The 57,671-nt window shown below is 69.2% G+C and carries 47 protein-coding genes and 1 pseudogene (1 of these 48 running past the window's edge); 35 read left to right on the forward strand and 13 right to left on the reverse strand.

Annotation, left to right across the window (positions count from 1 at the left end; translation table 11 throughout):
- Positions 1-356: 356 nt before the first annotated feature.
- The 3 genes from VT50_RS35025 (at position 357) to VT50_RS35035 (ending at position 3,592) form a co-directional block, all read left to right on the forward strand.
- Positions 357-1,202 (forward strand): GNAT family N-acetyltransferase, encoded by an 846-nt coding sequence (locus VT50_RS35025; protein WP_046090330.1) that lies wholly within the window; start codon positions 357-359, stop codon positions 1,200-1,202.
- A gap of 25 nt (positions 1,203-1,227) precedes the next feature.
- The gene (locus tag VT50_RS35030) at positions 1,228-1,797 is read left to right on the forward strand and encodes a GNAT family N-acetyltransferase (RefSeq protein WP_046090329.1); all 570 of its coding nucleotides are present in this window, start codon (positions 1,228-1,230) and stop codon (positions 1,795-1,797) included.
- Positions 1,798-1,876: 79 nt separating this feature from the next.
- Positions 1,877-3,592 (forward strand): proline--tRNA ligase, encoded by a 1,716-nt coding sequence (locus VT50_RS35035; protein WP_046090328.1) that lies wholly within the window; start codon positions 1,877-1,879, stop codon positions 3,590-3,592.
- A gap of 102 nt (positions 3,593-3,694) precedes the next feature.
- On the opposite strand, the gene VT50_RS35040 is transcribed toward VT50_RS35035, so the two are convergent.
- The 3 genes from VT50_RS35040 to VT50_RS35050 are packed head-to-tail and all read right to left on the reverse strand — an operon-like array spanning position 3,695 to position 5,717.
- A complete protein-coding gene (locus tag VT50_RS35040) occupies positions 3,695-4,636 on the reverse strand; it encodes an aminoglycoside phosphotransferase family protein (protein WP_046090327.1) in 942 nt (313 codons plus the stop codon).
- A gap of 31 nt (positions 4,637-4,667) precedes the next feature.
- Complete coding sequence (locus VT50_RS35045; protein WP_046090326.1) at positions 4,668-5,171, reverse strand: ferritin-like domain-containing protein; 504 nt, start codon at positions 5,169-5,171, stop codon at positions 4,668-4,670.
- Between the two features lie 33 nt (positions 5,172-5,204).
- A complete protein-coding gene (locus tag VT50_RS35050) occupies positions 5,205-5,717 on the reverse strand; it encodes a hypothetical protein (RefSeq protein WP_046090325.1) in 513 nt (170 codons plus the stop codon).
- 317 nt (positions 5,718-6,034) lie between these two features.
- Between VT50_RS35050 and rimP the strand changes: the two genes are divergently transcribed.
- From rimP to VT50_RS35090, 8 genes are all read left to right on the forward strand, one after another.
- The gene (gene rimP, locus VT50_RS35055; protein ID WP_046090324.1) at positions 6,035-6,559 is read left to right on the forward strand and encodes a ribosome maturation factor RimP; all 525 of its coding nucleotides are present in this window, start codon (positions 6,035-6,037) and stop codon (positions 6,557-6,559) included.
- A 2-nt stretch (positions 6,560-6,561) separates the two neighbouring features.
- Positions 6,562-7,554, forward strand: coding sequence for a transcription termination factor NusA (nusA, locus tag VT50_RS35060; RefSeq protein WP_046090323.1), 993 nt, complete (start codon positions 6,562-6,564; stop codon positions 7,552-7,554).
- Positions 7,555-7,650: 96 nt separating this feature from the next.
- A complete protein-coding gene (locus VT50_RS35065) occupies positions 7,651-7,938 on the forward strand; it encodes a YlxR family protein (protein ID WP_075200564.1) in 288 nt (95 codons plus the stop codon).
- A 152-nt stretch (positions 7,939-8,090) separates the two neighbouring features.
- Positions 8,091-11,237, forward strand: a complete 3,147-nt coding sequence (gene infB, locus VT50_RS35070) for a translation initiation factor IF-2 (protein WP_046090322.1) — start codon at positions 8,091-8,093, stop codon at positions 11,235-11,237.
- A gap of 124 nt (positions 11,238-11,361) precedes the next feature.
- Positions 11,362-11,658 (forward strand): DUF503 domain-containing protein, encoded by a 297-nt coding sequence (locus VT50_RS35075; RefSeq protein WP_046090321.1) that lies wholly within the window; start codon positions 11,362-11,364, stop codon positions 11,656-11,658.
- A 147-nt stretch (positions 11,659-11,805) separates the two neighbouring features.
- Positions 11,806-12,276, forward strand: coding sequence for a 30S ribosome-binding factor RbfA (rbfA, locus tag VT50_RS35080; protein WP_046090320.1), 471 nt, complete (start codon positions 11,806-11,808; stop codon positions 12,274-12,276).
- Complete coding sequence (truB, locus tag VT50_RS35085; protein WP_046090319.1) at positions 12,273-13,211, forward strand: tRNA pseudouridine(55) synthase TruB; 939 nt, start codon at positions 12,273-12,275, stop codon at positions 13,209-13,211. The genes rbfA and truB overlap by 4 nt, the downstream gene beginning before the upstream one ends.
- 191 nt (positions 13,212-13,402) lie before the next feature.
- Positions 13,403-14,356, forward strand: coding sequence for a bifunctional riboflavin kinase/FAD synthetase (locus VT50_RS35090; protein WP_046090318.1), 954 nt, complete (start codon positions 13,403-13,405; stop codon positions 14,354-14,356).
- 90 nt (positions 14,357-14,446) lie between these two features.
- On the opposite strand, the gene VT50_RS35095 is transcribed toward VT50_RS35090, so the two are convergent.
- The gene (locus VT50_RS35095; RefSeq protein WP_240529432.1) at positions 14,447-17,269 is read right to left on the reverse strand and encodes a MinD/ParA family ATP-binding protein; all 2,823 of its coding nucleotides are present in this window, start codon (positions 17,267-17,269) and stop codon (positions 14,447-14,449) included.
- 145 nt (positions 17,270-17,414) lie between these two features.
- Here VT50_RS35095 and VT50_RS41500 point away from each other — a divergent pair, with 145 nt between their 5' ends.
- Positions 17,415-17,744: a hypothetical protein gene (locus VT50_RS41500; RefSeq protein ID WP_046090317.1), complete on the forward strand. Its 330-nt coding sequence runs from the start codon at positions 17,415-17,417 to the stop codon at positions 17,742-17,744.
- Between the two features lie 20 nt (positions 17,745-17,764).
- Here the strand turns inward: VT50_RS41500 and VT50_RS41505 are convergent.
- From VT50_RS41505 to eccE, 3 genes and pseudogenes are all read right to left on the reverse strand, one after another.
- Positions 17,765-17,842, reverse strand: a pseudogene (locus tag VT50_RS41505) (SCO5717 family growth-regulating ATPase); the annotation flags it as partial.
- 269 nt (positions 17,843-18,111) lie between these two features.
- Complete coding sequence (locus VT50_RS35100) at positions 18,112-18,867, reverse strand: hypothetical protein (protein ID WP_240529433.1); 756 nt, start codon at positions 18,865-18,867, stop codon at positions 18,112-18,114.
- Positions 18,868-18,959: 92 nt separating this feature from the next.
- Complete coding sequence (gene eccE, locus VT50_RS35105) at positions 18,960-20,207, reverse strand: type VII secretion protein EccE (RefSeq protein WP_078841004.1); 1,248 nt, start codon at positions 20,205-20,207, stop codon at positions 18,960-18,962.
- Between the two features lie 172 nt (positions 20,208-20,379).
- Between eccE and eccB the strand changes: the two genes are divergently transcribed.
- From eccB to VT50_RS35160, 11 genes are all read left to right on the forward strand, one after another.
- The gene (gene eccB / locus VT50_RS35110; RefSeq protein ID WP_046090315.1) at positions 20,380-21,951 is read left to right on the forward strand and encodes a type VII secretion protein EccB; all 1,572 of its coding nucleotides are present in this window, start codon (positions 20,380-20,382) and stop codon (positions 21,949-21,951) included.
- 17 nt (positions 21,952-21,968) lie between these two features.
- On the forward strand, positions 21,969-23,216 hold the full coding sequence (mycP, locus tag VT50_RS35115) for a type VII secretion-associated serine protease mycosin (protein WP_240529434.1): 1,248 nt from the start codon (positions 21,969-21,971) through the stop codon (positions 23,214-23,216).
- 199 nt (positions 23,217-23,415) lie between these two features.
- Positions 23,416-23,754 carry a WXG100 family type VII secretion target gene (locus VT50_RS35120; RefSeq protein WP_046090313.1) on the forward strand — a complete coding sequence of 113 codons (339 nt, stop codon included), beginning with the start codon at positions 23,416-23,418 and terminating at the stop codon, positions 23,752-23,754.
- 41 nt (positions 23,755-23,795) lie between these two features.
- Positions 23,796-24,077 (forward strand): WXG100 family type VII secretion target, encoded by a 282-nt coding sequence (locus VT50_RS35125; protein WP_046090312.1) that lies wholly within the window; start codon positions 23,796-23,798, stop codon positions 24,075-24,077.
- A 116-nt stretch (positions 24,078-24,193) separates the two neighbouring features.
- On the forward strand, positions 24,194-24,676 hold the full coding sequence (locus tag VT50_RS35130) for a hypothetical protein (RefSeq protein ID WP_046089033.1): 483 nt from the start codon (positions 24,194-24,196) through the stop codon (positions 24,674-24,676).
- Positions 24,677-24,698: 22 nt separating this feature from the next.
- Complete coding sequence (locus tag VT50_RS35135; RefSeq protein WP_046089032.1) at positions 24,699-26,264, forward strand: WXG100 family type VII secretion target; 1,566 nt, start codon at positions 24,699-24,701, stop codon at positions 26,262-26,264.
- A 22-nt stretch (positions 26,265-26,286) separates the two neighbouring features.
- The gene (gene mycP, locus VT50_RS35140) at positions 26,287-27,570 is read left to right on the forward strand and encodes a type VII secretion-associated serine protease mycosin (protein WP_240529435.1); all 1,284 of its coding nucleotides are present in this window, start codon (positions 26,287-26,289) and stop codon (positions 27,568-27,570) included.
- Between the two features lie 262 nt (positions 27,571-27,832).
- Positions 27,833-28,588, forward strand: a complete 756-nt coding sequence (locus VT50_RS35145) for a YbaB/EbfC family nucleoid-associated protein (RefSeq protein WP_046089031.1) — start codon at positions 27,833-27,835, stop codon at positions 28,586-28,588.
- Positions 28,589-28,625: 37 nt separating this feature from the next.
- A complete protein-coding gene (locus tag VT50_RS35150; protein WP_046089030.1) occupies positions 28,626-28,925 on the forward strand; it encodes a hypothetical protein in 300 nt (99 codons plus the stop codon).
- Positions 28,926-28,959: 34 nt separating this feature from the next.
- Positions 28,960-29,697 (forward strand): hypothetical protein, encoded by a 738-nt coding sequence (locus VT50_RS35155; RefSeq protein ID WP_046089029.1) that lies wholly within the window; start codon positions 28,960-28,962, stop codon positions 29,695-29,697.
- Positions 29,698-29,728: 31 nt separating this feature from the next.
- Complete coding sequence (locus tag VT50_RS35160; RefSeq protein WP_053048737.1) at positions 29,729-30,094, forward strand: hypothetical protein; 366 nt, start codon at positions 29,729-29,731, stop codon at positions 30,092-30,094.
- A 103-nt stretch (positions 30,095-30,197) separates the two neighbouring features.
- Here VT50_RS35160 and VT50_RS35165 read toward each other — a convergent pair whose 3' ends face one another.
- The gene (locus VT50_RS35165; RefSeq protein ID WP_046089028.1) at positions 30,198-34,163 is read right to left on the reverse strand and encodes a type VII secretion protein EccC; all 3,966 of its coding nucleotides are present in this window, start codon (positions 34,161-34,163) and stop codon (positions 30,198-30,200) included.
- Positions 34,164-34,382: 219 nt separating this feature from the next.
- Here VT50_RS35165 and eccD point away from each other — a divergent pair, with 219 nt between their 5' ends.
- From eccD to VT50_RS35180, 3 genes are all read left to right on the forward strand, one after another.
- Positions 34,383-35,870, forward strand: coding sequence for a type VII secretion integral membrane protein EccD (gene eccD / locus VT50_RS35170; protein ID WP_046089027.1), 1,488 nt, complete (start codon positions 34,383-34,385; stop codon positions 35,868-35,870).
- 289 nt (positions 35,871-36,159) lie between these two features.
- Positions 36,160-36,633: a hypothetical protein gene (locus tag VT50_RS35175; protein ID WP_046089036.1), complete on the forward strand. Its 474-nt coding sequence runs from the start codon at positions 36,160-36,162 to the stop codon at positions 36,631-36,633.
- Between the two features lie 1,699 nt (positions 36,634-38,332).
- Complete coding sequence (locus VT50_RS35180; protein ID WP_240529436.1) at positions 38,333-39,427, forward strand: S8 family serine peptidase; 1,095 nt, start codon at positions 38,333-38,335, stop codon at positions 39,425-39,427.
- Positions 39,428-39,629: 202 nt separating this feature from the next.
- On the opposite strand, the gene VT50_RS39190 is transcribed toward VT50_RS35180, so the two are convergent.
- The 4 genes from VT50_RS39190 to VT50_RS35195 all read right to left on the reverse strand — a co-directional run bounded on the left by VT50_RS39190 (position 39,630) and on the right by VT50_RS35195 (position 47,348).
- Complete coding sequence (locus tag VT50_RS39190; protein WP_143645311.1) at positions 39,630-40,391, reverse strand: hypothetical protein; 762 nt, start codon at positions 40,389-40,391, stop codon at positions 39,630-39,632.
- On the reverse strand, positions 40,345-42,657 hold the full coding sequence (locus VT50_RS35185; protein ID WP_053048735.1) for a hypothetical protein: 2,313 nt from the start codon (positions 42,655-42,657) through the stop codon (positions 40,345-40,347). Before VT50_RS35185 ends, VT50_RS39190 begins: the two co-directional genes overlap by 47 nt.
- A gap of 59 nt (positions 42,658-42,716) precedes the next feature.
- Positions 42,717-43,145: a type VII secretion target gene (locus tag VT50_RS35190; protein ID WP_046089035.1), complete on the reverse strand. Its 429-nt coding sequence runs from the start codon at positions 43,143-43,145 to the stop codon at positions 42,717-42,719.
- A gap of 93 nt (positions 43,146-43,238) precedes the next feature.
- Positions 43,239-47,348: a type VII secretion protein EccC gene (locus VT50_RS35195; protein WP_046089024.1), complete on the reverse strand. Its 4,110-nt coding sequence runs from the start codon at positions 47,346-47,348 to the stop codon at positions 43,239-43,241.
- Between the two features lie 582 nt (positions 47,349-47,930).
- Here VT50_RS35195 and VT50_RS35200 point away from each other — a divergent pair.
- A complete protein-coding gene (locus VT50_RS35200; RefSeq protein ID WP_240529437.1) occupies positions 47,931-49,514 on the forward strand; it encodes an outer membrane protein assembly factor BamB family protein in 1,584 nt (527 codons plus the stop codon).
- Between the two features lie 80 nt (positions 49,515-49,594).
- Here the strand turns inward: VT50_RS35200 and VT50_RS35205 are convergent, their stop codons facing one another.
- Positions 49,595-49,825, reverse strand: coding sequence for a DUF397 domain-containing protein (locus VT50_RS35205; protein WP_046089022.1), 231 nt, complete (start codon positions 49,823-49,825; stop codon positions 49,595-49,597).
- A 317-nt stretch (positions 49,826-50,142) separates the two neighbouring features.
- On the opposite strand from VT50_RS35205, the gene VT50_RS38835 reads away from it, so the two are divergent.
- The 8 genes from VT50_RS38835 to VT50_RS35245 all read left to right on the forward strand — a co-directional run.
- Positions 50,143-50,517 carry a hypothetical protein gene (locus VT50_RS38835; protein ID WP_143645312.1) on the forward strand — a complete coding sequence of 125 codons (375 nt, stop codon included), beginning with the start codon at positions 50,143-50,145 and terminating at the stop codon, positions 50,515-50,517.
- The gene (locus VT50_RS39415; protein WP_053048733.1) at positions 50,505-50,960 is read left to right on the forward strand and encodes a protein kinase family protein; all 456 of its coding nucleotides are present in this window, start codon (positions 50,505-50,507) and stop codon (positions 50,958-50,960) included. Before VT50_RS38835 ends, VT50_RS39415 begins: the two co-directional genes overlap by 13 nt.
- A gap of 60 nt (positions 50,961-51,020) precedes the next feature.
- Positions 51,021-51,305, forward strand: a complete 285-nt coding sequence (locus tag VT50_RS35220) for a hypothetical protein (RefSeq protein ID WP_053048732.1) — start codon at positions 51,021-51,023, stop codon at positions 51,303-51,305.
- Positions 51,298-52,554, forward strand: a complete 1,257-nt coding sequence (locus VT50_RS35225) for an outer membrane protein assembly factor BamB family protein (protein ID WP_143645313.1) — start codon at positions 51,298-51,300, stop codon at positions 52,552-52,554. The genes VT50_RS35220 and VT50_RS35225 overlap by 8 nt, the downstream gene beginning before the upstream one ends.
- Positions 52,555-52,875: 321 nt before the next feature.
- The gene (locus tag VT50_RS35230; protein ID WP_240529438.1) at positions 52,876-54,648 is read left to right on the forward strand and encodes a serine/threonine-protein kinase; all 1,773 of its coding nucleotides are present in this window, start codon (positions 52,876-52,878) and stop codon (positions 54,646-54,648) included.
- Positions 54,649-54,699: 51 nt separating this feature from the next.
- Complete coding sequence (rpsO, locus tag VT50_RS35235) at positions 54,700-54,987, forward strand: 30S ribosomal protein S15 (protein WP_046090932.1); 288 nt, start codon at positions 54,700-54,702, stop codon at positions 54,985-54,987.
- A 407-nt stretch (positions 54,988-55,394) separates the two neighbouring features.
- A complete protein-coding gene (locus VT50_RS35240; RefSeq protein ID WP_046090931.1) occupies positions 55,395-57,638 on the forward strand; it encodes a polyribonucleotide nucleotidyltransferase in 2,244 nt (747 codons plus the stop codon).
- On the forward strand, positions 57,635-57,671 hold the start of the coding sequence (locus VT50_RS35245; protein WP_046090930.1) for a M16 family metallopeptidase. Its footprint extends 1,343 nt past the window's final position; only the first 37 of its 1,380 coding nucleotides appear in the window; it begins with the start codon at positions 57,635-57,637; its stop codon lies off the right edge, out of view. The genes VT50_RS35240 and VT50_RS35245 overlap by 4 nt, the downstream gene beginning before the upstream one ends.

The following is a 57,671-nucleotide window of genomic DNA, read 5'->3' on the forward strand; positions in this document are numbered from 1 at the left end:
TGCCGGAGTCGAAGATCGTGGAGACCCTGATCGACGAGGCCATGAAGATCGCCGAGCAGATGGAGAAGGACGGCACCGCCTCCGGCGAGCCCCAGGTCTCTGTCAGCTGATTTCTCTGAGGCTCGGTTCGCCTCCGGGGCGCAAGAGTCTCCCCCAGCTATCGCTGGGAGGTGCCCTGGGCCGGAAGATCCAAGGGACCGGAAGTCCGACGGCGCCCTTCGGCTCGTCCCGGTGCCGTTGGAGGCGAACCCGAGCCGTCGAAAAGGCGGTGAGGGGCCGCCCTGGCCTGCGCGGTAGAGTCTGGACAATTGACGTCCCCGGCCCGCGGGCCCGCACCACGTGAGGCAGACCAACACGTGCTGACCACGTCCACCACCAGGGTCCTCGAGCCCCATGAGCTCGACGCGGCCCTTGCGGTGCTCGACCGCGACCCCGTCTCGAACGCCTTCGTGGCCGCCCGCGTCCAGGTCGCCGGCCTGGACCCGTGGCGGCTCGGCGGCGAGATGTGGGGCTGGTACTCCGGCGGACGGCTGGAGTCGCTCTGCTACGCCGGGGCCAACCTCGTACCCATCTGCGCCACCCCCGAGGCCGTGCGCGGCTTCGCCGAACGCGCCCGCCGGGCGGGCCGCCGCTGCTCCTCGATCGTCGGCCCCGCCGAGACCACCGCCGGACTGTGGTCCCTGCTGGAGCCCAGCTGGGGCCCGGCCCGTGAGGTCCGCGCCCGGCAGCCGCTGATGGTCACCAGCTCGATGCCCGTCGGCGTCCCGCCCGATCCGCTGGTGCGCCGCGTCCGCAAGGACGAGATGGACGTCATCATGCCGGCGTGCGTGGCGATGTTCACCGAGGAGGTCGGCGTCTCCCCGCTCGCGGGCGACGGCGGACTGCTCTACCAGGCGCGGGTCGCCGAGCTCGTCACCGCCGGGCGCTCCTTCGCCCGGGTCGAGGACGGCCGGGTGGTGTTCAAGGCCGAGATCGGCGCGGCCACCCCGCACGCCTGCCAGATCCAGGGCGTGTGGGTGGCCCCCGAGTACCGCGGCCGCGGCCTGTCCGAGACCGGGATGGCGGCCGTGCTGGGCTATGCGCTGAGCGAGGTCGCCCCGGTGGTGAGCCTGTACGTCAACGACTTCAACATCGCGGCGCGGGCGGCGTACCGCCGGGTCGGCTTCCGGGAGGTCGGCGCGTTCATGAGTGTGCTGTTCTGATCGACGGGCCAGTAGGGTGCCGCCCATGCTGCATCTCCCCGGGGGGCGGACCCCGGAACCCGAAGACGTCGTCGTCGGGCCGCTCGACCTCGCCGCGCGCGTGGACGAAGCGCTCGGCGTCCAGGCCGTCGCCTTCGGGCTGACGGACGAGGAGGTCGGCGTACGGCGCCATATCGTGCTGCGCCACCTCAAGAGCCCCGGCGCCCGCGCGCTCGGCGCGACCACGCCCTCCGGACGGCTCGTCGGCTTCGTCTACGGCATGCCCAACAACCGCACCCACTGGTGGTCCACGGTCGTCCAGCCGTATCTGCGCGCGGCCGGGCACGAGGACTGGCTGGACGACTCGTTCGTCATCACCGAGCTCCACGTCCACCCCCAGTACCAGCACCGCGGCATCGGACGGCAGCTGATCACGACCATCACCGACGGCGCCGACGAGCCGCGCTCGATCCTGTCCGCGATCGACACCGAGAGCCCGGCCCGCGCGCTCTACCGCTCACTGGGGTACGCCGACCTCGCCCGCCCGGTGCTCTTCCCGAGCGCCCCGAGCCCGTACGCCGTGATGGGAGCCCTCCTGCCGCTGCGCCACCGCTAGGGAGACGCTTACGCATTTCCGGGAAGCCAGCCGGTGCGGCTAACCTCCTGACCATCCCATCGCACGCAGGAGAGACCCCATGGCCCACGCCGTCAACGTCCAGCGCATGTCCACGATGATGCTGAAGACGCTGCGCGAAGACCCGGCGGACGCCGAGACCGCCAGCCACAAGCTGCTGGTCCGCGCCGGGTACGTCCGCCGCGCCGCCGCGGGCATCTGGACCTGGCTGCCGATCGGCAAGAAGGTCCTGGAGAACGTCTCGCGGATCGTCCGTGAGGAGATGGACGCCATCGGCGCCCAGGAGGTCCTGCTGCCCGCCCTGCTGCCCCGCGAGCCCTACGAGACGAGCGGCCGCTGGGACGAGTACGGCGATCTGCTCTTCCGGATCAAGGACCGCAAGGGCGCCGACTACCTCCTCGGCCCGACCCATGAGGAGATCTTCGCCCTGACGGTCAAGGACCAGTGCACGTCGTACAAGGACCTGCCGGTCATGCTCTACCAGATCCAGACCAAGTACCGGGACGAGGCCCGCCCCCGCTCCGGTGTGCTGCGCGGGCGCGAGTTCCTGATGAAGGACTCGTACTCCTTCGACACCACCGACGAGGGCCTTGCCGAGTCCTACCGGCTGCACCGCGAGGCATACCAGCGGATCTTCCAGCGCCTCGGCCTGGACTACCGCATCGTCTCCGCGGTCTCCGGCGCGATGGGCGGCTCGGCCTCCGAGGAGTTCCTGGCCCCGGCGGAGGCCGGTGAGGACACCTTCGTCGACTGTCCGAACTGCGACTACGCCGCGAACACCGAGGCCGTCACGGTGACCGTGCCGCCGGTCGAGGGCGCCGCGCACGGCCCCGTCGAGGAGCTGGACACCCCCGACACCCCGACCATCGAGTCGCTGGCCGGCCACCTCGGCGTCCCGGCCTCAGCCACCCTGAAGAACCTCCTGGTCAAGGTCGACGGCGAGATCACCGCGGTGGGCGTCCCCGGCGACCGCGAGGTGGACCTGGGCAAGCTGGGCGAGCACCTCGCCCCGGCCGTCGTCGAGCTCGTCACGGCCGAGGACTTCGAGGGCCGTCCCGAGCTGGTGCGCGGCTACGTCGGCCCGCAGGGCCTGGCGGGCAAGTCCTTCCGCTACATCGCCGACCCGCGCGTCGCCCCCGGCACCGCCTGGATCACCGGCGCCAACAAGCCCGACACCCACGCGCGCGACGTGGTCTGCGGCCGTGACTTCGAGGTCGACGAGTACCTGGACGTCGTCGTGGTCGAGCCGGGCGACCCCTGCCCCCGCTGCGGTGCGGGCATCGAGCTGGACCGGGCGATCGAGATCGGCCACATCTTCCAGCTCGGCCGCAAGTACGCCGACGCCTTCCAGCTCGATGTGCTCGGCCAGAACGGCAAGCCCGCGCGGGTCACGATGGGCTCGTACGGCGTCGGAGTCTCCCGCGCCGTCGCCGCCCTCGCCGAGCAGACCCACGACGAGTCCGGCCTCTGCTGGCCCCGCGAGGTCGCCCCGGCCGACGTCCACATCGTCGCGGCGGGCAAGGCCCTCCAGACCGAGGTGGCACTCGACCTCGCCGAGAGGCTGGGCACGGCGGGCCTGCGCGTCATGGTCGACGACCGCGCCGGTGTCTCGCCGGGCGTGAAGTTCACCGACTCCGAGCTGATCGGCGTCCCGACCATCCTGGTCGTGGGCCGCGGCGCGAAGGACGGCGTCGTCGAGCTGAAGGACCGCCGTACGGGCGAGCGCGAGGACCTTCCCATCGACGAGGCCATCGCCCGCCTCACCGCCACCGACTGACGGCAGCGGCGGCGCCGGGGGGCGGAGCCCGCGCCCCCCGCTGCTCCCTCACGCCGTGGGCGACGGGACGAAAGCCGCACCCGGCCGGGCCGGGGCGCCCCCTCAGAGCCAGCCCGCGAACTCCAGCAGCAGCTCGGCGCGGCGGTGGTCGCCCGCGGCGGCGTGGCGCAGGCCCGTCTCGACGGCGCGGCAGAGGGACCAGCCGCGCAGCCGGTCACGGTCGGCCTCCAGGGAATCCGCCAGCTTCGCCACCCGGCGGCGCGCGGCCGCGGCCGGGCCGGGCCCCGCGGCCAGGTCCTCGCAGCGGTCGAGCACCAGCCGCGCCAGGTCGTACGCGCGCTCGCCCACGACCGGCGCCGGGCCCACCGCGAGCCAGGGCGCGCGCTCCCCGGCCAGCACCTTCCCCTGCCGGAAGGCGCCGTGCAGCAGCACCTCCTCGGGCGGCCCGGCGGGCAGCGCGGCCCGCAGCTCCAGCGCCTCGTCGGTGAGCGGGCGGGCGTCCGCCGCCCAGTCCCCGGCGCCGAGCACCCGCAGGATCTCCCGCTCCTCCGCCGTGCGCCCGGTGACCGACGGGAACGGATGCCCCTCGGGCGGCGGCACCCACAGCCGCCGCACCGTGCCCGCCGCCTCCAGCAACGCCTTCGGCTCGGGCAGCGAGCGCAGCGACACCGCGCCGTGCAGCCGCTCGAGCAGCAGCGCACCGGTGCCCGGGTCGGCGCGCAGCAGCCGGGCCGCGCCCCAGCCGTTCCAGTGCGCGAGGGCGGCCCGCTCACGGTCCGCGTCCGGGCCGGGGACCGGGAACTTCAGCGCCGCCGGAGTGCCGTCCGCCTGCCGTACGAGCGCCACGAGCCCGTGCCGCCCTCCGGGTGCCGCGACCCGCTCCAGGGTCAGCTCCCAGGCCGCCAGCTGCCGCCCGGCCGTCCCGGGGAGGGCGTCCAGCCAGCTCCGCACGGCGCTCGTGGGGTCGTCGCTCAGCGCGTCCAGAAGCCGCTTCGGCACCGTGACGCGGTCCGTATCGCCGCCGGGCCGTGGTGCCGATGCCATCTCCGAGCCGTCCCCTCCGCCGTCAGTGACGTCACACGCCGTCCGACCCACCGCTCGGCGCCGCCGACGGACTGGCCGGCGCGGCGCGTTCGGTGAGCCCAGGGAAGGCTACGCCGCCGCCCCGCCAGCGCACCGCCCGGACCGCCGCCTCCCGCAGCGCGCCCGCCGCCTGGCGGCGCAGCGATCCGGCCGAGGCGCGCACGAGATCGGCGTAGACGGCGGCGACCCGGTTCTCCAGCTCGGCCGCGAGCCGCACCGCGGCGGGCGCGTCCGGCACCGCGAAGGGCAGGGCGTAGGCGGGCGCCGCGCTGGTGGGGCGGCCGCCGAGGTCGCGCACGGTGCGGGCGAGGTCGTCCCGGCGCGCGCGGTGCGCGGCGTAGCCCTCGCGCGCCTCCGCGAGCCGGTCGTCGCCGATCCGCCCGCCGACGACGCCGTAGCCGTACACCGCGGCGTGCTCGGCGGCGAGCGCCGCCTGCGCGGCCCTGAGCGCCGCGGCGCGTTCGCCGACGGCCGGACGGTCTGCTCGAGCGGCCATGTCAGTACCCCTTCCCGGTGGTCCCGAGCGTGATCACGAGTCCGTGTCGCGCTGCGTGAGGAGATACACGTGGGCGGCGCCGCAGGCCGCGACGGAGGCCAGCAGCCGGGCCAGTTCGGGCGGTGCGGTGGCGAGCGCGGCGGTGCGGGTGTCGGCGGTCTGGCGCTCGGCCTGGGCGAGGGCGGCCAGGGCCCGCTTCTCGTCCTTCGGGACCTCCGGCATCCGCCGCCCGCCCGCCGAGGGTGAGCGCGACGCGGTCGCGGAGGGGGAGGGGGACCGGCCCTTGGCGGTGAAGACCGCGACGTGCCGGGCCGTCTCCTCCCGCAGCGGCGCCAGCCGTTCCGCGAGGTCGGGATGCGTGTCCACGGTCGCGTCGTAGCGCGCGAGGAGCGCGGTGGAGTCCCGCGCGCCCCGCGCCCGCAACAGCGCGACGTCCGCCCCGCCGTCCGCCTCGCGCCGGGACTCGGGCTCGTCGGAGCAGCCGCTCAGCAGCGCGACGGCCCCCAGCGCCCCGCCGCCCAGCAGCAGACTCCGCCGCCGGGTCACCGGGGCGGTGCGGTCCGAAGAGCCGGCGGACGCCGGAGTGCCGGCGGACGCGGCAGAGACGGCAGACGCCGAAGGCACCGCGGACGCGGCAGGCGCGGTGGTGGCACGGGGCGGGGGAGTGGTGATCGACACGTTCCTCTTTCCGGGCTGCGGCCGCTCCCGGCCGCCGGTAGTGATCACAGCAGGCGAGCGTACCCGCGCCGAGCCCGTCTGCCCGGCAGCGGCCACCGAATCGTCAGCCCGCGGCCGGAACGGATAGGCTTTGACCTGACACGCGACCTTCCCACAACAGCACACGCGGCCGAGGAGTCACCCGGATGAGCACCACCCAGAGCGAGAGGCTGCGCGGACTGCTGGAACCGCTCGTCAGCGCGCGGGACCTGGATCTGGAAGAGGTCGAGGTGACCCCGGCCGGGCGGCGGCGCGTGCTGAGAGTGGTCGTGGACTCCGACGACGGCGTGCAGCTGGACACGTGTGCGGAGCTGAGCCGGGACATCTCCAAGACCCTCGACGACACGGACGCCATGGGCCAGACCCCGTACGTCCTCGAGGTCACCTCTCCCGGCGCCGAGCGCCCCCTGACCGAGCCGCGCCACTACCGCCGTGCCACCGGCCGCCTCATGCGGGCGCGCCTCGGCGACGGCGGCGAGCTGGTGGCCCGGATCGTCTCGGTGGACGACGAGGGTCTCGATCTGGAAGTTCCCGGTGTGAAGGGGCGCAAGCCCACTGCCAGGCGGCTGGCCTTCGAGGAGATCTCCAAGGCCCGGGTGGAGATCGAGTTCAACCGCAAGCCCGCGGACACGACCGCGGGCGACGGCGACGAGAGCAAAGAGGAGGCGTAGCCGTGGACATCGACATGAGTGCCCTGCGGGGTCTGGTGCGAGAGAAGGAGATCTCCTTCGACCTGCTGGTCGAGGCGATCGAATCGGCCCTCCTCATCGCCTATCACCGCACCGAGGGAAGTCGCCGCCGGGCCCGGGTGGAGCTCAACCGCGACACCGGCCATGTGACCGTGTGGGCCCGCGAGGACGACGAGGACCTGGCGGAGGGGCAGGAGCCCCAGGAGTTCGACGACACCCCGTCCGGTTTCGGCCGGATCGCCGCGATGACCGCGAAGCAGGTCATCCTGCAGCGGCTGCGGGACGCCGAGGAGGAGATCACCTTCGGCGAGTACGCGGGGCGGGAGGGCGATGTCGTCGCCGGTGTCGTCCAGCAGGGCAAGGACCCCAAGAACGTGCTGGTGGACATCGGCCGGCTGGAGGCGATCCTGCCGGTGCAGGAGCAGGTCCCGGGCGAGGACTACGCCCATGGCACCCGGCTGCGCACGTACGTCGTACGCGTCGTCAAGGGCGTGCGCGGACCGTCGGTGACCCTTTCGCGTACGCATCCCAATCTGGTCAAGAAGTTGTTCGCGCTCGAGGTGCCGGAGATCGCGGACGGTTCGGTGGAGATCGCGGCGATCGCCCGCGAGGCGGGCCACCGCACCAAGATCGCGGTCCGGTCCACCCGTGCCGGGCTGAACGCCAAGGGGGCGTGCATCGGCCCGATGGGCGGACGGGTCCGCAGCGTGATGGCCGAGCTGCACGGCGAGAAGATCGACATCGTCGACTGGTCGGACGACCCCGCTGAGCTGGTGGCGAACGCGCTGTCACCCGCGCGGGTGAGCAAGGTCGAGGTGGTCGACCTGGCGGCCCGCTCGGCCCGGGTCACCGTGCCCGACTACCAGCTGTCGCTCGCCATCGGCAAGGAGGGGCAGAACGCCCGGCTGGCGGCGCGGCTGACCGGCTGGCGGATCGACATCCGGCCGGACACCGAGCAGTCGGGTGATCAAGGCTGATTCCGGTCGGATCCCCCGGGATCCGGGCTAAATCGAGTGACGGTTCGATCACTCCCCCCAAGGGGTGAGGTCGGTACGGGGAGGTAGACTTAACCAGTGTCTGGCCGCACGCGAGCTGGTGCCTGCCCTGAGAGAACCTGTGTGGGATGCCGGGATCGGGCGGCCAAGATCGATCTGCTGCGCATTGTGCTGGTCGAGGGTGTTTGTGTCCCCGACCGGCGCGGTACGCTCCCCGGTCGGGGTGCTTATGTTCACCCCACACGGGTCTGCCTTGACCTGGCGGTTCGCCGCCGGGCCTTTTCCCGGGCCTTCAGGGGGCCGGGAGCGCTCGACACCACGGCGCTCCGCCGGTTTGTCGAGCGGGGTGAACAGGCGACACCCTGAGTAGTTGAAAGAACGGCACGGGACACCGTGCGGTCAGGTACCTCGCGAGTCGGAAGTAGGTCGAGATTGCGATGAGCACTCGATGAGTACGCGATGAGTACGCCCATGAAGTAGCGACGGTCCGGCGACAACCCGGACCTAAAAGGAGCGAAGTGGCTAAGGTCCGGGTATACGAACTCGCCAAGGAGTTCGGAGTTGAGAGCAAGGTCGTCATGGCCAAGCTCCAGGAACTCGGTGAATTCGTACGTTCGGCGTCCTCGACGATCGAGGCGCCGGTCGTGCGCAAGTTGACTGACGCTTTCCAGGGTGGCAACGGCTCCGGCCGTGCCTCCGGCAAGCCCTCGGCGCCGCGCAAGGCGACGCCCAAGCCGCCGACCCCGACCCCGGGTCCGGCGGCGGCGGCCCGTCCGGCCGCCCCCAAGCCCCCGGCGCCCGGCCCCACCAAGCCGAGTGCTGCCCCCGAGGGCCAGCGCGGCACCCCCGCCGCGGCGCCCACTCCGGGTCCGCGTCCCACGCCGGGTGCCCGTCCGAGCCCCGGCCCCAAGCCGGGCCCCGCGCCGGCGGCTCCGGCGCAGCCCGAGTTCACCGCGCCGCCGACCCCCGCGCCCAAGCCCGCCGCGGCCAAGCCGGGCGCGCCCGCCAAGCCGGGTGCCACTCCCGGTCCGCGCCCCGGCGGCCGTCAGGGCGGTCAGGGCCAGGGCGGTCAGGGCCAGGGCGGTCAGGGTGGCCAGGGTGGCCAGGGTCAGGGGGGCCAGGGCCAGGGCGGCCGTGGCGCCCCGCGTCCGGGTCAGGAGCGTCCGCGTCCGGGCGGTCCCCGTCCGGCCGGTCCCCGTCCCGGTAACAACCCCTTCACCTCCGGTGGTTCCACCGGTATGGCACGCCCGCAGGCACCCCGCCCCGGCGGCGCCCCGCGCCCCGGCGGCCAGCCCGGCGGCGGTCCCCGTCCGCAGGGCGGCGGCCAGGGCGGTCCGGGCCGTGGCCAGGGCGGTCCCGGCGGTCCCCGTCCCACTCCGGGGCAGATGCCCCGTCCGCAGGGCGCCCAGGGCGGCGGCCCGCGTCCGGGTCCCGGTGGCGCGCGTCCGAACCCGGGCATGATGCCGCAGCGTCCGGCCGCGGGCCCGCGGCCGGGCCCCGGCGGCGGTGGTGGCGGTCGCGGTCCCGGTGGCGGCGGTCGTCCCGGCGGTGGCGGCGGCGGTCGTCCCGGTGGCGGCGGCGGCTTCGCCGGCCGTCCCGGCGGTGGTGGCGGTCGTCCCGGTGGCGGCGGCGGTTTCGCCGGCCGTCCGGGTGGTCCCGGCGGCGGTGGCGGCTTCGGCGGCGGCGGTGGCCGTCCCGGCTTCGGCGGCCGCCCCGGCGGTCCCGGTGGCCGCGGTGGCACCCAGGGCGCCTTCGGCCGTCCCGGCGGTCCGGCGCGCCGTGGCCGTAAGTCGAAGCGGCAGCGGCGCCAGGAGTACGAGGCCATGCAGGCCCCGTCCATCGGCGGTGTGATGCTGCCGCGCGGCAACGGCCAGACGGTCCGGCTGTCGCGGGGCGCCTCGCTGACCGACTTCGCGGAGAAGATCAACGCCAACCCGGCGTCCCTGGTCCAGGTGATGTTCAACCTGGGCGAGATGGTCACCGCGACCCAGTCCGTCTCCGACGAGACGCTTCAGCTGCTCGCCGACGAGATGAACTACAACGTCGAGATCGTCAGCCCGGAGGAGGAGGACCGCGAGCTCCTCGAGTCCTTCGACATCGAGTTCGGCGAGGACGAGGGCGGCGAGGAGATGCTCTCCGCGCGTCCGCCGGTGGTGACCGTCATGGGTCACGTCGACCACGGTAAGACCCGGCTGCTTGACGCGATCCGCAAGACCAACGTGGTCGCGGGCGAGGCCGGCGGCATCACCCAGCACATCGGTGCCTACCAGGTCTCGACCGAGGTCAACGACGAAGAGCGCAAGATCACCTTCATTGACACCCCGGGTCACGAGGCGTTCACCGCCATGCGTGCCCGCGGTGCCAAGTCGACCGACATCGCGATCCTCGTGGTGGCGGCCAACGACGGTGTGATGCCCCAGACGATCGAGGCGCTGAACCACGCCAAGGCGGCCGATGTGCCGATCGTGGTCGCGGTCAACAAGATCGACGTCGAGGGCGCCGACCCGACCAAGGTGCGCGGTCAGCTGACCGAGTACGGCCTGGTGGCCGAGGAGTACGGCGGCGACACCATGTTCGTCGACATCTCCGCCAAGCAGGGTCTGAACATCGACAGCCTGCTGGAGGCCGTCGTCCTCACCGCCGACGCCTCGCTCGACCTGCGGGCCAACTCGGAGCAGGACGCACAGGGCATCGCGATCGAGGCCCACCTCGACCGCGGCCGCGGCGCCGTGGCCACCGTGCTGGTCCAGCGCGGCACCCTGCGGGTCGGCGACACGATGGTCGTCGGCGACGCGTACGGCCGCGTCCGGGCGATGCTCGACGACAACGGGAACAACGTGACGGAGGCGGGCCCGGCGACCCCGGTCCTGGTGCTCGGCCTGACCAACGTGCCCGGCGCGGGTGACAACTTCCTCGTCGTGGACGAGGACCGCACCGCCCGCCAGATCGCCGAGAAGCGCGCCGCCCGCGAGCGGAACGCGGCGTTCGCCAAGCGCACCCGCAGGGTCTCCCTGGAGGACCTGGACAAGGTGCTCAAGGCCGGTCAGGTCCAGCAGCTCAACCTCATCATCAAGGGCGACGCGTCCGGTTCGGTGGAGGCCCTCGAGTCCTCGCTGCTCCAGCTCGACGTCGGCGAAGAGGTGGACCTGCGGGTGCTGCACCGCGGTGTGGGTGCGGTCACCGAGACCGACATCGACCTGGCGACGGGCTCCGACGCCATCGTCATCGGCTTCAATGTGCGCGCCGACGGGCGTGCCACGCAGATGGCCGAGCGCGAGGGCGTGGACGTCCGCTACTACTCGGTCATCTACCAGGTGATCGAGGAGATCGAGGCGGCCCTGAAGGGCATGCTCAAGCCGGAGTACGAAGAGGTCGAGCTCGGTACGGCGGAGATCCGCGAGATCTTCCGCTCGTCCAAGCTGGGCAACATCGCGGGTGTGCTCATCCGCTCCGGCGAGGTCCGGCGGAACACCAAGGCCCGCCTCATCCGCGACGGCAAGGTCGTGGCGGAGAACCTCAACATCGAGGGTCTGCGTCGCTTCAAGGACGACGTCACCGAGATTCGCGAGGGCTTCGAGGGCGGTATCAACCTCGGCAGCTACAACGACATCAAGGTCGACGACGTCATCGCGACGTACGAGATGCGCGAGAAGCCGCGCGGCTGACGCACGGCTGACCAGCCGGGGCCGATCGGCGGAGGAATTTCCGTCGATCGGCCCCGGCCCTTGCGTGTACGGTGCGAGAAGCCCGCAATCACAAAGGCCCCACGGGTGGCTTGACCCGGACCGCATGTATGTAGGGACGTTGTCCTTTGACCTGCTTCTCGGCGACGTACGGTCGTTGAAGGAGAAGCGCTCCGTCGTCCGCCCGATCGTCGCCGAGCTGCACCGCAAATTCGCGGTGAGCGCGGCGGAGGTCGGTGACCAGGACCTCTACCGCAGGGCCCAGATCGCCCTCGCGATGGTCTCCGGGGACGCGGGCCACCTCAGGGAGGTGCTCGACCGCTGCGAGCGGCTGGTGGCGGCGCGGCCGGAGGTGGAGCTGCTGTCGGTGCGACGGCGGTTCCACGGTGGCGATGATGAATGAGGGGGCCGGACCGGCGGTAGCGAGCCGCCGGTGGCCATCGATGGCCGACGCGAAGGCTGGCGCGAGACCTGACGCCAATGCCGACGCGACAACCGACGCGAAGAACGTACGCGGAGAAACGTACGCGGAGAAGAGAGAAGAAGACGCATGAGCGACACCGCGCGGGCACGCAAACTGGCGGACCGCATCCGGGTCGTGGTCGCGGAGACCCTGCAGCGGCGGATCAAGGACCCGCGGCTGGGCTATGTGACCATCACCGACACCCGGATCACCGGTGATCTGCGGGAGGCGACCGTCTTCTACACGGTCTTCGGCGACGACGAGGAGCGGGCGGCCTCCGCCGCGGCCCTGGAGAGCGCCAAGGGCGTGCTGCGGTCGGAGGTCGGGCGCCAGACGGGGGTGCGCTTCACCCCGACCCTGACGTTCGTCCCGGACGCGCTGCCGGAGAACGCCCGCACCATCGACGATCTGCTCGCCAAGGCCAGGGAGGCGGACGCCCAGGTGCGCGAGGCGTCCTCGGGCGCCAGCTACGCGGGCGACGCCGACCCGTACCGCAAGCCCGACCAGGAGGACGACGGGGAGCCCGGCACGGACGGCAAGGGTTCAGCGGACGCATGACGCGCAACGGCAGGGCCGGTTCCGGGGCGCCGGACGGCCTGGTGATCGTCGACAAACCGGCCGGTTTCACCTCGCACGACGTCGTCGCCAGGATGCGCCGCTTCGCCGGCACCCGGCGGGTCGGCCACGCCGGGACGCTGGACCCGATGGCCACGGGCGTGCTCGTGATCGGCGTGGAGAAGGCCACCCGGCTGCTGGGGCATCTGGCGCTGACCGAGAAGGAGTACCGGGCCACCATCCGGCTCGGGCAGACCACGGTCACCGATGACGCGGAGGGCGAGATCACCGCCTCGGAGGGCGCCGCCGGGGTCGACCTGGGCGCCGTCCGGGCCGGGATCGAGGAGCTGACCGGGAACATCCAGCAGGTCCCCTCGAAGGTCAGCGCCATCAAGATCGACGGCAAGCGCTCCTACGCACGGGCGCGGGAGGGCGAGGAGTTCGCGATTCCGGCGCGGCCGGTGACCGTCTCCTCCTTCGCCCTCCACGACCGCCGCGAGGCCAAGGCGGAGGACGGCACCACCGTCCTCGACCTGGACGTCACGGTGGTGTGCTCCTCCGGCACCTACATCCGGGCCCTGGCGCGCGACCTGGGCGCCGGGCTCGGTGTGGGCGGCCATCTCACGGCCCTGCGCAGGATCCGGGTCGGTCCGTACGGGCTGGAGGCGGCCAGGACGCTGGAACGGCTGGAGGAGTCGCTGGAGATCCTGCCCATCGCGGAGGCGGCGGCCGCCGCGTTCCCGCGCTGGGACGTGGACGAGCGCCAGGCCCGGCTGCTGGGCAACGGGGTGCGGATCGACATGCCGCCGGGGGAGACGGGGGCGGGGGCCACGGGTACGGGGCCGGGTCCGGTCGCGGTCTTCGGCCCGGAGGGGCGCTTTCTGGCCCTGGTGGAGGAGTCGAAGGGCAAGGCGAAGAGCCTGGCCGTCTTCGTATGACGCGGCTGACGCGGTTGACGCCGTGTGCCGAATCCGGGCCGCGTTGCACGCGCCGGGACCGGCCGCCTACCGTGGCTTCCCGGCCGGTCCGGGCGCTCGAGGCGGCCACCGATGCGAGGTGGGCGCCCGGGGCATGGCAGTCTTAGACCTGCGAAGTCGACAGACAAAGGTTCGGGCGAGGAGCGGGCAAAGTGCAGCGCTGGCGTGGCTTGGAGGACATCCCCGAGGACTGGGGGCGCAGCGTCGTCACCATCGGTTCCTACGACGGGGTGCACCGAGGGCACCAGCTGATCATCGGCCGTGCCGTGGCACGGGCGCGTGAGCTGGGCGTACCGGCGGTCGTGGTCACCTTCGACCCGCATCCGAGCGAGGTCGTGCGCCCCGGCAGCCATCCCCCGGTGCTCGCCACCCACCAGCGTCGCGCGGAGCTGATGGCCGGGCTGGGCGTGGACGCGGTGCTGATCCTGCCGTTCACGGCGGAGTTCTCGCGGCTCACCCCCGCCGACTTCGTGGTGAAGGTGCTGGTGGACAAGTTGCACGCCCGGGTCGTGGTGGAGGGCCCCAACTTCCGCTTCGGCCATAAGGCCGCCGGGAACGTGGCCTTCCTGCGCGAGCTCGGCACCACCTACGACTACGAGGTCGAGGTCATCGACCTGTACGAGCGCGGCGCGGCGGGCGGCGGCGAGCCGTTCTCCTCCACGCTGGCGCGCCGCCTGGTCGCGGAGGGCGATGTCACGGGCGCGATGGAGGTCCTCGGCCGGCCGCACCGGGTCGAGGGCGTGGTGGTGCGCGGTGCGCAGCGCGGCCGTGAGCTGGGCTTTCCAACGGCTAACCTGGAGACCCCGCCGCACACCGCGATCCCGGCCGACGGCGTCTACGCGGGCTGGCTGACGGCGCGGGGCGAGGCGATGCCCGCTGCGATCTCGGTCGGCACCAATCCGCAGTTCGACGGGACCGAGCGGACGGTCGAGGCGTATGCGATCGACCGGGTCGGACTGGATCTGTACGGACTCCATGTCGAGGTCGACTTCCTCGCCTATCTGCGGGGCCAGGAGAAGTTCGACTCGATCGAGGCGCTGCTTGAGCGCATGGCGGCCGATGTGAAGCGGGCCCGGGAGCTCGTGGAGGAGCACGGGAGCCGCTGAGGCGCCGCGTGGTGAACGGGTGAACGTGCGAAAGCGCCCCGTGGGCCGGTGATCCGGCCCACGGGGCGCTCCGCTTGCTCCCTCGCCTCGCTACTGCTGCGGGGGCTGCTGCTGCCAGGGCTGCCCCGGTTGCGCGGGCTGCCCTGGCTGGCCCGGCGCCTGCTGCCACGGCTGTCCGGGCTGTGGCTGCTGCCCCTGTCCGTAGGACTGCTGCCAGCCCTGCTGGCCGCCTTGCTGGGGGTACCCGGGGTACTGCGGCTGCTGCCCCTGCTGGGGCGCGTAGGCGCCCGGGTAGGGCTGTTGCTGTTGGGCCTGTCCGGGCATCGGCGGGGCCATCTGCGGCGGCTGGGCGCCGCCGTCACCGGTCCACAGGCCCTGCTCCTGCTGGGCGCGGGTGAAGTCCTCCGCGACCATGGCCGAGAGGTTGAAGTACGCCTCGCGGGTCTTGGGCCGCATCATCTCCAGATCCACCTCGGCGCCCGCCGACAGATGCTCGTCGAACGGCACCACGATCACCCCGCGGCAGCGGGTCTCGAAGTGCGACACGATGTCCTCGACCTTGATCATCTTGCCGGTCTCCCGGACCCCGGAGATCACCGTGATGCTCCGCGAGACCAGATCCGCGTAGCCGTGCGCGGACAGCCAGTCCAGGGTGGTGCTGGCGCTGCTCGCGCCATCGACCGAGGGCGTGGAGATGATGATCAACTGGTCGGCGAGGTCGAGTACGCCGCGCATGGCGCTGTAGAGCAGGCCCGTGCCCGAGTCGGTGAGGATGATCGGGTACTGCTTGCCCAGGACGTCGATGACGCGGCGGTAGTCGTCGTCGTTGAACGTCGTGGAGACCGCCGGGTCCACGTCGTTGGCGAGGATCTCCAGCCCCGACGGCGCCTGTGAGGTGAACCGCCGGATGTCCATATAGCTGTTGAGGTACGGGATCGCCGTCACCAGGTCGCGAATGGTCGCACCGGTCTCCCGGCGGACCCGTCGGCCGAGGGTGCCCGCGTCCGGGTTGGCGTCGATCGCGATGACCTTGTCCTGGCGCTCGATGGCCAGGGTCGAGCCGAGTGCGGTGGTCGTCGTGGTCTTGCCGACACCGCCCTTGAGGCTGATCACCGCGATGCGGTAGCAGGAGAGCACCGGAGTGCGGATCAGCTCCAGCTTGCGCTGCCGCTCCGCCTCCTCCTTCTTGCCGCCGAGCTTGAAGCGGGAGGGGCCCGGGGCGTTCTTCTTCGGCTTCTGCTTGCCCTTGATCAGCCGGTCCGAGGAGAGCTCGACCGCGGCGGTGTACCCGAGCGGCGCCCCCGCGCCTCCGGCCTGCCGCCGCTGGTCGGGCGTCACGGTCGGCCAGCCGCCGGTACGGGGGTCGGTCGGGGCCGCCGGAGCCGCCGGGGCCGCCGGGGCGGCCTGGGCGTCCGGGCGCGGATAGCCGTAGCCGTCCTGCGGCTGTGGCTGCGGCTGCGCCTGTGGTCCGGGGGCGGGCCCGGGCCCGGGAACGCCGTCGCCGGGCCGGGGGAAGCCGTACCCGCCCTGCGCGCCGCCCGGCCCCTGCTGCCCGGGGAACGGCTGACCCTGGCCGGGGGCGTTCGGCGCGTACGGTCCGGGTTGGGCAGGCTGACCGGGCTGACCCGGCTGGGCAGGCTGAGGCTGACCGGGCTGGCCCGGATACGTCGGCTGTCCGGGCTGGCCGGGGTGTCCGGGGTGCTCGGCCTGCCCCGGCTGGGGCGCGGGATAGGGCTGTGCGGGGGGCTGCTGGTACGGGCCCTGGCCCTGCTGGTCCGGGGCGGGCGGCTGCGGGAAGCCGTAGCCGCCCGGGACGGGCGTCGGCCCCTGGCCCTGCGCTGGACCGCCCGGAACACCCGGACCGGGCGCGGGCTGGGCACCCGGTTGCGGATAGCCGTAGTGGGGCCCCTGCGGAGCCGGGGCACCCTGCGGACCGGGACCCGGCGCGCCCGGGCCGGGCTGCTGGTAACCGCCCTGCGGGCCGGGCACGTTGGCCGCAGGAGGCTGCGCCCCAGGGGCCTGATCCGGCAGCGGAGCCGGACCGGGCTGGCCGGGGATCGCACCGTGAGCGCCCTCACCGGGACGCGGATAGCCGTATCCGCCCTGCGGCCCCGGCCCGGCGGCGGGCTGACCCTGCGGCGGGGGCGGCGCCCAGGAGGTGTCCTGCGGCGGGAGCGGCACCCCGGCCCCCGGCGCGGGGGGCCCGTCCGTCCGCTGCTCCGGAACCGGAGCGGGACCCGGAGCCGGTGCGGCGCCCTCGGGCGCCGCGGGCTGGAAGTCCGGCGGCAGAGGCGGCAGCCCCGACTGCGGAACGGGCGGCGGGGCCCAGCTGGCGGCGGGCTGTTCGGGCGACGGCGCGCTCGGCGGCACGGCGTCCGCGGGAACGGCGTCGCCCGGAACGGCGTCGTCGGGGACCGCGTCCTGGGGCTCGGCGCTCGCCTGCCTCAATTCCTCCATCTCCCGCCGCAACGCGGCCGTGGAGAAGCGAAGCGTGCCCTCACTGCGCACATCGTCGTCGGTGCGGTCGTCCGGGTCCGAGGCCCCAGATTCCCCACCGGAGACAAATCCAGCCCCAGAACCAGAAGAACCGGAACCGGACTGACCGACCCCAGAGCCGGACTCATCCACCCCAGAACCGGACTCATCGCCCTCGGCGCCGGGATCCTCACTCCGCCTCTCGGCGATCTCGCGCCGCAGCGCGGCGGTGGAGAACCGTACGGTGGAGGGGCTGCCCAGATCGCCGTTCTCGCCCTCGTCGGAGTCCGCCTCGGAGGCGTACTCCGAGGAGTCCGCCCGGAAGGCGTCGTCGTCGCCCGAAGCGGCGGCGGGCGCCAGCGCGAAGTCGTCATCGACGGAAGCGGAAGCGGAAGAGGAAGAGGAAGCGGAAGCCGCCGCGGAACCCTCGGCCTCCACATCGGAAGCCGGAGCGGAAGACTCATAGGAGGATTCGGGCTCAGCGCTGTCCGAAACGCCGCCACCCGAATCGCCGCCACCCGCCACACTGTCACCCGCGGGCGCGGCACCGATCACATCCGGCCCAGAGTCAGACAAAGGCGACATGCGACTGCCCGAGTCGGACTCTCTGCTCTCCGGATCCGACCGCCCCTCGTCCTCTCTCCGCCCGGGGACCTCCTCCGCCTCGGAGGCGTCCGACGCGACATCGGAGGCGGGCGCCGGGACCGGCGACGGCCAGGCACCCGGAAAACCGCCCGGCTCCGGCGCACCCGGCACCACCGGACTGCCGGTCGGCGGCGGGGGCGGCGGCCCCGGCATCCCCGGCCCGGCGCCCGTCCCGGCTCCTCCGGAACCCCCGGTCGACGCGGGCGCCGTGGAGGACGGCGAGGACGACGACGAAGCGTTCTGCGTGTACCAGGCGGGTGGGGTGTAGTCGATGGTGAACTCGCCCGTGTGCTCGGTCTCCGCGTCGGACCGATCATCGCCGGGTGTGTTTCCGCCCGTGCGGATCTCGTCCCGATCGCTGCTCACAATGCCTCCTGGTGTGGTCGAACACCCTTGAAATTCTTGGCGAGGCCGATCTGTTGCCGATCGCTACTGTCGTCCGACCGTTCGGCTTTCCCCTTTTGTGACGCCGGGGACCCCTGAACGGGGCGCTCCACCGGGTACCCCAAGACTAATCACCATGACCGCCGCGGGGGCAGGCCCATCCGCCACCCGAAGCGGTCCACGACACGATGTGGACCGCTCTCGAGCGGTGTCGATCAACGACGGACCGACCCTGAAGCGTTTGACCCGGATCAGTCCACCCGACGCGGAGATCCCAGCAGCCCCGTCTCGGCATCCGTTGCCTGCACGGTGACGAACTGCCGACCGGTACGTGTACACCAGAGGGTGACCCAGTCGGGGAGGGTGGACAGCGCGGCGACGTCGGCTTGCGGAAGGCCCATGACGCGGCCTATTTCCACGGCCTCGTCCGGCGAAACGCGCTGGATGCCGACCAGCCCGGCGTGCTCGAGCAGCCGCGGCGCGACCGGGCTGAGATAGGGCAGCAGGGTCAGCACCGACTGCCAGGGCAACGCGGAGACCCGGCCCCGTGGCGGGCGCATGCCGCAGTCCCGGACGACGAGAACGGGACTGCCGACCGAAGGCCCTTGCGGCGGCACACGGCCCACGTCGAAGATGGTCATGCACTGCTGTCCGCCGCCCGCGACCTGCACCAAGTTGGTCCACAGATGCGGTCGACCGGTCTCGACGGCGATGCGGGCGCCGGTGGCCGCCGCCCGGAAGGCCAGCACCTGCGCGGTCCACAGACCGCCGACGAGGACCACGTCGAACGGCTCGGGCCGGTTGAAGCCAAGGATGGCGGGCTGGTTCTGCTCGTCCACGCCGATGATGACGCCGTCGTCGCCGATGGGCAGCGCCAGCGCCTCCACTTCCTCCAGGGGCAGTGTTTGCCGTCCGCGCCGGGGCCCGATGAGCCCGAAACCGGGGCGCGTCCTGCGCGCCGAGTTCGGGTCACCGGCCATCCCGGGGGCACCGGCACCGGAAATCATGGGACCGGATCCCAGACCCGCTCCGGGGGCGGAATCCGGATCGGCTCCATGACCGGAGGGAGAGGCGGCGGGGGAGAAGGCGGACGTGGCCATCAGCGGGTGCCTCCCAGCGGGAGCGTCGCGAGTACACCGGGCAACTGCTCGCGGTCGAGACGTACCAGCCCGACCCGTACCCCCCGCGCGGCGCGCTCCAACGCCTTGCGGGCGGTGATCAGATCGGTGTCGCTGCGTCCGGTGACCCTGATGTGCCCGGTGACCGAGGAGGCGTTACGGCTGCCGTCGTCATGCGTCAGGGTCAGGCTGAAGGTGGACGCGAGAGCGGGCATGGAAGTCAGCAGCGCCACGAGCTGTGGCAAGGGCACCGATTCCGGACCCATCTGCGGCCAGCGCCCCACCCAGTAGGTGGTGTGCCACCGGTCGTCGCAGCGCCAGGCGCGCGAGGTCTCCAGCGTCCGGCGGGTAGGTGTGCTCGCACGCCCCGCCTGGGTCGTCGCATGCGGGTTGACACACGCCGAGGTGGCGAGGGCCGTGGTGAGTTCACCCTCGGCCAGCGGTCGCGCCGAGAATCCGGCGCCGGTCAGCCGACTGGCCAGCTGGTCAACCGCGCGCAGCAGGGACCGCTGAGCACCCTCCTGGCCACCGCCGCGCGCCCGTATGGCCTCCGGACACAGCTCGGGATTCAGCTTGAGCGCCACCCAGGTCAGCCGGACGGCGGGGGCTCCGGCCTGCTCCTGGAGCGGGGCGTAACTGCGCGCTGCCGCGGCCTGTTCGGGCAGATGCGGTGCGGGCGCGGTCTGTGAGTGTTGCACCACCTGCACCGACTCCAGCTGAATGCCGTCCACGTCCAGCGCGTCCTGCAGCAGCGACAGCGGAAGTGGTCGCTTGGTGCGCATCGGCCGCAGTGGAGCATCGGTCGACTGGACCTGGAGCACCGCCGTGAGGAATGAACCGTCGCCGATCATCCCGATCTCGCGGCGGTCCCGAGCCACATACGCGTAGGTGCGCAGCGCCGGATCGCATTCGACAGTGGGCGCGAGCGACGGGTCGATTCCGGCCGGGACCGACCCACTGGCCTGCTTCTGACGGGTGCGCAACGCGCTGATGGTGACGAGCCAGTCGACGAACGGCTGCTGCCTGCGCCGCAACACCGCGAGCAGCACAAGCGCGAGGGCGATGATCCCTGCGGGCACCATCAGCAGTGAGTTGACCGTCCAGGCGACCACGAGGATCGCGGCGGCCACCTCGATGAGCACGAGCTGGTACAGCCGCACGGGGCCCAGGCTCGCCGTCCGTGAGGGCTGCCGCGGCACGGCGGCACGCACATGGGTGGCAGAGCTCATCCCGGAGACCCCCCGCTTGTCCTGATGTTGGTCTGGCCGATTGTGTGTTTACGGTATCGGAAAGGCGCGTGAAGGGTGGCTCGGGTGTCGGGTGAGCCGAGTGGATGAGTAATCTCCCTACGGCGACCGAGCGTACGTACTGCACCATCACACGGGGAGAAGCGGACGAGACATGGCATCGCGGCGGGACGAGCTCAATGCCTACACCTTTGCGAAGAAACGGATGGTTGCCTCGTTCGTGCAGCCCTCGCCCACCGTCATGGACGACGGTGCGCCACGTCCGCTGCGCGCGTTCCTCCCGGGTGTGATCGTCGGGGCGCTGATCCTTGCCGGATTCGGCGCATGGGGAATGATCCGGCCGTCCGCGCCGAAGGGATGGGACAACACCGCGTCCCACATCATCGTCGGCAGCGACTCGACGACCCGGTATGTGATTCTCAAGACCGGTGGGAAGAAGCAGCTGCACCCGGTCCTCAACCTCGCCTCGGCGAAGCTCCTGCTGGACCAGAACAAATCGGACATCGTTCGGGTGAAGGAGTCGCAGCTCGACAACGGCGACATTCCGCGCGGACCCACGATCGGAATTCCGTACGCCCCGGACCGCATGCCCTCGGCGGACGATGCCGTCGAGCAGAAGCGCTGGGTGGTCTGCGAGCAGCCGGGCGGCGGAGAGGACAAGACCGCGCAGAAGGCGGTCTTCATCCTCGCCGACCGTGAGGCGTCCAAGGTCGAGGGCTCGCAGCGACTGCGCGGCAGCCAGGCGCTGTACGTCCAGGGGAAGTCGGGCCGCTATCTCGTCGACCCGTCCGGTACCAAGTACCTGCTCGGCGGCCCCAAGGGCGAGGAGAGCATGTCCGCCGGCCAGTACAACCAGCTGCTGCGGACGCTCTTCTCGGAGGGGGCCAAGCCCCAGCAGGTGACCGAAGACTGGCTGGACACCCTGAAGGACGGCACACCTGTGGAGTTCCCGAGGGTGCCGGGCCAGCCGAACACCGCAGCCGGGGTCGACACCCTGCCGGACAAGGCCAACAAGGTGGGCATGGTGCTCCAGGCGCAGACAGGTGGCGGCGTCCAGCACTATGTCGTGGTGCAGGGAAAGGTGCAGCCGGTCTCCGACTTCACCGCCGAACTGCTCCTGAGCAGTGAGCAGTTGGCCGGGCTCAATCAGCTCGGCAAGCCGATGCAGGTCAACCCCCAGGACTTCGTCTCCGACTCCACGGTGTTCGCGGGGGACACCACCTGGCCCTCCGAGTCCCCGCACCAGGTGAATTCCACCGAGGGCGGAAGCGGGGCCAGGGACACCGTGTGCAACATCCTCAGGAACGTGGCCGACAATGGCACTCCCGCCCTCGAGACCTGGGCGGGCCGGGACTACCCCGCGACCATCGTGGACGGTGCCACCAGCGCGTATGTCACGCCGGGGACCGGCCTCTTCTACCGCCAGTTCCAGGGGAGGGCGACCAGCACCGGCCAGGTCTTCCTCGTCACCGACACCGGTCTGCGCTACCAGGTGCAGGCCAACAACGACGGCAGCTCGGGCAAGTCGAAGATCGGCGCTGACGGTTCCGGCTCCTCCGCTCAGCAGGACGCGGAGTCCGGCGGGCAGACAACCGCGAACAAGGCGCAGGTCAGGCTGGGGTACGGAGATGTGAAGCCGGTGCCGGTCCCCCTCAACTGGTCCCAGTTCCTGCCGGTCGGGCCGCGTCTGGACACCAACAGCGCACGACAGCCGCAGGGTTCGTGAGCATGGAGCACCCGCGCATGAGCCGCATGGCCGCCCTGTCGTCGGCGGTGACACTGGCGTGTCTCACCGCCGCCACAGGCGTCGGCGCCGGACCGTCCGCCGCCGCGCTCTCGCTGGACGGCAACGGTGAGTGCACGTTCCCGATGAAGAAGCAGATCAAGGGAACGCCCTGGTCGCTGCAGCGGTTGGTGTTCGACCGCCTCTGGGAGGACACCAAGGGCAAGGAGAAGAACGGTAAGCCGATACGGGTCGCCGTCATCGACACCGGTGTCGATGACACCAACATCCAGCTGAAGACGGCCGTCGACAAGGGGAGCGGGGGGAACTTCCTGCCCCCGGCCAAGGACGCCTCCAAGGACGAACGGAAACTCGCCGCGGATCCGACGGTCGATGAAGTCGGGCACGGCACCAAGGTCGCCGGCATCATCGCGGCCCGCCCGCGCCAGGGCACCGGCTTCGTGGGTCTGGCCCCCGAGGCGACGATCATTCCCCTCAAGCAGAACAACGCCGAGGGCAAGGGCACGCCGGAGAAGATGGCACAGGCCATCAGGAAGGCGGTGCACGAGGGTGCCCGGGTGATCAACATCTCTCAGGACACCAAGGGGGGCCTCCCGCAGAGCGATCTGGAGCAGGCGACCGCCTACGCGGTCCAGCACGACGTGGTCGTGGTCGCGGCCGCGGGCAACGACGGCGCGAAGGGTGAGTCCAAGCGTACCTACCCCGCGTCCTACGGCGGTGTCCTCGCCGTCGCGGCCTCCGACCGCAACAACGAGCGGGCGTACTTCTCGCAGAGCGGCGACTTCGTCGGCGTCGCGGCACCCGGCGTGGACATGGTCTCCACCGTGCCCAAGGGCGGGCAGTGCGTGGACAACGGCACCAGCTTCGCCGCCCCGTATGTGGCCGGAGTGGCGGCCCTGATCCGCGCGAAGCACCCCGACTGGTCGCGGCAGGAGGTCATCGCCCAGATCGAGCAGACCGCGGAGCGTGGCGTCAACGGCCGTGATCGGTTCATCGGTTGGGGTGTAGTCGATCCGGTGAAGGCCCTCACCGACGATGACGAGAAGATCGAGCGCCCCACGACGGACACCGGCTCGGCGGCGAACGTCCCGAAGCCCGAGCCCGGGCACCTCACCCTGGGCGAGACCCCGCAGGAGCGTCGTACCCGGCTGGCCACATACGCCCTGGGCATGGGCGCGGTGGTCGTGGGCCTCACCGCGGGCGGTGCGGTCGTGCTGCGTGACTGGCGTCGCCGGCGTGACACATGAGGGGCGTCGGCGGTGCTTGACGCCATGTCGTTACCCGGCCGTCTCTGGCGTCCCATCCATGTAACAACCGGATATTTGTTGGTCATGCACACGGGGATGCTGACTAGAGTGATCCTTGACAGCTTTGGTCCGATGCGCACGGGACGGTCACAGAGCACCGGCCGTTCCACCGCATCCGATTCATGGGGGAAGGTGTGCCATGGCGGAGAAGCTCCGCGTAGAAGGTCATGATTTCAAGACCCTCGAGAGCGCCATCGACTGGATGGAAGGTCAGCTGACCGAGCGCATCGGGAAGCTCAACAACGTGATCGACCACGTCGAGGGCCACTGGAAGGGCATCGCGGCGGGCGCGTACAACAACCTCCAGTCGGAGGTCAACAGTGACGTCCGCCGGGTGAACCAGTTGCTGAGCTTCACCCGCGAACTGGTGAAGGCGAGCCGGGACGGTTTCGACCAGGAAGAGCTCGACCAGCTCAAGAACATCAACAGCGTGGGAGGCGGGGAGAGCGGCATCCTCGGTTCCTTCCACGCCTCTTGATCCTCGTGATCTGTCCGCCTCGCATCAGGAGTTAGAGCTCAATGGAGATTACGTACGAAGGCGTTGTCGAAGCCTCGAACATGGTCAAGAACGAGGCCAACACGCTCAAGACCGACCTCGACACCATCATGAGGCAGATCAAGGGTGTGTCCGAGTCGTGGACCGGTGAGGCACAGCGCGCGTTCAACGAGCGTCAGCACGAGTGGAACCAGCGTGTCGACCACCTGCACACCACCCTCCTCACCATCTCGAGGAAGCTGCTGGAGGCTACGGAGGGCTACAGGGCCAATGACCATCGTCAGGGCCAGCGGTTCGCATCGTAGAGAGAGACACAGCGCGCACAGCCTGCGGTCGTTTCGTGGGTGCGGGGACACTCGGCCCGAGCCGAGTGTCCCCGCACCCACAAGCGCTGCCATCCAGGTATTGAAGGAGGTGCTTCATGGCTGAGTTGGCGCCGGACGGGGGTGGCTCCGCTAAGTCCCCTTCTTCGGCGGACCTCGACGCTCCCACCGAGTCCCTACAGGAATTCAAGAAGCGTGTTGACAGGCTTCTGACCGATCTCGATAAGTCGGACGCTGCGCACGGCAAAATATCCCAACAGAAGGTGACCACCGCCGCCTACGGGCAGAACTTTCCCGAAGCGCTGTCGTTGGCGAGCGCGTACGAGCTGGTGCACGGACGGCTGCAGCTGCTCTCCCAGACCCTGGGCGAGCAATTGGAGGCGATGGGCATCACGGTGGGCGCCGCCGACAGTGACTACCAGACGGTGGACCACGAGCACGGGCAGCGCCTGAAGGCCATTCAGGAGCGCACCAAGAGCTACTACGAGCAGTATCGGAAACAGCACGAACCGAAGGGCCACGGCAAGCCGGACGCTCCCAAGACGGGCGGCGGCAAGAGCAGCGGCCACGACGGCATGTGACGGGTGAACGGGGGATGTGGACATGGGCGAATCAGACAAGCTGCCGCCGCTCAAGATGTGCTACAACATCACCAGTTTTGAGCATGCGTCGTTCGAGGACATGCTCGCCATGGTCGAAGGTACCGATGAGCAGGAGATCATTCGTCGCGGCAATGCCCTGACGAAGGCGCAGTCCGAGATCGAGAAGATCGGTGACGAACTCAAGAAGCGTGTCGGGCGGGTCACGTGGAAGGGTGAGGGCGGCGACGCGTTCCGGAACTGGGGCGACGACTTCGCCAACCAGGCCCTGAAGCTCGCGAGCTTCGCCGGCTCCGTCGGCACCGCCATGGAGACCGCGGGCCAGGCGCTGAGCGAGGTCAAGAAGTCGATGCCGGATCGCCCGGCGGGCTCGCAGATGTGCTACGCCGACCAGGAAAAGGAAAAGAAGCGCCTGGAAGGTCTGGACAAGGCCCGCGACGAGGCCCTTCCGCAGATGTACAAGCTGGCTTCCTACTACCGGATGTCGCAGGAGACCATCGCGGGCACCCAGCAGGAGGAGCCGGTCTTCAAGCCGCTGCCGGCCTCTGCTCTGCCGAAGACCCAGGATGGGGGCGGGCAGGAGAGCTACGGCTCGCCCAGTGTCTCCGGGGGCAACGCCCACACGGCGCCCGCTTCTGTCGGGACGACGCATCCGACGGTCGATCCGTCCACGGTGAGCCCGGGTTCGCCTGCGCACGTCTCACCTGCGCATGTCTCACCGGGGCATGTCACCCCTCCGTCGGTTCCGGAGAACCCGGGGCATGTCACGGTTCCGGACGCCACGCACACCAACATCGACACGGTGAAGCCGTCGCCGCCCATCACCACGGCGCCGCAGCTTCCGACCGACGGTGGGCCTCCGGTCTCTCCGGTCACCGACCGGCCCGGGCCCGTGGGCCTGCCCGCGTCACCTCCACCGACGGTCGGGCCCACAACCGGTGTGGGCAAGATCGGCCCCACCGTGGGCAAGGTCAACCCCTCTGTGGCCAAGGTCAATCCCACGGTGGGCAAGGTCAATCCCACGGTGGGGACGGGCGGCACCAAGGGGCCCCTGGCCGCTCCCAGGCTGCCGAACGGGCCGACCGAGCAGATCAACGGTCGATCCACCAACCCGATGCGCGCCGACAGGAGCATCGTCGGCGGTATCCAAAACCACCAGGCGGGCACCAACCAGGGCACCCGGCAGAGCCGGGGGACGGTCATCGGCAGGGAGCCGGCCGGGCCCGTGGGCCGTGCGGGTCCTGGTGCGGGTCCTGGCCTCCCCGCGGCCGGGCGGCCCGGAGGTGTCATCGGCGGCGGTCCGAACCGGGGAGCTCCCGCGGCGGCCCGGGCCGAGGGTGCGTCGCGTCGCGCGAGCGAGCTGCGGACCGGCGGCGAGTTCACCCCCGGTGGGAGCGGACTGGTCCGGGGGCAGGCCGAAGGACGGGCGCCGGGAACGGCGGCATCGGGACGCGGTGAGGGCCGGACGAGGCAGCGCGAGGAAGGCCGGGACGCGCCCGACCAACTGGCCGAGAACGACGAGACCTCGAACGAGGGTCGGCGCGGTACGGTCCCTCCCGTGATTGGGTAAAACCCTTCCGCATAGTCCGCGGATGATGGCGAGCACAGGACGAACAGGCGATATGGAAACAACGCTCAACCGGGCCCGGAGCCGGACGACAGCGATCATCTCGCTGGTCGCGTCCTTGCTCGCCATCATGGGGCTGACCGCCCCCGCCGCCTCGGCGGACACCATGCGGGAACGCCAGTGGTATCTGGACCGCATGCAGGCGGAGAGCATGTGGAAGGTCAGCACCGGCAAGGGCATCACCGTCGCGGTCCTCGACGGCGGGGTTGACGCGTCCGCTCCGGAACTGCGGGGCAAGGTCCTCAAGGGCAAGAACTTCAAGGAGTCGGGCAAGGACGCCCGTAAGGATCCGGACGGCCATGGAACGGCCATGGCGATGCTCATCGCGGGAAGTGGCCGCGATGGTCAGGGCGTCAAGGGCGTTTCGCCGGATGCGCGCATTCTTCCGATCACCGTCTTCGGGTCCACGAAGGAATCCGGAACCAATAGCGTCCCGGCCCTCGCCAAGGCCATCCGCTATGCGGCCGACAGCGATGCGCAGATCATCAACATGTCGCTGGGCTTCCAGGATTACATGGTCAAAGGCGGTGCGAGCAGCCAGCTTCGGCAGGCGGTGGAATACGCGATCAAACGCGGCAAGCTGCTGTTGGCCAGTACCGGGAACGACGGGGAATCGGGGAACTACGTCTCCTATCCCGCGGCCATTGACGGAGTGGCCGGAGTGGCAGCCGTGGATCAGAGCCTGAGCCGGACCAAGTTCTCGACTTCCGGGCCCGATGTGGCGCTAGCCGCCCCCGGGCAGGACATCCCGATCCGCTGCACCAACGGAGAGCCGGGATACTGCCGCAGTTGGGGTACCAGCCAGGCCACGGCGATCGCCTCCGGCGCCGCCGCGCTCATCTGGGCCAAGCACCCCACATGGAACGGCAACCAGGTGCTCCGCGTCATGATGGACACCGCCGGAAAGCCCACCGAGGGCAAGATTCCCAGCCGCTACATCGGCTACGGCACGATCCGTCCCCGTTATAACGTCCTCGAGAACCGGGGCAAGCCGGGCCCGGCCGACACCAACCCCCTGGTGCCCGCGCAGGCCGGCGGCCCGTCGTCCCCCTCCTCGTCGCAGAGCCCGTCCCCGTCTGAAGGCGGCGGTGCCAAGGACGGCTCTCCGGCGAGCGACACCGCTGCGGAGAGCGGCGGCGGCGATGACGGCAGTGGGGCCCTCCCGTGGATTCTGGGTGCCGCCGGCATCGTCGCCGTCGCCTGTCTCGCGCTGTTTGTCGTCCGCCGCCGGGTGACGTCGCACCGATGACGAGCGTCCCCGGGAACCGCGCTTCCCCCCCCATGAACCCCGGCCATGGAATCCACAAAGAAAGCATCCCGTTCCGGATGTACTGATGGTGTTCCGAATTCGCCACGGAAGTGGTTCACCAGCGGCAACCGCCGTTACGGGAGGCACGCCAACTGGACGGCCGTGCTAGCGTGCGAAGCAAAGGATAGGCAACACAACTGCGCTTCTGGTCATTTGTTCACAAAAGCGCGATGGCTCCGCGATTGGCCAGTAAGGGGGAAGCGTGAGCGAGGACTTCATCCGCGAGATGCAACAGATCCAGCAGTATGCGGAGAATCTGCAACACCTGATGTCGGACATGCACGACCAAGTGCCCAGGAGTTCCGAAGGAACGGACGCGCAGGGGGCGGTCTCCGTGATCCTGGGTGCGGACGGGCTTCCGGAGTCGATCAAACTCGCGTCCGACTGGCAGCGCCGACGTCCTGCTCAGGACCTCGGCGCCGCCGTGGTCGAGGCGTTCGAATCCGCCATGAGCGACCGCATGGAGCGCTGGTCACGGTCGCTCGAGCAGTCCGGCTGGGAGGAGCGGGCCGGTCAACTGGACGACGGTCCCGCCTCGTCCGCGCCGACGACACCGTCCCGTCCGGTCCCCGAAATCTCCGACCACGACGTGCGCCACGTTCTCTACCGGCCCATTGACGAATCGATCGAGGACGCCCTCACGGCATTCGACGCCGTCGACCGACTGGACACGGATTCGTTCCTCCCGCCGCAGGTCAAGGGCGAATCCGCCGCGCGCCGGGTCACTGTCACCCTCACCGCACACGCCTTGGTCTCCTGCGAAGTGGACCCCCAGTGGGCTGCCGGACAGTCAGTCGTCCGACTGAATCAGGCACTGAACGAGGCCTTGAACCACGCGCGCGAAAAGGTCGGCAGTGTCGAGAGCCCCGGTGCGGCCGGCGTCGCGAACCTGCATGTGGGCGGTCTGATGAACGAGTTTCTGGCCATCCTCAAGAACCCACAGCGCTTCGCGGACTGATACGGAGAAGAACTGATACGGAGGAGAAGGGAGGGCCATGAGCAAGCTCAAGGTCATCACCGACGCGATACGCGCTGACGCCAGAACGTGGGATGAACAGGCGAAAGCGATCGGCGGTGTCGGGACCAACATAAGCGGGCTGCGGCGCGAGCGGCTTGAGTTGGGCATGTACCAGATGTTCTTCGGTGCCTACGAGGATGCCATCGACCATCTTGCGGATCGGTGCTCCGAAGGGCAGAAGCGGATGTCGGAAATCGCTGACGCGCTGGTCAAGAACGCGAAGGCGTACGACGACCACGAAGTGGAAACCACGAAGTCCGTGGAAGACGCCTACTAGCAATCGGTGGTGCACCGGGGAAACGGAGACGGCGATGGCATTCAGTCAGACGCAGTTCGAAACGCTCATCGAGAAAATAGAGGACAAACTCGAAAAGCTCGCAAAGGATCTTGTTACGTTCGGTAACAAGACCAATGGGGCGGTGGATCACTGGTACGTTCCCAACGCTGTCGCGAAAGCCGTAGTCGCCGCGGCGAACAAGCTCATCGAGTTCGTGAAGTGGATCCTCAAAAAGATCGCCCATTTCCTTGAGGGCGTCGCCGCCCCGGTCATCTTGTTCATCGATGCCGTCAGTTGGAAGGGGAAGGGTATCCACGGCGATGCGACCACCGCCTCGTCCAGCACCCAGAAATTCAACCTCGAGGCTCCCAAGCAGTGGAAGGGCGATGGCGCCGACTCCTACACCAACGCCGTCTTCCCCCAGTCCGGCGCGGCGGCCCAGGTGGGGACCAACGCGAATTCGATCGGGGATATCCTGATCACCGCCGGTATTGCCGGAGTGGCGTTCTACGGAGCGATCGCCGCTTTCTTGATCCAGTTCATTCCCGCCATGGCCGCTGCGATCGCCGCGAGCGCGACCGTCGTCGGCGCCATCCCGGCCGCGATCGCCGCCATGGGCGAGGGCGTGGCGGGCTGGATCGTCATCACCACCGCCGTGAGCGCTCTGCTGGCCGTGCTGGGCGACCAGGCCAAGGCCATGGCCGACCTGCAGAGCAACGCCAACGACAACAGCGGGTTTCCGAAGGGCCACTGGCCGGTGGGCACGGCCTGACGCGCCCGACATGACGATGTGAGGAGAGCCTGTGTACGGACCGCGCGCCGCCCTCTGGGCCGCCGGGGCGGCATCACTTGTGTCGCTGATGCTCCCGTTGCTCACCGACTGGGCCATCGGTCTCCCCCCGATCCCGGTGATCTGCCTCCTCTGTGCGCTTGTGGTCCTCTGCCCGCCGGCCGCCGAGTTGCTGGCGATGCGGCATAAGACGCGGCAGGAGCAGACCTGGTACGCGGAGAACTTCGCGTCGTTCGAGGAGTTTCGCGGCTCCGTGGACCGTGCGGCCGTACTGCGGGTCCGGGAGACGAAGGGGCCGGCGCACGCCCTCCGCGAGGTCAGGCGCCAGTACCCTTCGCTCCCGCTCAAGGTGGCCGCCCGGCTTGTCCGGGAGCTGTGAGGGCTGGCGCAGGGCTCGCTGAGCGGGCAGGGCCCGTACGGCCGGGGCAGCCCGGTCCGTACGGGCCCTGCCCGGCTCCAGGCCGGGGCGTAAGCCCCCCGCCTCACTCCATCGACGGCACCCACGCCGTCTGGACCAGTGACGCTCCGCCGCGCCGCGAGACGAAGACGCCCCGGCCCGGTGGCAACGGGCGCGCCTTGACCTGGCCCAGCAGCTCGCCTTCACCCGGTGAACCCGACAGCACGACGCCCTGTGCGCCCAGCTCCTTGAACCGCTGCATGAACGGCTCGTACGACGAGCGCCCCGCGCCGGCCGTCGTCCGCGCCACGATGATGTTGACGCCGGCGTCCCGCGCGTACGGCAGGTTGTCCACCAGCTCGGACATCGGGTTGCCGGACGAGGTGGCGACCAGGTCGTAGTCGTCCACCACGATGAAGGCCCGCGGTCCCGACCACCAACTCCGGTTGCGCAGCTGCTGCGGGGTGACATCCGTCCCCGGGATGCGCTGGCTGATGAGGGTGTTCATGTCGGCGATGTACTTCTCGAAGGCGTTCTGCGTCGTGCCGTAGCCGACCAGATGGGGCTGTGGCACGACCTCCAGCAGACTGCGCCGGTAGTCGCCGACCACGAACAGCCCCTCCTCGGGGGCGTAGCGCTCGGTGATCTGCTTGATGAGCAGACGCAGCAGAGCCGTCTTCCCGGACTCCGACTCGCCGTAGACGGCGAAGAAGGGGTCGCTGTCGAAGTCGATGAAGACCGGCTCGAGGTTCATCTCGTCGATGCCGATCGCGATGCCCCGCTCCGGCTGCTCATGGCCGGACGGGATCTCCCGCACCGACAGCGTCCGCGGCAACATCCTCACCTGCGGCGCGTGCGGGCCGGGCCAGTTGTCCACCGACGCCCTGACGAACGTGGCAGTCGCCTCGGCCAGGTCGTCGGCATTGCCCGACGTACCGTCGATGCGCGGCAGACCACCCAGGAAGTGCAGCTTCTCTGGAGTGAGTCCGCGGCCTGGGGCACCCACGGGCACATTCGCGGCGACCTTACGGTCGAGCTCGGAGTCCATCGGGTCACCGAGCCGCAGCTCGAGCCGGGAGAGGAACTGATCCTTGAGCGCCGCTCGCATTTCCATATAGCGCGTGACCGTGACGATGAGGTGCACCCCGAGTCCCAGACCACGGGTGGCGATGTCGGCGACGATCGGCTCCAGCATCTCGTAATCCGTCTTGAACGACTGCCAGCCGTCGATCACCAAGAAGATGTCGCCCCATGGCTCTCCCGGCAGCTGCCCGGAGGCACGAAGCTGACGGTAGGTACCGATGGAGTCGATGTTGTTGTCCCGGAAGAACTCCTCGCGCCGGTTCAGCACGCCGGTCACCTCGGCGATCGTGCGGCGGATCTTCTCCGGGTCCAGACGCGAGGCGACCCCGCCGATGTGCGGCAGCCCCTCGACCGCGATCATGGCGCCACCGCCGAAGTCCAGACCGTAGAACTGGACCTCGTGCGGGGTGTGGGTGAGCGCGAAGGATCCCAGCAGGGTGCGCAGGGCGGTCGACTTACCGGACCGCGGACCCCCGACGATCAGCATATGGCCCTGTGCGCCGGAGAAGTCCCGGTAGAAGATCTCCCGCCGCTGCTCGAACGGCTTGTCCACCATGCCGACCGGTACGCACAGACCACCGCTGCGGGCATAGCCGCCGGCATGCAGACCGCGCTCCGGCGAGACGGTGAGCTGGGGCATCAGCTGGTCCAGGGACGACGCCTCGGTGAGCGGCGGAAGCCACACCTGGTGCGCCGACGGACCGCGTCCCTCGAGGTTGTTCACGATGACGTCCAGCACCGTGTCCGCGAGCGCGTCGTCCACCCGGTCGCGGTCCGTCGTGTACGTGAAGGCGGGGTCCGGCTCCGAGAAGCGGACCGGCACCGGCGCGGCACTGAACAGCACCGGACGGCGGTCGGTCGGGATCGGACCACTGCCCACGACGGTCGACGCGGACGAACGGTAGGGCCCGGACACATACGCCGCCTTGAAGCGGACCATCTCCTCCGTGCCGAACTTCAGATACCCCGAGCCGGGCACCGACGGCAGGTGATAGGCGTCCGGAACGCCGAGCGCCGTACGGGACTCGGCGGCGGAGAACGTCCGCAGACCGATGCGGTACGACAGGTAGGTGTCCAGACCCCGCAGCCGGCCCTCTTCGAGGCGCTGGGAGGCCAGCAGCAGATGGACCCCGAGCGACCGGCCGATGCGGCCGATCTGGATGAACATCTCGATGAAGTCGGGCTTGGCCGTCAGCAGCTCGCTGAACTCGTCGATGACCAGGACCAGGGAGGCCAGCGGCTCCAGCGGAGTGCCCGCGGCGCGCGCCTTCTCGTAGTCGTGGATGTTGGCGTAGTTGCCCGCGGAGCGCAGCAGTTCCTGACGGCGCTGAAGCTCACCGGTGATCGAGTCGCGCATCCGGTCGACCAGTGTCAGATCGTCCGCGAGGTTGGTGATCACCGCGGCGACGTGCGGCAGCTCCGCCATGCCCGAGAAGGTCGCGCCGCCCTTGAAGTCGGCGAGGACGAAGTTGAGCGTCTCGGAGGAGTGCGTAACCGCCAGGCCCAGCACCAGCGTCCGCAGCAGCTCCGACTTTCCTGAACCGGTCGCGCCCACGCACAGGCCGTGCGGGCCCATGCCCTCCTGGGCCGCCTCCTTCAGGTCGAGCATGACCGGGGCGCCGCTCTCCCCGACCCCGATCGGAACGCGCAGCCGTTCCGCCGTCGAGCGGGGCCGCCAGGTGACCACCGGGTCGATGGACGCCGCGTCTCCGAGGTTGAGCAGGTCGGTGAACTCCAGGTTGGTCAGCAGCGGTTCGTCGTCCCCGCCGCCCGCCGAGACCCGCAGCGGGGCGAGCTGCCGCGCCAGCGCCTCGGCGCCGGCCAGCGACAGGGCGTCCGGAACGCCCTCGTACACGGCCGAGGCGGACTCCACCCGGAGCAGACCCGGCCGTACGATCAGCGACAGGCCGCCGCGCAGCTCGTCCAGGCCGCCACGGATGACCTCCAGCACCGTCACGCCCTGCAACCCCTCCTGGGCGGCCAGAAGCGAGTCGGGCGGCACCAGACCGCCGTCCAGGATCACCACCACATGTGGCGCGTCCAACAGCGGCTGCCCATCCCGGTTGAACCGCGAACGGCCCTCCAGACGGCTCTTCAGCAGATCCTCGACCTCGGCCAGATTGTCGCTGAACAGCCGCTTCGTTCCGGCCCCGTCCACCGACCCCGGCACCTGGGTGTGCGGCAGCCACTTGACCCAGTCCCACTCCTCCGTGGCACCCGCCGCGGCCACCACCGCGATCACCAGGTCCTCGGGCGAGTGCAGCGCCGCAAGGCTTGCCACCAGTGCCCGGCTCGTCTCCAGGGTCGTCCCCGGCTCGCCGGAGACCGTCATGTGGTAGAAGGCCCTCAGGCTGACGGCCATCGGCATGCCGTCCAGCGACCCATGAACCGCCACGAACTGCTGCATGGCGCCCGCCGACAGCGGCTCCAGCTCCTCCACCGGAGCGGTTTCCGGCGCCACCAGTGGCGTCCACAGCTCCTGCGGCCCGAGCCCGATCCGCACCTGCACGAAGTCGAGGTCGGTGATCCGCCGCTCCCACAGCCGGCTGCCCTCCGCCACCAGCGACCACAACTGCTCGGGGGAAGGGTGGAGAAAGAACTGCGCATCGCGCTGTGCGCGCGCCGTGCGCTGCACCCTCCGCCGGGTCTTGGCGAGGTACTTGAGATAGTCGCGGCGGCCCTCCACCGCCTCGCCCTGCGCGCCCTTGCGATACCGGATCGCCTGTGCGATGACCATCGATACGGTCGACAGCAGCATCATCACGCCCATGATCTTCATGAACGGTGCCGAATTCGGCATGAAGAAGAAGACCACCGACGAGCCCATGCCGAGCATGGGCAGCAATTGCATCGCCATGCCTTCCCGCTCGCCGCGAGGCAACTCGGGAGGGGATTCGAGTCGGAGTTCATCCGCGGGCATCTCGGGAGGAGTCTCCCGAGGTGGACGTTTCACGATGATCTGGCTCATCGGCCTGTCTATCCCCCGATGCGGACTGAACAATTGAGGACCTGCCGAGGTCCGCACGCACGCTTGCCGCGCGTCATTGCGGCACCTACCCGGCAACGAACCGATCCTACGTGTCGGGAAGACAATTGGCGCCCGGTAGGGTGACCTCTCGCACACTGCCAGACATGCACGCGTCCGGACGGAAGACGCGGAGAGACGCTAACTGAGAGGGCCCCGCAGGTGAGTTCGACCACATCGACCGGTTTCTGCCGAGTGACGGTCGTCGCACCCGACAGCCGCATCGACGTCGCCCTCCCCGACGACATAGCCCTGGCGGACCTGTATCCGGAGATACTCAGGCTGACCGGCCAGACCCAGCCCACGGGAACGCCGGTCGGCTACCACTTCGTGCGTCGCGACGGCACCGTCCTGGACGGCTCCCGCTCCCTCGCGGCGCAGCGCGTGCTGGACGGGGACGTGCTGTCCATGCGCCCCTTCGCACAGTCCCTCCCGCCCGTCGTGCGCGATGACGTCTCCGACGCGATCTCCTCGACGGTGGCCGGTGACCACGCCCTGTGGAACGCCCGCTACCTGCGGGCCTGCGGGCTCTTCGGCGGCGCGCTGCTCTTGATCTTCATGGGATTCGTCCTGTGGTTCGCCGACCCGGTCAAGCACGACATGCACGGGCTGCCCGGCGTCATCGCCGGTGGCGTAGGTCTGCTGCTCGCGGTCTTCGCCGGCGTACGGGCACGGGTCTACGACGACCGGGCCTCAGCCATTGCCCTCGGCCTCGCGGCACTCCCGCACGTGATGATCGGTGGATCCGGGGTCCTGGCACTGGACGCGGGCGAGGGCATCGGGCGGCTCCAGTTCCTGCTCGGCTGTGTCGCCGTCCTGATCGTGTCGGTCGCGCTGGTCGCCGCCATGCCGTCCGGTGACGCTCCTTTCGTCGCCGCCGTCGTCCTCTCGGCCTTCGGCACGCTGGCCACCTTCTGCCAGATCGTGACTGACACCGGCGCGGCGGGCACCGCGGCCGTCTGCGCGGCGGTCGCCATCGCCGCCATCGCGTTCCTCCCCGGCCTCTCCGCGCGCGCCGCCCGGCTGCCCATCGGATACGTCGCGCCTCGCGACGCCTCCCGCAACGACTACGGCGCTTCCGGCGGCATCGAGCTGGACAATCCCGTGTCCGCCGTGGCGCGGCCGGTCGACGGCGAGCGGATCGCGGCCCAGGTCAAGCGTGGCCACGAGCTTCTCCTCGGCCTGGTGGGCGGCTGTGCGGCGGTCGTCGTGGGTTCCTCGGCGGTGCTCGGCTTCTCCGATGGCACGTGGGCCCAACTGCTCGCCCTGGCCGCCGGGCTGGCGATGCTGCTGCGCGCCCGTCTGTTCCGGTACACCTGGCAGGTCGGCTGTGTCCTGGCGTCCGGCGTCACCTCCCTCGCCCTCCTCATCCTGGGGCTCGCCCTCAACCCGCCGACGAGCGCCGTCATCGACCTGCTCAGCGGCGACAGCGGCCCGCTGAACATCCGTACCGTCTGGCTCACCGCCTCCGTCGCCTTCGGCGCACTGATCCTCATCGCGATCGCTCTGATCGTCCCGAAGAAGAGCGTGACGCCTTTCTGGGGCCGCTTCGGCGACCTGGTCGAGGGTGCGATGCTGCTGTCGATCACACCGCTCGTGCTCGCCGTCCTGGACGTGTACGCGAAGGCACGCGGTCTGGTCAGCAAGTGACGCTCCACGAACGGTGAAGCAGTGGCCGACGGCCACCTGCCACGGCCGAGGGCGCCCCGGTCACGTACCCCGTGACCGGGGCGCCCTTCGCGCTGAACTTCACCCATGGGAATGACCCATGAGCCGCCCGGATCCGAACGACGGGCGGAGTGCCTTTCCCATACGTCCGATGCCTGAGCTATGCCCTGGAATCGCCAAGGTCACCTTCCCGGCAATGAAGTTGGGCCGTGCACCCTCCGCCACTAAGCTGGTGCCGACCGTCATCATGTACGCCGTAGGGGGGAATCCGATGAGCGAGCGGAGCCGGGTCCCGGCGAACGACGCCAGTGCGAGCGGGGCGCGCGGGGGCGGGTCGGATCTCAAGGTCGAGGCCGAGACGCTGGCGGGCTTCAAGAGCAGGATCGACAAGATCCTCCTCGATCTCGAAGAGTCTCCGGCAGCAAAGAGCAAGATCAGCGACCAAACGGTCGCACACACCGCCTTCGGCGCGGAATTCTCCGCCGCCGCGGACCTCGCGGGTGCCTACGAGAAGCTGCACGACCGCCTGGAAAGGTTCTCCAAGACGCTGGGCGACCAGCTCGAAGCCCTGGGCATGGCCGTCCAGATCTCGGACCGCGGCTACGAGAGCATCGACGCCGAACAGGCCGCCCGCCTCCGCGCCATCCAGGACCGTACGGCCAAGTACTACGGCCAGAACGCGGACAACCGGGGCGACGAGCCCCGTACGGGCGAGTCCGGCACCGCCGATTCGAACTTCAAGTAAACTACAAGTAGGGGGAGACGTGGGGAACGGGGAGTTCGACGGTCTGTCGGTGGAGAACCTGCGCGCCATGCTGGCCAACGCGGACCCCGACAAATTATCCGCGGCAGGGACCGCCCTGGGCGACGCGGGCCCGAAGATCCTCGACATCGGCTCGGACTTGCGCCGTCATGTGTCCCGCGTGGATTGGACCGGCGAAGGCGGCTCCGCCTTCCGCGAGTGGGCCCACGACTTCGCCCTGGAAGTCATGCGCTTCGGGCAGTTCACCTCCACGGTCGGCCAACACGTGGCCCAGGCCGGCCAGGCCCTCTCCGAGACCAAGTCGGCCATGCCCGAGTCCAGGGGCCCGGGCCCCAGGGCAGCCCACGAGGACCCCGCGGCGCAGGACGCAGAGCGGCGCGAGACGGAAGAGGCCAGGCACCAGATGGAGCGCCTCTCCTCGGCCTATCGGGCGGCGCAGGAGACGATGGCGGCGGAGCGGGAGCCGCAGTTCAAAATGCTGCCCCTCAACGATGGCCAAGTCCGAGATGCCGGACGGAGATACGACTCCGGCACTGCGACAGGTACGGCACCTCATTCGGCAACAGGCGTGAGTCACTCGCCGCAAACGGAAGCCGAGATTCCAGCGGCATTACAGCAGGTGGATTCGGAGCCGAGTCATCACCAAGGGACGGGCACTCGCATCGACTCGACTGCCACCCTCCCCGATCCAGAGGTCAAGACGCCACATCGTATCTTGACGCCGCCTACGGACCAGCCCAGGCAACCAGGCCCCGTCGTGATGCCAACACCCCCGATGGGACCGTCCACAGCGTCCCCTCGACCCACCACACCCGTGACGGGGAAGAGCATGCCTCGCCTCCCCGTGACCGAACGCGTCACAGGACCTGGAGGCGAGCCTCCGCGTCGCCTCGCGCCGCGAAGGCCGGTCGAGAACGATGTTGTGGGAGGACAGCAGCGGCGCCTCAGCTCTTCCCCTCGCCTCCCGCGTGCAATGGTGGTGGGGGAGGAGAGCGGTCACATGTCCCGCGGCCCCGGAGGGGTCGGCCAGCCCATGGCGCGGACAAGCGGTGTGCCAGGGACCGAAGGCGTGGCTTCAGGGCGTCGGCTGGCCTCGGAGCCAGGAGGACCGGTCAGTGGCCCGCGCACGCCAAACACCGGTGTCACCGGCACGCGTCAGCGGGGTGTTGCCATTGGCGAGGAGTACGGATCTCGTACTCGTGGGCCCGTCTCAGGGGCGGCACCTTCTGGCGGCTCAAACGCGGCAAGTGGACGCAGGATCGCCTCCGAGTCAGGGGGGTCGAGCGCGGATCCTCGGGCATCCTCCGGAAGAGGCGCCGCCTTCACTCGTGGGGGTACCGGGCTCATTCGGTCAGGTCAGGCCGAAGGGCAAGAGCCTGCCGGCTCAGAGCCTTCTGGCACCAGCCGTCGCGGTTCCGGGCCCGAGAGTAGGCAAGGACGTGCGGTCGTTGATCAAGGAGTCTGGGAGCTAGGGCGCCAGGACGCATTGCCTCCCGTCATTGAATAGTCGGCACTTGAAGTCTCAGGAGATTTCGCAGGGATGTCAGTCTTGTCCAGTGGAAACAAGAGGCGCTCAGTGCGTGGGTTGGCGCTACTTGCGGCACTCATCACATGCATGGGAAGTTTCACGTCCCCAGCGATCGGCCAAGATATACGTTCGCGCCAGTGGTACCTCGATGCGATGGCGGCCGACCAGATGTGGCGAACAAGCACAGGCAAAGGTGTCATCGTTGCCGTGCTGGACACAGGGGTTGATGACACGCTCCCTGAGTTGCGTGGTCAAGTTCTGGAGGGCAAGAACTTTTCACACGAACCGAAAGGGGCGAACGTCGATACCAGTGGCCACGGTACGGACATGGCGGCTGTTATCGCGGGGACAGGGCGTTCCGGTGGGATCCAAGGGCTGGCGCCTGGTGCGAAGGTGCTTCCAGTGAAGACCAGTTCGGGGCATCTCGGGATCGGCGACGCAACGCCGGCCTATCTCAAGGCGATGCGCTATGCCGTGAAGCAGGGTGCGCGCGTCATCAACCTCTCGGAGACCATTACGAGTTCACTGAGCGATGATGCGAGAAAGCGCCTTCAGGATGGCTTGGACGAGATAAATTCAAGCGGTGCCATTATATTTGCGGGCGTGGGAAATGATGGTAAGTCTTCCAATGTTGCAGGCTATCCATCTAGCCTTACTGGGGCTGTAGCAGTAGCTGCTGTAAATCAGAGCGGAACGGTTTCGAAGTTTTCGACTTATGGTCCACAAGTGGCTCTCTCTGCCCCTGGTGAGGGTATTCCTGGGCATTGTCAGGATGGGGGAGGATGGTGTGAGCAGTCGGGTACCAGTTATTCCACTGCCATCGCCTCGGCGTCAGCCGCCCTCATCTGGTCCGCCCACCCGAAATGGACGGCCAACCAGGTTCTGCGCGTGATGATGCAAACGACGAGCAAGCCCAAGGGCAAGGTCCCGAGCGAATACATCGGCTACGGCATCATTCGACCTGCCCAGGTCCTACTCGACGGCAAGGGAAACCCGGGGGCAGCGGACGTCAATCCGCTGTTCCCCAAGTACCAGCCGGGGAAGGAGTCCTCCGCATCTCCGTCTTCCTCTTCGAAGTCCGACACCGCCTCGGCCGCCCCGAACGCTCAGGCTGACAAACCCGGTTCATCGGCAGAGGATGACAATAGCAATGGCAACATGCTCATCTACATTGGAGTTGGTGCGGCCGTAGCTCTGGCCCTCGGCGGTGGGGGCTATGCGCTCGCCCGCCATCGGAGGCGGGTGTAGCTGCGGCGACGACTGGGGGTGGCATTCGAGATCTGAAACATTCCCGGAAGTGGGGACGACGCATGCCACGCGCTTCCGAGTCCCTAAGGTGAGTCTCGCTTTCGGTGCTCCGGAGATGCCGCTGGCGGGATCTGCTCGTCCAGCGAGCAGCACGATGCTGTGTGCAACTCTTATTGCCGCCGTTGCAATGGTTCTGGCTATCTCAGCGAGTTTTGAGAGTTACCTTATCCGGAGCCGGATAGGCCACCTTGTTTTTGCATGACAAGCGGCCCTCCAGGTCAGTGAACCTCTTTGCGGATTCAGTTAGGATGCTGATGTCGGCGCGATTGGAAAAACCCACGTTGTCGAAGAGCGTGACCTGGAATGCGAGCATCTTCTTATCCTTGGTTTTCTCGGCCAAGTCGGGACGTTGGCAGTCCACCAATAGTTCGGCGATCTTTCTGTCGCCGGTATTGCGTGCGCTGTAAGACGTCGACTCGCCGGTCTTCTTGTCCGCCGACGGGAAGGAGTTAGGTCCCCAGTTTACCGTAATCCTGAGCAATTTTTTCCTGCCTGAATCGTCAAGAATGCCGCATGGCGAACCTGCCTCTGGTTTGAAGCTGGTCATCTCCTTGTTCATCCCCAAGCTGATTTTGATGGCGAAGTCCTCCCCGTCTCGGGGCACAACCACCTTCTTCAGGTCGTGATCCCGCTTTGCTTCAGCCACGGTTTTCCCGTCGAATATGCCCAGACAGGTCTTCTCGCTGAGCCGAGTGAGATAGGGACTCTTAGATTGCTCTTCGTCCCGTCGTTTTGAATCGCTATCATTCCCATCGCAAGCAGTGGCCGTAAAAGCAAGCAGACAAGCGAGCGATGTAACGGCACCTGAGGGCACTCCACCCAGAAGTGGGCTACGCATAATCACCTTCGACTTCCTGTTATTTTCCACTGTCGGTGAGCCTGCTGTTGCCCGCGCCGCGGTCATAACCGTTCTTTATGGCCTCCTCGACTCTGGCATACCATGGCGAGTTGTCAATTTCTGGATTAACTGCAACATATGAATCAAACGCCATCACTGATCGGTGTTGACTCTTCTCGATGAATTCTTTCTTGAGGTCGCTCGCGTCTCTGTCGATCTTGATGTCAATTGCTTCTTGGCGACGCTCCGTCTCTCTGTCGATTTGGATGCCCTTGTGTGTTTCCATCGCGCCGGCCGCGCCGTCGATGAATGGTGTGGCAAAGGGGGCGTACCTTGCGGTCTCAAGGGGCATGGTGATGAGACTTGTGGCGCTGCCGATTCCCTGACTCACGCCGTACTTCTTCCATTCAGCGGCTTCAGATAGCTTTCTGGCCTGCTCAGCCTTGGTGTCTTCGGCGTTTGACGTGATGGCGTCGGCTCGCGCCTCAGCGAGGATTCCCTGAGTTTCGGCGCCGGTTACAAAGATGGCGATAAGGGAATCATCTGCCTGAGGATGTGCCTTAACGGCACTGTTTGTGAACTCTTGTTGTGCGACTGAGAGAATCTTATAGCTGTCATCGTCTCGGCCAACTGCTGAAAGGAAATCGTTGGCTCGCTGGTGTGTAATGAAGATATCGCCTTCACCGATTGCGCCGAAGGCGGCGTCCCGAATCCCGCTACCAGAATTCTTGTCGCCGTAGTTCGCAGTTGCCCAGTCCAGGTTGTCCATATAGCCCGCGCCCATTCTGGCCAGACTGTCGCTGAGCCCTGGTTTATCTTCGGCCAGCCCCGAATTTTCGGCAACCATGACGACTGTCTGGGCCATTACGTTGGCGCTTTCCGAAGTCCTGTGCAGACCCAACTCAGGTTGGTCGTACGGATGTCCCAAGGTGGCTGCTTCCAAGGCGTGGCCCAACTCGTCGTAGCCGTAGCCGCGATCACTGGCAGCGAGGGGATTCCCGTTGGGCCAGCTCCGGTCCTGTAAGAGATACTTCAGATCGGGGTCCGGCGTAGCCAATGGGTCTTCTTCATAGCCCTTCCGATAGAACAGCGATTGGGCCGCCTCCGGATTGTGCCCCAGTGCCTCCATGTACCCCGCCATGGGGTCCATGCCTTGGTCACTTCCCTTACCGAAACTGAGGTATGGCGCATACCTGTCGGGGCTCCACAGACCCTTGAGGTCATCCTTGTGCTTACGGTCGAACTCGATCAAACCTCCGGTGCGACCGTCCTTGTTGTGGCTGTTCGGATCCTTGTAGCCCTTGCCGTAGTCGTACAGGAAATCCTTGTCATACTCCCCGTACCGCAGCAGGCTGCTCATGACCTGGAAGCCGTAAGGGCCCTTAACAACCGGGCCGCCGGAATGGGTGTTGTCCAACCGTTGGGGGCCGAGATTGATGACGTCTCGTTTCCATTGCTCGATGGCCTTGCTGTCGGAGTGGGAAGCTGTGGCAAGAGTGAATCCCAGGGACTTCTGCAGCTTTGCGAGTGTCTTTGTCCGGTCGTCGCCCGTCTGGGTTGTGTCGGCGGCGTGTTCCCAGAACTGCAGTGTGCCCTTCGCTCCTAGTTGGATGGCGAACTTCTCCGAGAAGAGTGGGTCTCCCTCATGTTTCGAGAGGATCGAGTTGACCTTCTGGAGGTCGGCTGTGGAGAGTTCACCCTTCCACTCTGCCCGTTCGATGACCGTCTTGAGGTCTTTGTAAGCCTGATCGCGTCCCTTTTCGGCGCCCTTGATGCTGTTAAAGCCGTCGCCCGTGAACCCCTTGCCTCGGCCGTTGAAGTCTTGGGCGAGGGCCCAATGTAGGACCTCGTCGGCCGCGGTCGCGTCCGACAGCACTTGTAGGATTCGGTCGTTGTAGCTGGATACCGTTTCGGAGTATCGCTTGGCTTGAAGGGTCTCGGCCCGCTCTGAAATGTCGTCAAGGTTTGTTGGGCTGTACGACACGTGGCCCTGATCGTCGATAGCCAGGTTCTTATCCGCTTCGATGTCGTCCCTGTAACCCTTGAGCTTCTTCTTGGCATCCCTGAACTTGGTGTGGGCATCGCTGAGAAGGCCGTGTATGTCCTTGGCCTCGAGGGCAGCCTGTTCCATCTGCTTCGCTACCGCTTTGATCTTGTCGGCGGCTGCCTCGGCTGCTTTGCCCTCCCAGTCCGAGTTGGTGATGGGGGACGTGACCTTCTTGGCGAAGTGAGTACTGACCTGCGTGAAGTGCTCCGGTAGGTTGCGCCACTTGTCGACTGCGTCGGAGAGCGGTTGGAGGTTCACCTTGAGGAGATCGTGGTAGGAGACCATCGTTCTTATCGCCCTCCATGGATGTTCTGGTGGATGGGATGTATTGCCTCGGGCTCCTGCTACCTGGCCACGCGTTTGTTCCCATCGATGTCTCTGAACTTGTCGGCGGTTTTCTTGTTGCCGATCTGAAATTCTGCGGCAGCATTCCGCAGGGAGCCCGCGACGCCGTGTTCGAGTAGCCCATGTACGTAGCGCATTTGGTCCCGCCACCGCTCCTCGAACGTGTCGAAAGCGGCGGCGCAGTCGAATCCTTTGAGGCCGTCCTTGACCTGACCGGTCTCCTTCATGGCCTGGTTGTCGGCTTCCGCGAAGCTCCGGCGCGTGTCGTCAGTCTTGTCAGCCATTTCGCGGAGAACCTTCGGTGTGACCTTGAGCTTCTCTTTCGGCGCTGTGGCGCCGCCGTCATGGAATGCGTTGATCTGCATGCGGGTCGCCTGGCGCTCTGCCGCTTGTGTACGAAAACTTGCCCATTGCTCGTCGAACGACACGATTCCCCCTGATGTCATGTCAACTTCGTTTATGGGAAGGCCAATACGTCTTAAAGATATCGTGTCGTGGCGCGGAGTGCATGGCTGAGACGGCTATCTGCTGCCTAACTCGCCGGGCAGCCAGCCCAGTTGAACTAGCCGGCGGCCACCCTTGCGGGTGACCAGGGTGCCGCGCCCCTGGGGGAGGCGGCGGGGGCGGGTGTTGCCGAGGAGGTCGCCTTCGGCTGGGTCGCCCGAGAGGATGACGCCCTGGGCGCCGAGTTCCTTGATGCGCTGCATGAAGGGCTCGTACGAGGAGCGTGAGGCGCCGGCCGTGTTGCGAGCGATGATCAGGCGGACCCCGACGTCGCGGGCGTAGGGCAGCCCCCGCGTCAGGAAGTCGAGGGGGTTTCCGGCGCTCGTGGCGACGAGTTCGTAGTCGTCGACGATGACGAAGAACTGCGGGCCGCTCCACCAACTGTGCTCGCGCAGTTGTCGCGGAGTGACCTCCGGGCCGGGGGCTCGGTGTTCCATGAGGGTGCTCAGGGCGTCCATGTGCATTTCGAGCGCCGGGGCGGCGGGGGCGTACTCCAGGAGGTGGGAGTCCGGTACGGCCTCCAGAAGCGTGCGGCGGTAGTCGCCGACGATGATCCGTGCCTCATCGGGCGTGTAGCGCTGGCTGATCTGCTGGGCAAGCAGGCGGAGCAGAGAGGTCTTGCCCGATTCACTCTCGCCGAAGACCACGAAGAACGGATCGGAATCGAAGTCGATGAAGACAGGCTCCATTCGGTCCTCGGCGATGCCGATCGGCAGACCGAGGTGCGGGTTCTCAAAGCTTGCGGGAAGGCGCTCGGAGGGGAGTTCGCGGGGGAGGACGCGGACCTCGGGGGCCCGGGGGCCGGTCCAGTGGGTGTTGACGGCGCGAACCAGGGTGGCTGTCGATTCAGGGGTTGCGGTTGCGGTTGCAGTTGCGGTCGGTCCAGTCGAGGCCGGTCCTGTCGACGCCGACGACGCGTTCGTGCCGGTCGTGGCCAGCTCCGTCAATGACGGATCGCCCATCTGCCCGTCCGCCTCCGTCCACAGGGTGCCTTCCATCCGCGGTTGCGCGGCCAAGAAGTGCAGCCGCTCGGGGACCTGGCCGCGACCCGGTGCGCCGACCGGGACATTGGCTGCCACCTTACGGTCGAAGTCGGAGTCCAGGGGATCACCGAGACGCAGTTCCAGACGGTTCATGAACTGGTCCTTCAGCGCTGCCCTTATCTCCATGTACCGCGTGGCCGACAAGACCACATGGACGCCGTAGCCCAGTCCCCGCGTCGCGAGGTCCATGACGACCCCCTCGAACTGCTCGTACTCCTGCTTGAAGGTGCCCCAGCCGTCAATGACCAAGAAGACGTCCCCCCAGACTTCGTCAGGGAGCTCACCGGCTGCCCGCCGCTTGCGGTAGCCGGCGATGGAGTCGACGCCGTGCGTACGGAAGAACTCCTCGCGGTGGCTCAGCACTCCGGTGGCCTCGGCGACCGTACGGCGCACCCGGTCCGGGTCGAGACGCGACGCCACTCCGCCGACATGCGGCAGCTCCGAGATCCCCCTGAGGCCCCCGCCGCCGAAGTCCAGGCAGTAGAACTGCACCTCATGCGGGGTGTGGGTCAGGGCGAAGGACGCGATGAGCGTACGCAGCAGGGTGGATTTACCGGACTGTGGGCCGCCCACCACCAGCAGATGGCCAGCGGCGTCCGAGAAGTCGCGGTAGAGGATCTCACGCCGCTGCTCGAAGGGCTTGTCGACCAGCCCGACCGGGACCACCAGCCCGCCCGACCCCGCATAGTCCGGCGCATGCAGACCACGCGCCTGCGAGACCGCCAGCGAGGGCAGCAGTTCGTCGAGTGCGGGGGAGGTGTCCAGGGGCGGAGGCCACACCTCGTGCGCGGCCGGCCCCTGACCCTCGAGACGCCGGACGATGACGTCCAGGACCGTGTCCGACAGCGCGTCGCTCGGGTGAGCCGTAATGGCGGCGGGTGCGGGCGCGGCGTAGGAGACCGGCACCGGGGCGGCCGTGAACAGCGTCGGCCGACGGTCCATTCGCCGTGAGCCGCCCGCCCCGTCGTCCGCCAGCGCCCCGGCGGTGCGGTATGGACCCGAGACGTATGCGGCCTTGAAACGCACCATCTCGTCCGCACCGAACTTCAGATAGCCGGAACCGGGCAGCGATGGCAAGTGGTGAGCGTCCGGCACGCCCAGCACCGCCCGGGACTCGGTGGCGGAGAAGGTGCGCAGGCCGAGTCGGTACGACAGATAGGTGTCGAGGCCGCGCAGTCGCCCCTCCTCCAGCCGCTGGGTGGCCAGCAGCAGATGGACACCGAGCGACCGGCCGATGCGGCCGATCTGAATGAACATCTCGATGAAGTCCGGTTTGGCGCTGAGCAGTTCACTGAACTCATCGATGATCAGCACAAGCGAGGGGACAGGCTCCAGAGGCGCCCCCGCGACCCGCGCCCGTTCGTAGTCATGGACGTTGGCGTAGTTGCCCGAGGCACGCAGCACCTCCTGGCGGCGCTGCAATTCGCCCCGGATCGAGGCCTCCATACGGTCCACGAGCGTCAGGTCGTCCGCGAGGTTGGTGATGACCGCCGAGACATGCGGCAGATCGGCCATGCCGGTGAACGTCGCACCGCCCTTGAAGTCCGCCAGGACGAAGTTGAGATGTGCGGAGGAGTGGGTGACGGCGAGAGCCAGGACCAGTGTGCGCAGCAGCTCGGACTTTCCGGAGCCGGTCGCGCCCACGCACAGGCCGTGCGGGCCCATACCGCCCTGCGCCGCCTCCTTCAGGTCCAGCATCACTGGTTCACCGTCCTCGCCGACCCCGATGGGGACCCGAAGGCGTTCGCTCGTCGTCCGGGGCCGCCAGGTCCGGGCCACGTCCACCGCCGATGCGTCGCCGAGGTCCAGCAGATCGGTGAAGTCGAGCTCGTCCAGGAGGGGTTCGTCGTTGCCCCCGGCGCCGACGCGGAGTGGTGCGAGCTGGCGGGCCAGGGCCTCGGCCGCCTCCAGGGGGAGCACGTCCGGCTCGCCCTCGTAGACCAGTCCGGCGGCGGACTCCAGGAACAGTTTTCCGGGGCGTACGTCGAGCGACAGGCTGCCGCGCGGTTCGTCCAGTTCCCCCGGCACCACTTCCGCGACGGTGACGCCCTGGATGCCGTCCGCACTCGCCAGCAGGGAGTCCGGCGGGACGATGCCCCCGTCCAGCACGACGAGAAGGTGAGGCGCGTCCAGGACGGGCGGACCGTCCGGGGCGAATCGGGGGCGCTCGGACAGCGGGCTGCCCCGGCCGCCCGAACCATGCGCCGCCAGAAGCTCCTCCAGCTCGAGCGCGTCCTGGCAGAACAGCCGCCGGGTGCCCGCCCCGTCCAGCGCCCCGGGGACCTGGGTGTGCGGCAGCCACTTGGTCCATTCCCAGCGTGCGACCGCTTCCCGCCCGTCGGCCAGGACCGCCACGGCCAGGTCCTCCGGGGAGTGAAGGGTGACCAGTTGGCACACCAGCGCGCGGGTGGTGCCCTGGGCCGTGGCCGGGTCCCCGGACACCGTGAAGTGGTAGAAGCGGCGCAACGAGACCGCGACCGGTAGTCCGTCCACCGCGCCGTACACCATCAGGAACCGCTGCATCGCGCCCGCTGCGAGGGGTTCCAGCTCCTCGATCAGCGCCGTGGTCGGGGCCACCAGGGGCGTCGACAGCTGCTGGGGACCGATACCGATACGGGCCTGCCCGAAGTCCTCGTCGCCGACCCGGCGTTCCCATATCCGGCTGCCCTCCGCGGCCACCGCCCAGAGCTGGTCGGGCGCGGGGTGCAGATAGAGCAGCACATCGAGTTGGGTGCGCGCCGTACGGCGGACACCGCGGCGCAGTTGCGCGAGGTACCTCAGGTAGTCGCGGCGTACGCTCCCGGCCCGGCCCTCCGTCCCGCGCCGGAAACGCGCGATCTGGGCGGCGACGGTCGCGAGGGCCGATGCCAGCATCAGCCAGCCCATGACGCGCATGAACGGACCCGCGCCCGAGTTGAAGAAGTAGACCATCGATCCGCCCATGCCGAGCACGGGCACCAACTGCGTCAACAGTCCTTGCTGCTCTCCGCGCGGCAGTTCGGGCGGAGAGCTGAGCTCGACTTCGTCCGTGGGCACGGTCGGCGGCAGCGCCCGGGGTGGACGCTTGACGAGAATCTGGCTCACCGGGTGGCCAATCCCCCTTCTGTGGTCTCCCGTGCAAGGAGCGAGATCCGTTGTGGCGTCGCACGGCACTCCGGCGACACGATTCCCCGAACTCGGTGAGCCTATCGACACGGGCTGTCACCATGTGGTGGCACCCCGGCGTGTCGTGGGTATGAACAGGAAATCTCCACGGCCTTGAGGGGGGAAGGGACCATCGTGCGCCGTGCACGATGCCTCCTGCGCCGTCCATCCATGAAACGGGGGGTCGAGAACCGAGCGTCCGGTGATACAAAGATCTCCCGCTCCCGAAATGTCATCGCAGAGCGGGATCTTCCAGTGGACTCGCCGAAGAGGTAAGCGCTGATGCCGCAGCCGCCCCAGCCCCCCGACCAGCCACCGCCCGGTGGTTTCGGCGCGCCGCAGGATCCTGGTCAGGGCGGCCAGCCGTCCAAGGACGGCTCTGGCGCGTCGCCGCGGCGTCCGAACCCGCCTCGTCCGCCCGCGCCGCCGACCGCCCCTCCGGCGCCCCCGGTGGGTCCCCCTACGGGCCATACTCCGCCCCAGATATGGGACACGGGTGTGCTGCCACCGGGCCCTCCCGCGGTGCCCGGAGTCCCGGCTCCTCCCCGGGCCGACCCCGCCAACCCGTACGCACAGGACCCGTACAACTACAACTCGGCGCAGGAAGGGCCCGGGTACGGCGGCATGTACACCCCACCGCCCGGGCAGCCCTACGGCACGCTTCCCTCCGGCGGTGGCAGCAGCGGCCGGAATACGAGCCGCAAGGCCGTCGTCATCGGCGCGGCCGCGGCGGTGCTGCTCGCGGCGGGCGGCGGGGTGTACGCGGCGGTAGGCGGTGGTGACGACGACAAGAGGCCCGCCGCTACCTCGACGACCACCCCCGCTGGTCAGGACCGGCAGGACGCCACCCCCGAGCCGACCGGAAACGGTGAGAGCGCCGGCGGCCGGGATCGTGGCGAAGGCGAGAGTGACCCCAACGACGTGCGCCGGGCCGGCGAGGCGAAGGTCCTCTACCAAACGCCCGCGCCCGAGGTCTCCAAGAAGGGCCTCGATGTGCCCGGCTTCTGGGTGATGAAGGGATATGTGGTCAAGGCGGTCGAAGACAAGATCGTGGCGTATAAGGACGACGGCACGAAGAAGTGGACGCTCTCCCTGCCCAAGGCCGTCTGCGCCGCGCCCGACTCCACGACCGACGGCAAGGTCGTGGTCGCCTACGAGGGGCACGGAAAGGACTCGTGCAGCCAACTCGCCCTGATCGACCTGGACAAGGGAGTCAGGCTCTGGGACCACGACGCTCCCGAGGCGGGTTCCTTCGGTGGCGGCCACACCAGCATGGGCATGGCCCAGAGCGGCGATCTCGTCGGCATGTCCTGGTTCGGCGGTTCGGCCGTCGTCAAAGTCCGTGACGGTAAGGAGGTCGCCGTCGACAAGCCGAGCCCGGGTTGTTCCGTTGACGGTTACGCCGGAGGGAAGGCGCTGCTGCGCGCCTACTCCTGCACCAATGGCACGGCCAAGCTGCAAAAGGTGGCGTCGAACGGCGCGATCACATGGACCTATGTCGTCCGTAAGGGCTACAAGGTCGACAAGATCTTCTCCACCAGCCCCGTTGTGATCGCTCTGAGCGACCAGGACCGCAAGGCCGGTGGCATTCTGGCCATATCGGACAGTGGTAAGGAGCGGTCGGCCCTGGCCGTGGGGAAGCAGTCCTACCAGCCGCTGTGCGGAACGGACCTCTTCGGCACCAATTTGGGCAGCTGTCAGGGCGTCACCGCCTCCACGGACACCTTCTATCTGCCGACCGAGATGACCCAGGACAGCGCCGGGGGCTCGACGAGTGAGATCCACGCCTTCGACCTGGACACGGGGAAGAGGAAGTGGGCGGCCGAGGTGGCCGGTCGGATGCTGCTGCCCTTGCGCGTGGACGGCAAGAATCTGATCGCCTATGAGGAGCCCTCATATGACGAGGCCGGTCTGGTCGTCAGCATCGGCCCGGACGGCGGCAAGCCGAGAACCGTGCTGAAGTTGCCCCGGGCCACCCGCGAGGCGGAGAACGGCTTCTACTCCGCCACTCACGACTACCGGAACGGCATTTTCTACATCGCCTCGAACCGCATAACGGGGACTGAGGGCACCGGCGAGAAGCTCATCATGGCCTTCGGTTCCTGAAGGTGAGCCGAGCCACCGACCACTGCCGGAGAGGGTGGCCACCGGCCGGCGACCACCCCCTCATCGGCCCCTTATGCGCCTCAGTTCACGTCGAACTCGCCGTCCCGTGCGCCCAGCACGAAGGCACGCCACTCAGCCTCCGTGTAGCGCAGCACGGTCTCGGGGTCGGTTGAATTCCGCATGGCCACTGCCCCGTTCGGCAGATAGGCGATCTCCACCCGGTCTTCGGAGGTGCTGCCAGGTGCGCTGAGCCATTCGACACCGGAAATGTCGAGGGCGTACAGCTCTTCCTTCTCTTTGGCGTCGGCCACTGGTGGAGAACCCCTTCGGATACCGCGGATAACATCCCGCCCGGCCTTTGGGCGGAAGGCGAGGGCGGGCCAGTGCGCCCGGGCTCCCGCCACGTCTCACAGTGTTGTCCACAGCGCGTCACGCGGCAATCGAACACGGGGACAAGGCCCCGGTGGGGTGGCGCCGCGGGCGTAACGCGGGCGGGGTGACGGGATGGACCGGGGGTGGGGGCCTTCCGGATGAGTACGGGCCACAGCACACGGAGAACCGCAGCTATGAATGAGGCGGTACGCCATCCCGGCCGCTTGGACCGTCGCCACGGTCACAGGGGACGTTTGTGGAGCCGTTGAGCCAGGGCGATCCGCGGCGGCTCGGCCCGTATCACATCATCGCGCGCCTGGGACCGGACGCCGGTGAAGCCCCGGCCGTGGAACCCCGCTTCATCGCGCGCAGTGCGGCGGGGGACCGTACGGTCGTCATCACCGCACCGTCGCGAGAGCTCGTGGACGACGCCGCGTACCGGGAGCGCTTCCGGGGGGCGGAGAACGCACGGCTTCTGGGCGGCGGGCGGCCTCCGCTGTGGCTCGCTCCCGTTGTCGAGGTTTCAGGCGGGGAGACCGGGCAGCCCTGGAGCGTCACGCCCTTCTTGCCCATGCTGTCGCTGCCCGCCGTGCTGGAGGCGAACGGGGGCCGCTTCCGATGCGCACCGTAAGGGCGTTGGGAGCGGCGCTGGCCGAGACGCTCGCAGAGGTGCACACCGCGGGCTCCGCCCACGCGGGTGTCGCACCGGGCACGGTCTTCCTGGCGGGGGACGGCCCGCGGCTGGTGGGTTATGGCGCGGTGCGGGCAGCCGCTCCGGATGGTGAGGCGCGGGTGGGGCTCCCGGGGCTGGAGGACGGTGCCCTGCCGCCGGAGCAGGCCGCGGGTGGGCGGCCGCGGCCGCTGGGTGACGTCTTCGCGCTGGGCGCGGTGCTGGCGTACGCGGTCACCGGGCGGCGGCGGCCGGACGCCGAGGATCTGCCGGAGGAGTTGCGGGGCGTCGTTGCCCGGTGCCTGGCCCACGATCCGGCCGACGGCGCGGGCGCTGCTGGACGAGCTGATGCGCGGCGTCAGCGTCCCCTCTGTCTGGCGTCCACCTCTCCTCAAGTGCAGTGAGCACGGCGCCCATGGGTGCCCAGCCAACGGTTGTCGACGCGGGGCCCGCGGGCCCGAAGGGTGGCGCGCCGTGGGGAAGCGGGTGCGGGATCGACCGCCCTGGACGGCTCCGGTGGCATCAGCCGGGCCGCGGGCGCGCTGGGGCCGGGATGGCTGCCGGGGAGGGTGATCGCCGCGCTGTCCGAGCTGACCTCGGCGCTGCTGGCCGCGGAGGTCGAGACGGCTGAGGCGCCGTCTCCGGCGACGGCGGACGTGCCCGGCGGAGCCGGGCGCCGCCGGGAACCGGGAGTGGACAGGGGGTGGCGCGGCGCCTTCGGCTGTGCCCGGGTCCGGGCCGGTGCATGAGGAGGCCGGGACCGCGGCGAGGACCGAGGGTGCCCCGTCAGGGAAGCCCTTCACCCCGCCCCTCAGTCCTTCCAGGCGCCGCCTCCTGCTGGGCGTCGTCGGCGGTACGGCCGGAGTAGCCGTCGTCGGCGGTGCGACGTGGCTGGCGACGGCCCCGGACGCGCCCGCACCGCTTACGCAGGCCCAGCGCCTCGCCGCCCACCGCCCCAGCCGCCGGCTTCCGGGCGCACCGCCCACTCCTCTGTGGCGCTACGACGTCAAGGGGATGGCCTCGGCGTACGCGCCGCTCATCTGGCATGACGCGGTCGCCGTCCTCACGGGGAAGCGGCTGGTCGTCGGGATCGACCTCCGCACGGGCAGGCGGCTGTGGACGCGCGATGGACTGCGCCCGGCGGGTCAGCCCTGGGTAGCCGGTGGCGACGCGCTGATCGTTCCGGGGGACGGACCGGTGGCGCTGGAGCCGCGGACGGGGCGGGTCCACTGGCGTTCGAGCGACTTCAGGCAGGGTGCACGGGATTCCTTCACGGGGTTGCTCGCGGTGGACGGGAGCACGGTCTGGTTCACGGCGGGCGCAAGGGGCGAGCGCGCGAATGGAGACCACGTCGTGGTCGCCTATGACCTCCATGAGCGCGCGGAGTTATGGAGCGGCCCCCTCGCGGCGGGTTTGAACGAGGGACATCTGCTGAAGGACGCTCTGGTGATGATGGCCGGCGGTGACCGGGAGGGAGCGGGCCCCAAGAGGGCAGTCGCGCTCAGCCGCGACCGCGGGAAGGAGCTGTGGCAGCGGGTTTATCCGGGCATGACCACGAAGGGGCTCGTCACCACCGACGCCCGTCGCACGCTCATCGCGGCCCTCGGAACCACCCTGCGGGGCTTCGACGCGGCCCAGGGCAAGCCCGCCTTGTGGTCCGTCGGTTCCAAGGGGAAGGGGCCCAAGGGCCGTCCCGCCGACTTCGGGCTTCCGCTGGTCCATGGGAAAACCGTGCACGTCGCCGACGGTGGTTTCGCCCTCCACGCGATCGAGGCAACCACCGGCGAGATCCGGTGGCAGCGCGCGTATGGCTTTGTGATGAAGGCGCTCGCGGCGCCGCGCACGCCCGACACCCTGGTCAGCCCGGGCGGGCGCAGGGTACTGAGGGCCGGTGACGCCGAGGTGGACGCCTTCGACGGTGAGGACGGCTCCTTGCTTGTGGCGCTTCACCGACGCCGGTGCCGATCTTGGCCCGCGCTCCCAATCGCCCCGCCGTAAGGTCGCGTTGACGGATAGCAGGGTCGTCGTCGCCGGGAGCGGAAGCGTCTACGCGCTGCCGCTCGATTAGGACCCTGGATGTGCCCGGCCACTCCGATGACGCGCGCCGATGCCTCGCCCGTGACGAGCGAACGGGCCGCACCGTCGTCCTGACGCTGCCGCCCGTGGCGTGGGTCGACGACGCCGGATACCGGGTGCGGTTCCGGGCCGAGGCCGAGAATCCCGTCGGCTGCGTGCCCCTTGGGCGGCTCCGGTCGTTGACGTCGCACCGCCCGACGCGGAGCTCCCCTGGGTCGCCCACGACTGCTTCCCCGCCCTGACGTGCTCGCGGCGCAGACTGAGGGCGGGTGGCCGTGGATCGCCACGGAGTTCCTCGCGGGGCCCACGCTCGACCAGGCCGTGGAGCGGTACGGCGCCCTGGAGGAGCCCGCCGTAAGGGCGTTGGGAGCCGCGCTCGTCCGTACGCTCCACGACATCCACGGTGCCGGGCTGGTCCACCGCGACCTCAAACCGTCCAACATCGTGCTGACCTCCCGTGGCCCCAGGGTCATCGACTTCGGGATCGCGCGGCCCGAGCACGGGCTGACGCTGACCACCACCGGGCAGACCGTCGCCACCCCCGGCTACGCCCCGCCCGAGCAGGCCCTGGGGCAGCGGGCCGGACCCGCGGGCGATGTGTTCTCCCTCGGAGTGGTCCTGGCCTACGCCGTGGGCGGACGGCCGGTCTACGAGGGCGGCCATGTGGCCGCCGTGCAGTACCAGGTGGTGCACGGCGAGCCGGAGTTGGGCGCGGTCCCCGGGGCGCTGCGGCCCCTGATCGAGCCCTGTCTGGCCAAGGACCCCGGGGCCCGGCCCGGCCTCGACCGGATCGGCCGGGCGCTGGCGCCGCCCCGGGGCGCGGACCGGTTCTGGAGGAGCGGGCCGCTCGCGCAGGACATCGCGCGGCGCGAGGCGGACGCCCGGCGCATGGCCGCCCTGCCCGGCGACCGGCCGGGCCCCTCCAGGCGGCGGCTCATCGGCACGCTCGCCGCGGGCGGCGCCGTGCTCGCGGCGGGTGGCGGAGGCGTCGCGTGGTGGCTGCTGCGCGGTGACGAGGCGGAGGCGGGTGGGGAGCCGTGGGAGGCCGAGCCGCTGGCCCACTGCGACGGGGGGACGGCCCGGTCGCCCCTGTGGGGCCCTGTGAGCCTCGGATACATCGGCGCCGCCGATGCGCTGACGCCGGCCCCGCTTCCCGTACATGACGTCGTCGTGGCCCCGGCCGAGGGTGGCCGCCTGCGGGCCTACGCTGTCCGCACCGGCCGGGACCGGTGGACCTCCCGGGCAGCCGGACTGACCGGGCGCCTCCTAGCCGTATCCGATGACGCCGTCCTTACGGTCGACGGCAAGGGCGTGCTGTACGCGGTGCACGCACAGAGCGGCGAGGAGCGGTGGAAGGCACCGGCCGCGGACGCGGCGACGCTGCTCGCGGTGGATGACGAGGCCGTCTACGTCGTCACCCGTGGCGGTGAGTTGCGCGCCGTCGCGCTGACGTCTCATGCGCCCCTGTGGACGGTGCCCTCGCCGGTGAAGACCTCCGAGAAGAGTCCGACGGCGGCGGCCGCGGCCGACGGCCGTCTGGCGGTCTGCGGTGGAGATGGCCAGGTCGTCGCGCTCGACGCGGCCCGTGGGAAAACACTCTGGGGACCCGCACGGCACGGAACCACGGCCCTCGCGCCCGCCGTCGCCGGCGGCACCGTCTACCTGGGTGGCCCCTCCCTTACGGCGCTCACGCTCTCCACGGGCGGGAAGAAACGGGCCCAGCCCAGTGGCGGCGGGCGCGGCTGGAGCGCACCCGTCGTCGCGAAGGGCGTCGTCTACGCCGTGGACGCCACCGATCTCTCGGCACGCCGTACGGACGACGGAACGGACGCCTGGACGCTCACGTTCGCCTCCGAGGACAGCTCGCGGTACGCCCCCAACCCCACCCCCGCAAACCCCCCGCCAAGACGCTGGTACTCTGTGTGCTGGCCGTTTGCGTACGCGTCCCCGGAGGCTTTGGTCTCGGGAGACAGCGCCCAGCGGACCCCGCCTCCCGAGTCACGGAAGATCCCCTGAGACAACGACCAGGGGCACTCGGCGGCTGATGACGAAAGCAAGGAGTACCGAGTGTCGCTCGACGCCGCTACCAAGAAGCAGATCATGACCGATTTCGCCACCAAGGAGGGCGACACCGGCTCCCCCGAGGTCCAGGTCGCGCTGCTCACGCGCCGCATCTCCGACCTCACCGAGCACCTCAAGACCCACAAGCACGACCACCACTCCCGCCGGGGTCTGCTGCTCCTGGTCGGCCAGCGCCGCCGGCTGCTGCAGTACCTGGCGAAGAAGGACATCACGCGCTTCCGTGCGCTGGTCGAGCGCCTGGGCATCCGCCGGGGCGCGGCGGGCGCCAAGTAAGACGCCGAGGAGGGAGCGGTTCCCGCGACGGGGGCCGCTCCCTTTGCCATACGCGGCTCGCCCTCGCGGCGCCGTACGGTTTCAGCCAATGGTGACCCGTACGGTTCTCGCACCGGTACGTAGCGCTGTCGCTACGTACCGTAGGGACCGGACTGCACAGCCGTCGTGATGACGGCCGAAGCTTTGTAGTCTGGTCCCAACAACGCCATAACGAACGAGGAGGAGCGCCTCATTCCCGCCTCACCGGCGCCACAGGAGCCGGTCCTCGGTAGTGGCCCCCGGAACTGGCAATTCCGGTGGCTTCGATCGAAGACCGGCCCGGCTCGCCGGCCCGTAAGGCACGGGGCGCTGCTCCACCACCGTCCACCGTCACACGGACGAGGGACGCAGAAGAGGAGATTTCCCTGGTGGAGAACGAGACCCACTACGCCGAAGCGGTCATCGACAACGGCACCTTCGGCACCCGTACCATCCGTTTCGAGACGGGCCGCCTGGCCCGTCAGGCCGCCGGTTCTGCCGTGGCCTACCTGGACGACGACACCATGGTGCTGTCGGCGACCACCGTTTCCAAGAACCCCAAGGACCAGCTCGACTTCTTCCCGCTCACGGTCGACGTCGAGGAGCGGATGTACGCGGCGGGGCGCATCCCCGGCTCGTTCTTCCGCCGTGAGGGCCGCCCCTCCGAGGACGCGATCCTCACCTGCCGTCTGATCGACCGGCCGCTGCGCCCGTCCTTCAAGAAGGGCCTGCGCAACGAGATCCAGGTCGTCGAGACGATCATGGCGCTCAACCCCGACCACCTCTACGACGTGGTCGCGATCAACGCCGCCTCCTGCTCCACCCAGCTGGCCGGGCTGCCCTTCTCCGGCCCCATCGGCGGCACCCGTGTCGCCCTGATCCGGGGCCAGTGGGTGGCCTTCCCGACCCACTCCGAGCTGGAGGAGGCCGTCTTCGACATGGTCGTCGCCGGCCGGGTGCTCGAGGACGGCGATGTCGCGATCATGATGGTCGAGGCCGAGGCCACCGACAAGACCATCCAGCTGGTCAAGGACGGCGCCGAGGCTCCCACCGAGGAGATCGTCGCGGCCGGCCTCGAGGCGTCGAAGCCCTTCATCAAGGTCCTGTGCAAGGCGCAGGCCGACCTCGCCGCCAAGTCCGCCAAGCCGACGGCCGAGTTCCCGATCTTCCTCGACTTCCAGGACGACGTCCTGGAGGCGCTGACCGCCGCCGTCCGCGACGAGCTGGCCCAGGCGCTCACCATCGCGGGCAAGCAGGAGCGCGAGACCGAGCTGGACCGGGTCAAGGGCGTGGCCGCGGAGAAGCTGCTGCCGCAGTTCGAGGGGCGCGAGAAGGAGATCTCGGCGGCGTACCGCGCGCTGACCAAGACGGTGGTGCGCGAGCGCGTCATCAAGGAGAAGAAGCGCATCGACGGCCGCGGCGTCACGGACATCCGTACGCTCGCCGCCGAGGTCGAGGCGATTCCGCGGGTCCACGGCTCGGCGCTGTTCGAGCGCGGCGAGACCCAGATCCTGGGCGTCACCACGCTGAACATGCTCCGCATGGAGCAGCAGCTGGACACGCTCGCGCCCGAGACCCGCAAGCGCTACATGCACAACTACAACTTCCCGCCGTACTCCACCGGTGAGACCGGCCGCGTCGGCTCCCCCAAGCGCCGCGAGATCGGCCACGGCGCCCTGGCCGAGCGGGCGCTGCTGCCGGTGCTGCCGACCCGCGAGGAGTTCCCGTACGCCATCCGTCAGGTCTCCGAGGCGCTCGGCTCCAACGGCTCGACCTCCATGGGGTCGGTCTGCGCCTCCACGATGTCGCTGCTCAACGCCGGTGTGCCGCTGAAGGCCCCGGTCGCGGGCATCGCCATGGGCCTGATCTCCCAGGAGATCGACGGCGAGACCCACTACGTCACCCTCACCGACATCCTCGGTGCGGAGGACGCGTTCGGCGACATGGACTTCAAGGTCGCCGGCACCAAGCAGTTCGTCACCGCGCTGCAGCTGGACACCAAGCTGGACGGCATTCCGGCGTCCGTGCTGGCCGCGGCCCTCAAGCAGGCCCGCGACGCCCGGCTGCACATCCTCGATGTGATGAACGAGGCCATCGACGTCCCGGACGAGATGTCCCCCAACGCGCCGCGGATCATCACCGTGAAGATCCCGGTCGACAAGATCGGTGAGGTCATCGGCCCCAAGGGCAAGATGATCAACCAGATCCAGGAGGACACCGGCGCCGACATCACCATCGAGGACGACGGCACCATCTACATCGGTGCCTCCGACGGCCCGGCCGCCGAGGCCGCCCGCGCGACCATCAACGGCATCGCCAACCCGACCATGCCGGAGGTCGGCGAGCGCTACCTGGGCACGGTCGTGAAGACCACCACCTTCGGTGCGTTCGTCTCCCTGCTCCCGGGCAAGGACGGCCTGCTGCACATCTCGCAGATCCGCAAGCTCGCCGGCGGCAAGCGCGTGGAGAACGTCGAGGACGTGCTGAAGGTCGGCGCCAAGGTCCAGGTCGAGATCGCCGAGATCGACCAGCGCGGCAAGCTCTCCCTCATCCCGGTCCTCGAGGACGAGGAGGGCGGGGACGCGGACGAGGCCGGTGCCGAGGCCCAGACGAAGGACGAAGCCACCAAGTGACGTCCCGCGACGACGGCACGACGGCCCGCACCT

It is taken from the genome of Streptomyces antioxidans (genome assembly GCF_000968685.2).
GTDB lineage: Bacteria > Actinomycetota > Actinomycetes > Streptomycetales > Streptomycetaceae > Streptomyces > Streptomyces antioxidans.

What these genes read in the sequence shown, in the direction of transcription:
- VT50_RS35030 (WP_046090329.1), top strand. Translation starts at nt 1,228, where the DNA reads ATGCTGCATCTCCCCGGGGGGCGGACCCCGGAACCCGAAGACGTCGTC.
- VT50_RS35180 (WP_240529436.1), top strand. Translation starts at nt 38,333, where the DNA reads ATGGCGGCCGACCAGATGTGGCGAACAAGCACAGGCAAAGGTGTCATC.
- eccB (WP_046090315.1), top strand. Translation starts at nt 20,380, where the DNA reads ATGGCATCGCGGCGGGACGAGCTCAATGCCTACACCTTTGCGAAGAAA.
- VT50_RS39190 (WP_143645311.1), bottom strand. Translation starts at nt 40,391, where the DNA reads ATGACCGCGGCGCGGGCAACAGCAGGCTCACCGACAGTGGAAAATAAC.
- VT50_RS35155 (WP_046089029.1), top strand. Translation starts at nt 28,960, where the DNA reads ATGGCATTCAGTCAGACGCAGTTCGAAACGCTCATCGAGAAAATAGAG.
- VT50_RS35100 (WP_240529433.1), bottom strand. Translation starts at nt 18,867, where the DNA reads ATGATTTCCGGTGCCGGTGCCCCCGGGATGGCCGGTGACCCGAACTCG.
- VT50_RS41500 (WP_046090317.1), top strand. Translation starts at nt 17,415, where the DNA reads ATGCGACTGCCCGAGTCGGACTCTCTGCTCTCCGGATCCGACCGCCCC.
- VT50_RS35045 (WP_046090326.1), bottom strand. Translation starts at nt 5,171, where the DNA reads ATGGCCGCTCGAGCAGACCGTCCGGCCGTCGGCGAACGCGCCGCGGCG.
- VT50_RS35135 (WP_046089032.1), top strand. Translation starts at nt 24,699, where the DNA reads ATGGGCGAATCAGACAAGCTGCCGCCGCTCAAGATGTGCTACAACATC.
- VT50_RS35075 (WP_046090321.1), top strand. Translation starts at nt 11,362, where the DNA reads ATGTATGTAGGGACGTTGTCCTTTGACCTGCTTCTCGGCGACGTACGG.
- mycP (WP_240529434.1), top strand. Translation starts at nt 21,969, where the DNA reads ATGAGCCGCATGGCCGCCCTGTCGTCGGCGGTGACACTGGCGTGTCTC.
- rimP (WP_046090324.1), top strand. Translation starts at nt 6,035, where the DNA reads ATGAGCACCACCCAGAGCGAGAGGCTGCGCGGACTGCTGGAACCGCTC.
- rbfA (WP_046090320.1), top strand. Translation starts at nt 11,806, where the DNA reads ATGAGCGACACCGCGCGGGCACGCAAACTGGCGGACCGCATCCGGGTC.
- VT50_RS35035 (WP_046090328.1), top strand. Translation starts at nt 1,877, where the DNA reads ATGGCCCACGCCGTCAACGTCCAGCGCATGTCCACGATGATGCTGAAG.
- VT50_RS35040 (WP_046090327.1), bottom strand. Translation starts at nt 4,636, where the DNA reads ATGGCATCGGCACCACGGCCCGGCGGCGATACGGACCGCGTCACGGTG.
- eccE (WP_078841004.1), bottom strand. Translation starts at nt 20,207, where the DNA reads ATGAGCTCTGCCACCCATGTGCGTGCCGCCGTGCCGCGGCAGCCCTCA.
- truB (WP_046090319.1), top strand. Translation starts at nt 12,273, where the DNA reads ATGACGCGCAACGGCAGGGCCGGTTCCGGGGCGCCGGACGGCCTGGTG.
- VT50_RS35130 (WP_046089033.1), top strand. Translation starts at nt 24,194, where the DNA reads ATGGCTGAGTTGGCGCCGGACGGGGGTGGCTCCGCTAAGTCCCCTTCT.
- VT50_RS35175 (WP_046089036.1), top strand. Translation starts at nt 36,160, where the DNA reads ATGAGCGAGCGGAGCCGGGTCCCGGCGAACGACGCCAGTGCGAGCGGG.
- VT50_RS35125 (WP_046090312.1), top strand. Translation starts at nt 23,796, where the DNA reads ATGGAGATTACGTACGAAGGCGTTGTCGAAGCCTCGAACATGGTCAAG.
- mycP (WP_240529435.1), top strand. Translation starts at nt 26,287, where the DNA reads ATGATGGCGAGCACAGGACGAACAGGCGATATGGAAACAACGCTCAAC.
- VT50_RS35120 (WP_046090313.1), top strand. Translation starts at nt 23,416, where the DNA reads ATGGCGGAGAAGCTCCGCGTAGAAGGTCATGATTTCAAGACCCTCGAG.
- VT50_RS39415 (WP_053048733.1), top strand. Translation starts at nt 50,505, where the DNA reads ATGCGCACCGTAAGGGCGTTGGGAGCGGCGCTGGCCGAGACGCTCGCA.
- VT50_RS35165 (WP_046089028.1), bottom strand. Translation starts at nt 34,163, where the DNA reads ATGAGCCAGATCATCGTGAAACGTCCACCTCGGGAGACTCCTCCCGAG.
- VT50_RS35185 (WP_053048735.1), bottom strand. Translation starts at nt 42,657, where the DNA reads ATGGTCTCCTACCACGATCTCCTCAAGGTGAACCTCCAACCGCTCTCC.
- VT50_RS35150 (WP_046089030.1), top strand. Translation starts at nt 28,626, where the DNA reads ATGAGCAAGCTCAAGGTCATCACCGACGCGATACGCGCTGACGCCAGA.